Origin of the sequence: Streptomyces sp. NPDC001843, from assembly GCF_042891955.1 — a bacterium.
GTDB lineage: Bacteria > Actinomycetota > Actinomycetes > Streptomycetales > Streptomycetaceae > Streptomyces.
The window spans coordinates 110,908-167,538 of sequence record NZ_JBIATQ010000002.1 but is presented as its reverse complement, the minus strand read 5'-3'; the positions used below and the strand labels follow the sequence as shown (position 1 = coordinate 167,538).

The 56,631-nt window shown below is 72.3% G+C and carries 47 protein-coding genes and 1 pseudogene (2 of these 48 cut by a window edge); 25 read left to right on the top strand and 23 right to left on the bottom strand.

Features of this window, described 5'->3' with window-relative positions; all coding sequences use genetic code 11:
* Together ACFYZQ_RS06245 and ACFYZQ_RS06240 are read left to right on the top strand one after the other, a co-directional pair.
* Positions 1–285, top strand: the 3' end of a protein-coding gene (locus ACFYZQ_RS06245; protein ID WP_389142209.1) for a hypothetical protein. It extends 564 nt beyond the left edge of the window; only the last 285 of its 849 coding nucleotides appear in the window; its start codon lies off the left edge, out of view; its stop codon occupies positions 283–285.
* Positions 286–310: 25 nt separating this feature from the next.
* Positions 311–418, top strand: a pseudogene (locus ACFYZQ_RS06240) (bifunctional 5,10-methylene-tetrahydrofolate dehydrogenase/5,10-methylene-tetrahydrofolate cyclohydrolase); the annotation flags it as partial.
* Positions 419–429: 11 nt separating this feature from the next.
* On the opposite strand, the gene ACFYZQ_RS06235 reads toward ACFYZQ_RS06240, so the two are convergent.
* Together ACFYZQ_RS06235 and ACFYZQ_RS06230 are read right to left on the bottom strand one after the other, a co-directional pair.
* Positions 430–2,397, bottom strand: coding sequence for an RICIN domain-containing protein (locus ACFYZQ_RS06235; RefSeq protein ID WP_389142207.1), 1,968 nt, complete (start codon positions 2,395–2,397; stop codon positions 430–432).
* A 183-nt stretch (positions 2,398–2,580) separates the two neighbouring features.
* Positions 2,581–2,961 carry a winged helix-turn-helix transcriptional regulator gene (locus tag ACFYZQ_RS06230; protein WP_389142205.1) on the bottom strand — a complete coding sequence of 127 codons (381 nt, stop codon included), beginning with the start codon at positions 2,959–2,961 and terminating at the stop codon, positions 2,581–2,583.
* Between the two features lie 140 nt (positions 2,962–3,101).
* Here ACFYZQ_RS06230 and ACFYZQ_RS06225 point away from each other — a divergent pair, with 140 nt between their 5' ends.
* Complete coding sequence (locus ACFYZQ_RS06225) at positions 3,102–3,509, top strand: RidA family protein (RefSeq protein WP_389142203.1); 408 nt, start codon at positions 3,102–3,104, stop codon at positions 3,507–3,509.
* Between the two features lie 34 nt (positions 3,510–3,543).
* Here ACFYZQ_RS06225 and ACFYZQ_RS06220 read toward each other — a convergent pair whose 3' ends face one another.
* Positions 3,544–4,203, bottom strand: coding sequence for a TetR/AcrR family transcriptional regulator (locus tag ACFYZQ_RS06220; protein WP_389142201.1), 660 nt, complete (start codon positions 4,201–4,203; stop codon positions 3,544–3,546).
* A 148-nt stretch (positions 4,204–4,351) separates the two neighbouring features.
* On the opposite strand from ACFYZQ_RS06220, the gene ACFYZQ_RS06215 reads away from it, so the two are divergent.
* Entirely contained in the window at positions 4,352–5,611 is a 1,260-nt protein-coding gene (locus tag ACFYZQ_RS06215; protein WP_389142199.1) for a YncE family protein, read from the top strand.
* A gap of 51 nt (positions 5,612–5,662) precedes the next feature.
* Here ACFYZQ_RS06215 and ACFYZQ_RS06210 read toward each other — a convergent pair whose 3' ends face one another.
* From ACFYZQ_RS06210 to ACFYZQ_RS06180, 7 genes are all read right to left on the bottom strand, one after another.
* Positions 5,663–7,519 (bottom strand): cellulase family glycosylhydrolase, encoded by a 1,857-nt coding sequence (locus ACFYZQ_RS06210; RefSeq protein ID WP_389142197.1) that lies wholly within the window; start codon positions 7,517–7,519, stop codon positions 5,663–5,665.
* Between the two features lie 104 nt (positions 7,520–7,623).
* Positions 7,624–8,445: an aminoglycoside phosphotransferase family protein gene (locus ACFYZQ_RS06205; RefSeq protein WP_389142195.1), complete on the bottom strand. Its 822-nt coding sequence runs from the start codon at positions 8,443–8,445 to the stop codon at positions 7,624–7,626.
* A 357-nt stretch (positions 8,446–8,802) separates the two neighbouring features.
* Positions 8,803–9,303, bottom strand: a complete 501-nt coding sequence (locus ACFYZQ_RS06200) for a metallophosphoesterase family protein (protein ID WP_389142193.1) — start codon at positions 9,301–9,303, stop codon at positions 8,803–8,805.
* Between the two features lie 60 nt (positions 9,304–9,363).
* Positions 9,364–10,371, bottom strand: a complete 1,008-nt coding sequence (locus tag ACFYZQ_RS06195; RefSeq protein ID WP_389142191.1) for an SDR family oxidoreductase — start codon at positions 10,369–10,371, stop codon at positions 9,364–9,366.
* A 2-nt stretch (positions 10,372–10,373) separates the two neighbouring features.
* Positions 10,374–12,131: a glycoside hydrolase family 15 protein gene (locus tag ACFYZQ_RS06190; RefSeq protein ID WP_389142189.1), complete on the bottom strand. Its 1,758-nt coding sequence runs from the start codon at positions 12,129–12,131 to the stop codon at positions 10,374–10,376.
* A 13-nt stretch (positions 12,132–12,144) separates the two neighbouring features.
* Positions 12,145–13,254, bottom strand: a complete 1,110-nt coding sequence (locus tag ACFYZQ_RS06185) for an enolase C-terminal domain-like protein (protein ID WP_389142187.1) — start codon at positions 13,252–13,254, stop codon at positions 12,145–12,147.
* A 65-nt stretch (positions 13,255–13,319) separates the two neighbouring features.
* On the bottom strand, positions 13,320–16,364 hold the full coding sequence (locus tag ACFYZQ_RS06180) for an FAD-binding and (Fe-S)-binding domain-containing protein (RefSeq protein ID WP_389142185.1): 3,045 nt from the start codon (positions 16,362–16,364) through the stop codon (positions 13,320–13,322).
* A 268-nt stretch (positions 16,365–16,632) separates the two neighbouring features.
* Here ACFYZQ_RS06180 and ACFYZQ_RS06175 point away from each other — a divergent pair, with 268 nt between their 5' ends.
* Together ACFYZQ_RS06175 and rfbC are read left to right on the top strand one after the other, a co-directional pair.
* Positions 16,633–18,597 carry a glycosyltransferase family 2 protein gene (locus tag ACFYZQ_RS06175; RefSeq protein ID WP_389142183.1) on the top strand — a complete coding sequence of 655 codons (1,965 nt, stop codon included), beginning with the start codon at positions 16,633–16,635 and terminating at the stop codon, positions 18,595–18,597.
* Positions 18,598–18,601: 4 nt separating this feature from the next.
* A complete protein-coding gene (rfbC, locus tag ACFYZQ_RS06170; RefSeq protein ID WP_389142181.1) occupies positions 18,602–19,213 on the top strand; it encodes a dTDP-4-dehydrorhamnose 3,5-epimerase in 612 nt (203 codons plus the stop codon).
* Here the strand turns inward: rfbC and ACFYZQ_RS06165 are convergent.
* The 6 genes from ACFYZQ_RS06165 to ACFYZQ_RS06140 all read right to left on the bottom strand — a co-directional run bounded on the left by ACFYZQ_RS06165 (position 19,203) and on the right by ACFYZQ_RS06140 (position 23,689).
* A complete protein-coding gene (locus ACFYZQ_RS06165; RefSeq protein WP_389142179.1) occupies positions 19,203–20,006 on the bottom strand; it encodes a class I SAM-dependent methyltransferase in 804 nt (267 codons plus the stop codon). The two genes, rfbC and ACFYZQ_RS06165, sit on opposite strands and share 11 nt — an antisense overlap.
* Positions 20,003–20,884, bottom strand: coding sequence for a dTDP-4-dehydrorhamnose reductase (gene rfbD / locus ACFYZQ_RS06160; protein WP_389142177.1), 882 nt, complete (start codon positions 20,882–20,884; stop codon positions 20,003–20,005). Before rfbD ends, ACFYZQ_RS06165 begins: the two co-directional genes overlap by 4 nt.
* Positions 20,884–21,861 carry a dTDP-glucose 4,6-dehydratase gene (gene rfbB / locus ACFYZQ_RS06155; protein WP_389142175.1) on the bottom strand — a complete coding sequence of 326 codons (978 nt, stop codon included), beginning with the start codon at positions 21,859–21,861 and terminating at the stop codon, positions 20,884–20,886. The genes rfbD and rfbB overlap by 1 nt, the downstream gene beginning before the upstream one ends.
* A complete protein-coding gene (locus tag ACFYZQ_RS06150; RefSeq protein ID WP_389142173.1) occupies positions 21,858–22,925 on the bottom strand; it encodes a glucose-1-phosphate thymidylyltransferase in 1,068 nt (355 codons plus the stop codon). Before ACFYZQ_RS06150 ends, rfbB begins: the two co-directional genes overlap by 4 nt.
* Positions 22,926–23,079: 154 nt before the next feature.
* Complete coding sequence (locus ACFYZQ_RS06145) at positions 23,080–23,256, bottom strand: hypothetical protein (protein ID WP_389142171.1); 177 nt, start codon at positions 23,254–23,256, stop codon at positions 23,080–23,082.
* A gap of 64 nt (positions 23,257–23,320) precedes the next feature.
* On the bottom strand, positions 23,321–23,689 hold the full coding sequence (locus ACFYZQ_RS06140; RefSeq protein ID WP_389142169.1) for a DUF6479 family protein: 369 nt from the start codon (positions 23,687–23,689) through the stop codon (positions 23,321–23,323).
* A 99-nt stretch (positions 23,690–23,788) separates the two neighbouring features.
* Between ACFYZQ_RS06140 and ctaD the strand changes: the two genes are divergently transcribed.
* Entirely contained in the window at positions 23,789–25,471 is a 1,683-nt protein-coding gene (gene ctaD / locus ACFYZQ_RS06135; protein ID WP_389142167.1) for a cytochrome c oxidase subunit I, read from the top strand.
* Positions 25,468–25,851, top strand: a complete 384-nt coding sequence (locus ACFYZQ_RS06130; protein WP_389142165.1) for a cytochrome c oxidase subunit 4 — start codon at positions 25,468–25,470, stop codon at positions 25,849–25,851. Before ctaD ends, ACFYZQ_RS06130 begins: the two co-directional genes overlap by 4 nt.
* Here ACFYZQ_RS06130 and ACFYZQ_RS06125 read toward each other — a convergent pair.
* The 3 genes from ACFYZQ_RS06125 to ACFYZQ_RS06115 all read right to left on the bottom strand — a co-directional run bounded on the left by ACFYZQ_RS06125 (position 25,787) and on the right by ACFYZQ_RS06115 (position 30,129).
* Positions 25,787–27,289 (bottom strand): cytochrome bc complex cytochrome b subunit, encoded by a 1,503-nt coding sequence (locus tag ACFYZQ_RS06125; RefSeq protein ID WP_389143198.1) that lies wholly within the window; start codon positions 27,287–27,289, stop codon positions 25,787–25,789. The two genes, ACFYZQ_RS06130 and ACFYZQ_RS06125, sit on opposite strands and share 65 nt — an antisense overlap.
* 8 nt (positions 27,290–27,297) lie before the next feature.
* On the bottom strand, positions 27,298–27,573 hold the full coding sequence (locus ACFYZQ_RS06120) for a hypothetical protein (protein WP_389142163.1): 276 nt from the start codon (positions 27,571–27,573) through the stop codon (positions 27,298–27,300).
* 102 nt (positions 27,574–27,675) lie between these two features.
* Positions 27,676–30,129, bottom strand: coding sequence for a SpoIIE family protein phosphatase (locus tag ACFYZQ_RS06115; RefSeq protein ID WP_389142161.1), 2,454 nt, complete (start codon positions 30,127–30,129; stop codon positions 27,676–27,678).
* Between the two features lie 194 nt (positions 30,130–30,323).
* On the opposite strand from ACFYZQ_RS06115, the gene lanKC reads away from it, so the two are divergent.
* The 4 genes from lanKC to ACFYZQ_RS06095 all read left to right on the top strand — a co-directional run bounded on the left by lanKC (position 30,324) and on the right by ACFYZQ_RS06095 (position 36,706).
* Positions 30,324–32,936 carry a class III lanthionine synthetase LanKC gene (lanKC, locus tag ACFYZQ_RS06110; RefSeq protein WP_389142159.1) on the top strand — a complete coding sequence of 871 codons (2,613 nt, stop codon included), beginning with the start codon at positions 30,324–30,326 and terminating at the stop codon, positions 32,934–32,936.
* 77 nt (positions 32,937–33,013) lie between these two features.
* Positions 33,014–33,130, top strand: coding sequence for a SapB/AmfS family lanthipeptide (locus ACFYZQ_RS06105; protein ID WP_388793707.1), 117 nt, complete (start codon positions 33,014–33,016; stop codon positions 33,128–33,130).
* Between the two features lie 124 nt (positions 33,131–33,254).
* A complete protein-coding gene (locus ACFYZQ_RS06100; protein ID WP_389142157.1) occupies positions 33,255–34,979 on the top strand; it encodes an ABC transporter transmembrane domain-containing protein in 1,725 nt (574 codons plus the stop codon).
* Positions 34,979–36,706: an ATP-binding cassette domain-containing protein gene (locus tag ACFYZQ_RS06095; RefSeq protein WP_389142155.1), complete on the top strand. Its 1,728-nt coding sequence runs from the start codon at positions 34,979–34,981 to the stop codon at positions 36,704–36,706. Before ACFYZQ_RS06100 ends, ACFYZQ_RS06095 begins: the two co-directional genes overlap by 1 nt.
* Here ACFYZQ_RS06095 and ACFYZQ_RS06090 read toward each other — a convergent pair.
* Positions 36,683–37,291: a LuxR C-terminal-related transcriptional regulator gene (locus ACFYZQ_RS06090; protein ID WP_389142153.1), complete on the bottom strand. Its 609-nt coding sequence runs from the start codon at positions 37,289–37,291 to the stop codon at positions 36,683–36,685. The two genes, ACFYZQ_RS06095 and ACFYZQ_RS06090, sit on opposite strands and share 24 nt — an antisense overlap.
* 257 nt (positions 37,292–37,548) lie before the next feature.
* Between ACFYZQ_RS06090 and ACFYZQ_RS06085 the strand changes: the two genes are divergently transcribed.
* Entirely contained in the window at positions 37,549–39,708 is a 2,160-nt protein-coding gene (locus tag ACFYZQ_RS06085) for a SpoIIE family protein phosphatase (RefSeq protein ID WP_389143195.1), read from the top strand.
* Positions 39,709–39,861: 153 nt separating this feature from the next.
* Here ACFYZQ_RS06085 and ACFYZQ_RS06080 read toward each other — a convergent pair whose 3' ends face one another.
* On the bottom strand, positions 39,862–41,301 hold the full coding sequence (locus tag ACFYZQ_RS06080; protein WP_389143193.1) for a S1 family peptidase: 1,440 nt from the start codon (positions 41,299–41,301) through the stop codon (positions 39,862–39,864).
* Positions 41,302–42,237: 936 nt separating this feature from the next.
* On the opposite strand from ACFYZQ_RS06080, the gene ACFYZQ_RS06075 reads away from it, so the two are divergent.
* The 10 genes from ACFYZQ_RS06075 (at position 42,238) to ACFYZQ_RS06030 (ending at position 53,468) form a co-directional block, all read left to right on the top strand.
* Positions 42,238–42,453: a type A2 lantipeptide gene (locus ACFYZQ_RS06075; RefSeq protein WP_389142151.1), complete on the top strand. Its 216-nt coding sequence runs from the start codon at positions 42,238–42,240 to the stop codon at positions 42,451–42,453.
* Positions 42,454–42,550: 97 nt separating this feature from the next.
* Positions 42,551–43,372 (top strand): HlyD family efflux transporter periplasmic adaptor subunit, encoded by an 822-nt coding sequence (locus ACFYZQ_RS06070; RefSeq protein ID WP_389142149.1) that lies wholly within the window; start codon positions 42,551–42,553, stop codon positions 43,370–43,372.
* Positions 43,369–45,588, top strand: coding sequence for an NHLP family bacteriocin export ABC transporter peptidase/permease/ATPase subunit (locus tag ACFYZQ_RS06065; RefSeq protein ID WP_389142147.1), 2,220 nt, complete (start codon positions 43,369–43,371; stop codon positions 45,586–45,588). Before ACFYZQ_RS06070 ends, ACFYZQ_RS06065 begins: the two co-directional genes overlap by 4 nt.
* A gap of 1 nt (position 45,589) precedes the next feature.
* Positions 45,590–48,442, top strand: coding sequence for an NHLP bacteriocin export ABC transporter permease/ATPase subunit (locus ACFYZQ_RS06060; RefSeq protein ID WP_389142145.1), 2,853 nt, complete (start codon positions 45,590–45,592; stop codon positions 48,440–48,442).
* A 190-nt stretch (positions 48,443–48,632) separates the two neighbouring features.
* Positions 48,633–50,135 carry an MFS transporter gene (locus tag ACFYZQ_RS06055; protein ID WP_389142143.1) on the top strand — a complete coding sequence of 501 codons (1,503 nt, stop codon included), beginning with the start codon at positions 48,633–48,635 and terminating at the stop codon, positions 50,133–50,135.
* Positions 50,136–50,292: 157 nt separating this feature from the next.
* Positions 50,293–51,300: a Ppx/GppA family phosphatase gene (locus ACFYZQ_RS06050; protein ID WP_389142141.1), complete on the top strand. Its 1,008-nt coding sequence runs from the start codon at positions 50,293–50,295 to the stop codon at positions 51,298–51,300.
* A gap of 65 nt (positions 51,301–51,365) precedes the next feature.
* The gene (locus ACFYZQ_RS06045) at positions 51,366–51,545 is read left to right on the top strand and encodes a hypothetical protein (RefSeq protein ID WP_389142139.1); all 180 of its coding nucleotides are present in this window, start codon (positions 51,366–51,368) and stop codon (positions 51,543–51,545) included.
* A 41-nt stretch (positions 51,546–51,586) separates the two neighbouring features.
* Positions 51,587–52,600 carry an iron-containing redox enzyme family protein gene (locus ACFYZQ_RS06040; RefSeq protein ID WP_389142137.1) on the top strand — a complete coding sequence of 338 codons (1,014 nt, stop codon included), beginning with the start codon at positions 51,587–51,589 and terminating at the stop codon, positions 52,598–52,600.
* On the top strand, positions 52,601–53,275 hold the full coding sequence (locus tag ACFYZQ_RS06035; protein WP_389142135.1) for a HemK2/MTQ2 family protein methyltransferase: 675 nt from the start codon (positions 52,601–52,603) through the stop codon (positions 53,273–53,275).
* The gene (locus ACFYZQ_RS06030; protein WP_389142133.1) at positions 53,256–53,468 is read left to right on the top strand and encodes a CDGSH iron-sulfur domain-containing protein; all 213 of its coding nucleotides are present in this window, start codon (positions 53,256–53,258) and stop codon (positions 53,466–53,468) included. Before ACFYZQ_RS06035 ends, ACFYZQ_RS06030 begins: the two co-directional genes overlap by 20 nt.
* Before the next feature lie 223 nt (positions 53,469–53,691).
* On the opposite strand, the gene ACFYZQ_RS06025 is transcribed toward ACFYZQ_RS06030, so the two are convergent.
* Positions 53,692–54,123 (bottom strand): protease inhibitor, encoded by a 432-nt coding sequence (locus ACFYZQ_RS06025; RefSeq protein WP_389142131.1) that lies wholly within the window; start codon positions 54,121–54,123, stop codon positions 53,692–53,694.
* Between the two features lie 324 nt (positions 54,124–54,447).
* Here ACFYZQ_RS06025 and ACFYZQ_RS06020 point away from each other — a divergent pair, with 324 nt between their 5' ends.
* Positions 54,448–55,026, top strand: coding sequence for a hypothetical protein (locus ACFYZQ_RS06020; RefSeq protein WP_389142129.1), 579 nt, complete (start codon positions 54,448–54,450; stop codon positions 55,024–55,026).
* Between the two features lie 54 nt (positions 55,027–55,080).
* On the top strand, positions 55,081–55,785 hold the full coding sequence (locus ACFYZQ_RS06015) for an alpha/beta fold hydrolase (protein ID WP_389142127.1): 705 nt from the start codon (positions 55,081–55,083) through the stop codon (positions 55,783–55,785).
* Positions 55,786–55,851: 66 nt separating this feature from the next.
* Here ACFYZQ_RS06015 and ACFYZQ_RS06010 read toward each other — a convergent pair whose 3' ends face one another.
* Positions 55,852–56,631, bottom strand: partial view of a ricin-type beta-trefoil lectin domain protein gene (locus tag ACFYZQ_RS06010; protein ID WP_389142125.1) — the final stretch only. Its footprint extends 846 nt past the window's final position; 780 of the gene's 1,626 nt are visible here — the last part of the coding sequence; its start codon lies beyond the right edge, outside the window; it ends in the stop codon at positions 55,852–55,854.

The window sequence follows — 56,631 nt, the reverse complement described above, 5'->3', positions numbered from 1 at the left end:
GGCGGCCAGGACCACGACGCCGGTGCCTACGACCGCGCGCTCGACCGCTGGCGCCGGGCCACCGCGCTGGGCGCCGGTCAGGGCACGGTCCCCGGCACACTCTCGCAGCACCTCGTGCTGGCGGTGCTGGCCCGGGACACCGGCGACGAGGCCGGAGCGAGGGCGCTGGCGACGGAGATCGTCCGCTGGGCGGAGGCCATCGGCGCGACCCGGCTCGCGGCCCAGGCCACCGGCTTCCTCGCCGAGGCCGCCCCGACGACGCCGCCCGCCGAGGACGACAACTGAGCCTCGCGGCACCTCGGTGAGTGGGGAGCGGGCCTCGCTGATCACGTCGGTGCCGGGCGGCGTGGGGCCTATGCCGATCGCCACGCTCCTGGAGCAGACCGTGGAAGCCGCCGCCCGGCAACTGGAGGCGTGATCAGCGGGTCGCTACGTCAGCGACCACTGCTGGTTGGTCTGGCCGTTGCAGGACCACAGGTCCAGCGGGCTGCCGTTGGCCGTGGCGTTGTTGTACACGTCCAGGCAGAGGCCGGCGTTGACATTGGTGATCGTGCCGTCGCCGTTCACGTTCCACTGCTGGTTCTTCTGGCCGTTGCAGTCCCAGACGACGACCTTGGTGCCGTTGGTGGTGCCCTGGTTGTAGGCGTCCAGGCACTTGTCGCCGTACACCACGAGTTCCTTGCGGGAGGTGTACGTCCAGGACTGGTTCTGGCCGCCGTTGCAGTCCCACACCTCGGCCCGGGTGCCGTTGGTGACGGTGTTGTCGTAGATGTCGAGGCAGCGGCCGGACTGTTTGCCGACGACCAGGGTGCCGTTCGCGCCGGGCAGTGGTCTGACCGTGATGGATTCGAGGGCCGGGGCGTTCGAGAAGGTGAGCTTGTTGGCCGAGCCCTTGGACAGGGCGACCGCGACGGAGACCGTGCCCGCGCTCGATCCCGTGGGCGGGAAGGAAACCGTCGTGCCGCCCTGGCCGTTGACCTGGAGCGTGGCCGTGCGGGCGGTGGCGGCGGTGTTGGTGTAGGAGACGTCGACGGTCTTCACGCCGGTGCTGCCCGCGGCCACGCCGGTGAAGCTCGACGTACCCGAGTACGTGCCGCTCGCGGCCTCGGTGCCACCGGTGACCGTGAGCAGCACCGAGCCGCCCGCCGGGACGCTGGTGGTGTAGCTCGTGCCGTAGCTGCCCACGTTGGACCGGGCCCACAGGTCGCGGACGGTCGCGGAGGCACCGGTCAGGCCGAGGTCGGACCAGCGCACGGTGATGTCCCTGGCCGCGGAGGTCCGGTTGAGGAGCACGACCGCGCGGTTGCCGCTGCCGGACAGCACCTTGCCGTACACCTGCAGCCCGGTGGCGTCCTCGGCGACCTTGACGCCCTGCAGTCCGCGCGGGTCCTGGTCGACGGCGACGACCTCGGGGTTCTTCAGGATCGAGGCGGTCTCCGACGTCATCTTCGTCAGGTCGTTGCCGGCCAGCAGCGGGGCGCCCGAGATCGCCCACAGGTTCATGTGGGTGCGGTTCTGCGCGGCGGTGAAGCCGTCCATGCCGACCATCAGCATGTCCGGGTCGTTGTAGTAGCCGGTGTGCTGGGCGGTGGGGTGCAGGGCCTGGTCGAAGTTGGACAGCAGGTTCGTCATCGACGGCTTGTCGCCGTAGTAGATGATGTCGGTGCTGGTCCGCCACATCGGGGCCTGGCCCGGCGCCCAGTTCCAGGGGTTCTGTTTGCCCCAGTTGCAGATCGAGAGGGTCAGCGGACGGCCGGTCGTCGCCGTTGCCTTGGCGACCGCGTCACTGATGGACTGGTACGTCGTCCTCGCGTCGAGCCCCTCGGCGTCGCCACCGCACCAGTCGACCTTGACGAAGTCGAAGCCCCACTTCGAGAACTGCAGCATGTCCTGGGCGTAGTGGCCCTCGCTGCCCGTGTTCGCGGCGGCTGGCCGGCCGGTCGGGTAGTAGTAGCCGCAGCCGTTCTTGCCCGCGTCGGTGTAGATGCCGGCCTTGAGTCCCTTGCTGTGGATGTAGTCGGCGATGGCGCTCATCCCGCCCGGCCACTCCGAGGTGTCCACGGTGATGTTGCCGTCACTGTCGCGGGTGCCCTGCCACCAGCCCTCGTCGATGTTGACGTACTTGTATCCGGCGGCCGGCAGCCCCGCGGCGACGAAGGCGTCGGTCTGCTGCTTGATGACGTTGTAGTCGATCTTCGCGGCGAAGCTGTTCCAGGAGGCCCAGCCCATCGGCGCGGTGGGGACCGGAATCTGACGGCTCGTCGCGGCCTGGGCCGTGACCGGCTGGGCGAAGAGGAGCGCGGCGGCCGCGGTCAGCGCCAGGACCAGGGCGCGTACGGCGGCGGCTCTGCGGCGCCGGGCGAAGGCGCTGCGCCGGGACGGGGGTGGGGGGTGCATGCGGCTCCTCCGGGGGGATTCTTCAAGGCTCGCACGGTATTTCGAACATGGATCGGCAGTCCGAACGCGTCGCGCGCCGACCGTAGAGCCGCCGGAGGGGGAAGTCAACGGATGTGACAGGAACGACCGAACGGCCCCCGCGGACGCGAACTAGGGGCGCGACAGCTCGGCGTTGACCGACCGTCAGGCATCGAAGCGCCGCCGGGCGGACTCTATGTGCCGGAAGTACCGGTAGGTCCACTCGCACATCCCGTCGACCGTCGCCCGCAGTGCGTGGCCCGCTTCGGTGAGGGTGTACTCGACACGGGGCGGAACGGTGGGGTGGACGGTCCGGTCGACCAGGCCGTTGCGCTCCAGCATGCGCAGGTTCTGGGTGAGCATCTTGTGGCTGATGCCCTCGACCCGGCTGCGCAGCTCACTGAAGCGCAGGGTGCCCTCCCCCAGGGCTTCGATGATCAACAACGCCCACTTGTTGGCGACGTCGGAGAAGATCTCGCGCCCCAGGGAGTCGGCCCGACGCAGGTCGGCCTCCTCGGCCGAGCCGCTGAACTGCTTGGTCACCATCAGGTTCCCCAGTCACCGAAAAGTGCATTCTTCCATGTCAACCGCCACTCTCCTACCGTTCCTGAGTAACCACAAGAGACCACGAGGGTCTGGTGTGACGGACCCCGGCTCACAGGAGCCCGGACGAGGAGACGGACAGCATGGCCATCACCCTGAAGAACCCCGACGGACTGCCGAAGATCGATGTCTACCGGCAGGTGGCGATCGCCTCCGGTTCGAAGCTGGTCTTCATCGCCGGGCAGGTCGCCTGGGACGCGGAAGGGGTCACGGTCGGCGAGGGCGACCTCGCCGCACAGGCCGAGCAGTGTTACCTCAACATCGCCACCGCGCTGGGCGAGGCCGGCGGTTCCTTCGACGACGTGGCCAAGCTGACCTTCTACGTCGTCGACTGGACTGCCGACAAGATGCCCCCGCTCCTGGAGGGAGTCTCCCGGGCGGCCGCGAAGCTGGGCGTCGCATCGGCCCCGCCGACCACACTGATCGGCGTCGCGGCGCTGGACGTCCCCGAGCATCTGATCGAGATCGAAGCCACCGCGGTCCTCGACTGAACAGCGGGGTTCACGCCGAGGCCCTCCGCGCGGCTCAGCGCTCCCGTGCCCAGTCCCGCGGGCGCAGGATTCCCAGCAGTTGCCGGGCCAGTTCGTCGACCACCTCGTCCAGGGTCGCGTCCACCCACCCGGCGCTCCAGTCGTGGAGCAGGCCGTTGACGCTGCCGATGAACGCGGTGGCGGCGAGGCGGTAGTCGCGGTCCTCGGCCTCTCCGCGTGCGGCGGCGGCGCTCGCCTCGGCGCAGATGAGGTCCACCCAGCCGGCGCGCCGGGCGAGCCGCTGTTCCTCCAGGCGCGGACTGACGCCGATGATCTCGACGAAGGTGATGCGGATGCGGCGCGGGTCGGAGGTGACGTCGCGGGCGTAGGCGCGGAAGAGCACGGTGACGCGCTCGGCCAGCGGCAGCGCCTCCGCCTCCGCGAGGGCCGCCAGCACCGCCTGCTCGGCCCAGTCGTTGACCTGCAGGTGCAGTGCCGCCAGCACGTCCTCCAGGGTGCGGAACTCCTCGTAGAACTGACGCGTGGACAGCCCCGCCGCCTGGCTCAGCGCGGCGACGGTCGTCGCGCGGAAACCCGGGCTGTCACCGAACAGTTGGAGCGCCGCGTCCAGGAAACGGTGGCGCCGCTCGGCCTGCCGCTCCTGCGCGGACCTGCCGCCGTAGCGACCGGTCGGCGGCCTGAGTCTGCCCGCCATGCTCCCCCTCCGTCATCCCGTCCGTCATCCCGCCGATGACCAATCTTGTCGTGCACGCATCTTGTCGAGTAGGCCACCCCGTCCTTACTTTTCAGTAAGTTGAGTTTGAAAGCACCCGTGTTCAGATTTCTCAGAGGAGGGAGCAGTCATGCCTGCCCCCAGATCCAGGCACCTTTGCTCCATAGCCGCCGCCCTCGTCCTGGCCGTCGCCGGCCCTGCCACGGCCGCGTACGCCACCCCCGCCGCATCGGACGCCTCCGCCCTGCGCGAGGTGCTGTTCGTGGGCAACAACTGGGACGGCACCGCGGACGTCATCAAGTCCTCCGGGGACTTCGCGAAGGTCGGCCGGATCAACGTCATCCCGGACAAGGACCAGCGGATGGCTGAGATCAACGCCGACCCGATCAAGTGGATCTACTTCCAGGCGATCCGCAACAGCGTCGGCGAGGGCCACGACCAGTTCGCGGACGACATGTACTCCACACCCGACGGCAGGTCGGTGGTGGTCTCCCGCCCGAGCTTCGCCGACGTCGTCTCCATCGACCTGGCCACCGGGAAGATCAACTGGCGTTTCCCCGTCGCCGGTTACCGCGCCGACCACATGGCCGTCTCCCCCGACGGCACCCGGGTCGCGGTGTCCGCCTCGACCGCGAACAAGGTGCACGTGCTGGACATCAACACCGGTAAGCAGCTCGGCTCGTTCGCCACCGGTGACAAGCCGCACGAGAACATCTTCAGCAAGGACGGCAAGTACATCTGGAACATGGCCATCGGGGACGTCAACACCTCTCTCGACGACCCCGGCTGGGACTGGACCAAGGGTGATCGCCACATCACCGTGGTGGACGCGACGACGTACAAGCAGGTCAAGGTCATCGACATGCGGGACCGGCTGAACGCCTTCGGCCTGAAGGACTTCTCCGACGCGGTCCGCCCGGCGGTCTTCTCCCCGGACGAGTCGAAGCTGTACTTCCAGGTGTCCTTCTTCAACGGCTTCCTGGAGTACGACGTCGCCTCCGACAAGATCACCCGGATGAAGACCCTGCCGAAGAACCCGGCGACCAGCGAGGACCGCACCACCTGGGTCAACGATTCGCGCCACCACGGCATCTCGATGAACCCCGCGGGCACCAAGCTGTGTGTGGCGGGCACCATGGACGACTACGCGACCGTCGTCGACCGCGCCACCCTCCAGGAGGGTCCGCTGGTCACCGCCTCCAAGCCCTACTGGGCCACGGTCAGCGGCGACGGCAAGGACTGCATCATCTCCGAGTCCGGCGCCGACCAGGTCACGGCCATCGACTTCGCCACCGGCCAGAAGGTGGCGTCAGTGCCGGTGGGCGACCACCCGCAGCGCGTCCGGCTGGGGCATGTGCAGGCCGACTGGACGGGGCCGTCCGGCAGTTGACGTCCCTGAGCGGCCTCCGGGGTGCGGCGGCGCCCCGGAGGCCTGCGCGGCTCAGAAGTGCGCCGCCGCCCACGCCGCCAGCTCGGACTTCGCCGCGCTCAGCAGGTCCGAGGAGGGTGCGCTCGTCGCGCCGTTGGTCACCAGCGCGTAGTGCAGGGTCCCGGAGTCGGCGTCGGTGAGCAGCAGGCGGCGGCTGCCGGTACCGCCCGGTTCGGGGGCCACGCCGACGGGGGTCGCGGCGGTGTACGACGGGGGCGCGTACACGGTGCCGAGGTCGGAGACCACCGTCGTCGCCGAGGTGGGGAAGGACGCCGGGAGGTGCAGCTCGGTGGGCGCCGTACCACTGCCGGAGCGCCAGACCAGCAGCCCGTACTGGCCGGAGCCGACCAGCCTTGAGACGCCTGGCAGCGAGCTGGGTACCGGGTTCCAGGTCAGCGTCGTCGAGCCGTCCCGGGAGCGGTCCTCGTAGGTGAAGGCGAGCGCCGTGCCCGCCGTCGCAGCCGGGTAGAGCCGGTCGAGGAGACGTCCGTCCTGACGTGGTGTCACTGTCCCGGAGTCGTCCAGGCGCACGGCGGACAGGTCCTCGTCGTTCCAGGCGTCGCCGGACGTGAGCACCTTGTCGGGATTGCCGTTCATCAGCTCGTGGTGACGGCCGTTGTAGATGTCCCACTGCCACTGGGTGCCGGACAGGACCGGGCCGGAGGACGTCGGCTTGGTCCACCAACTCGCCCCGGGAAGACGGGAGTCCAGGGCCTGGTACATCGCTTTCAGCACGGTCGGCGCCTTGTCCGACACCGTCCCTGACAAGGGGTGCCCGAACTCGCTGACCAGTGCGGCGGTCTGGGTGGCCGACGCGCGGTCGCGTACCGTGCCGAAGTCGGTCGCGTACTGTCCGTCGCCCGCCTCGCCCCACATCAGAATGCCGGAGATGGCCTTCTGGTCGTAGAAGTGGGTGTTGAAGACATAACGCGGGCCGAGGGTGCCGGCGTCCAGCAGACCGCCCTCCTGCTTCTGGGAGTCGATGTTGGAGTTCCAGAAGAGGTTCGGCTCGACCAGGGCGGGCTTCGCCTGCCAGCCGGCCGCGTCCATGCGGGCGCGGAACTTCACGTAGAACGGCCACAGCAGATCCCGTTCCCAGGTGCGGCTGGTCTGACCGGAGTCGTAGGTGCCCGCGTACGGCTCGTTGTACGGGTCGAAGCCGACGACGCCCGCGAACTCGCTGTCGCTCAGGTGCTGCGCCAGGTACGACATGGTCGTCTGTGCCGTGGTGAGGAAGGCGTCCTGGAGGCCGTACCTGTTGTGCCAGAAGTCGTACTGCGCTCTCGTCACGGCCTGGTTCTGGGTGATGTTCTGCCCCCAGAAGAAGCAGATGCCACACGACTCGGCCGGGTAACTCCCGGCTTCGACCGCCCATTTGGGTGCGCCGTCACCCGTGTACCAGCTTCCGGTGTTGAAGAGGTACCGGGAGTAGAGGTCCTGGTGGAAGTCGGGGTAGGCGCGGATGCCGGCGTCGAGGAAGGCGCGCATCTGGTCGGTGACGGCGGCCAGGTAGGCCGAGTCGACCTGGCCACGCACGGGCTCGGCGTGGGCCCAGGAGAGGAGGAAGCGGACCGAGTTTCCGCCGCCGAGGGCGCGCAGCGCGGTCGCGGACTTCTTCGCGTCGGCGACCGAGGCGAAGGGAAGGCCGCCGTTCTCCTCCAGCTTGGTCTCGCCGGAGACGTTGTAGCCGCGCAGGACGACCTCGCGTCCCTGACCGTCGGTGAAGCGGCCGTTCTGCACGGTCAGGGCGGTGCCGTCGAACCAGAGGGAGTCGGACGGGGCGGCGGTGGCGGGTTGGGTGCCCGCCACCGACAGGAATCCACAGAGGACAACCAGGACAACGATCAGACGTGCCCGGATATTCGGCATGTCCACTACATTCCGATGATGTCAATACACAGTCAACACCACTGACTCCGGAGTAAGTCCGGGCTCGACCTCCCCTCTGCCCTCAACCGCTCAGCCCTCGATGCTCAGCCCGTCTCCCGGCGATGGTCGGCGAGGACCGCCTCGAGGTGGCGCAGGGCCGTGGTCACGCGGGTCGGGTCCTGCTGGAAGTACGGGTCGTCGGGGACCGGGAGGGAACTGGCCAGCGCCCAGCCCCGGGCGCGGGCCCAGGTCGCGTCGTCGGCGCCGACGGACTCGCGGAACGCCTCGCGGGCCGGGGCGGGCAGGAACTTCCAGGTGGGGATGAGGTCCACCGCGGGGTCGGCGACCGCCAGGGTGCCGAAGTCGATGACGGCGGTGAGCCTGCCCTTGGTGGCCAGGAGGTTCCCGGGGTCGAGGTCGCCGTGGATCCACACCGGGTCCCCCACCCAGGGCGGTGCCGCGAGCGCCGCCTCCCAGACCTCGGTCACCAGGCCGACGTCGACCATGCCCGCCTTCTTCAGTGCCTCGATCTTGGGCCGGACCCGGGCCTCGGCGGCGATGGAGTCGTGGGCGCCGCCCAGCGGGGCGCCGCGGAAGGCGTTGCTCTGCTCGGGACCGGGCCCGCCCGTGGCGTCGACGGCCTGCAGGGCGGTGATGAACCCGGCGAGATCGCGGGCGGCGCCGACGGGGTCGGCGAGGGACTCCGTGGCGGCCTGTTCGCCGGGCAGCCAGCGGTACACGGACCACGGGTAGGGGTAGTCCTCACCGGGCTCACCCCGCGCCACCGGCTGGGAGACGGTGAGCGGGAGGTGCGGGGCGAGCACCGGCAGCCAGCGGTGTTCGCGCTCGACCTGGCCGGCCCAGTGCGGGTAGCGGGGCAGCCGGACGGAGAGGTCTTCCCCGAGCCGGAAGGTGGCGTTGTCCATGCCGGAGCGCGGAACCGGGGTGACGGGCAGGTCGGCTCACCGGGGGAACTGGGCGGCGAGCAGACGGCGTACGAGCGGGACGTCGATCAGCACCGGCTCATCCCACCGAGCCGCCCTCTTCCGTGTCCACGGAGTTTTTCGTCCACGGATTCTTTTCCAGCCATTGACCGGATCCATGTGTTAGGTACGCGGAGAACGGGTAGGCGGCGCAACAGCAATGGATGAGGCATGCATGTCCTCTGCGGTACTTCCCGGAAGGAGGTCCGTGACAGCGCATCATCCACAGTGCCCGGGCCGCTCCCCTTCATGGGGCGGCCCGGATCTCGTATCACCCGCCTGACGTGCGAAGTCATGCCCTCACCGGCGTGGCAGCCGGTGCAGTGTCACCTCCGTGAGCTCTCCGTACGCGACGGTCGCCGTCAGGTAGGTGCAGTGGGGCTGGCGGCGGCGGTCGGTCGGGGAACCGGGGTTGAGCAGGCGCAGGCCACCGGGGGCGGTGGAGTCCCACGGGATGTGGCTGTGGCCGAAGACCAGCACGTCGAGGCCGGGGAAGCGGGCGGCGCAGCGGGCCTCGCGGCCCTGGGCGGCACCGGTCTCGTGGACGACGCCGAAGCTCAGGCCGCCCAGGTCGGCGTACGCCACCTCGGGGAGGCGGGCGCGCAGCTCCGGCCCGTCGTTGTTGCCGTACACGGCGACGAGCCGGCGGCTGCGGCCCTCCAGCAGGTCGAGGGTGGCGGTGTCGACCCAGTCCCCGGCGTGGATCACGACATCGGCCCGCGGCAGTTCGGCCAGGAGCTGGTCCGGCAGCCGCTTGGCTCGCTTGGGCAGATGCGTGTCGGACATGACGAGCAGGCGCACACGGTCAGGCTATAGGTGCGCCTTCCCGAAGTGTTGTCACCTGGCCTTTCACCCAGCCTTTCACCCGGACTTGGCGAGGCGCCGGATGCCGCGGACCGCGGTCACCGCGGCCAGGCCGGTACCGAGGGCCGTGGCGGCGGGATGGTGGGCGAGGGTGGTCTGCCAGGAGCGGCTGTGGGAGCTGTCGTCGAAGATGCCGTGGGCGCCGTGGTCGTCGCCGGGAAGCCGGTCGACGGGCTCGAAGAGGTTGCTGCGGCCGGTCGGGGCCTCCTTGTCGGTCTGCTGGGAGCCGAAGCCGGTGCGGGCCAGGTAGCGGTCGAGCAGGGCCGGGACGAGGCGGTTGGCCCAGATCGTGGCCACGGTGGTGGCACCGACGTAGTACTGCTTGCGGCGCGGGTGGTCGGCGGCGTACACCACACCGCGGGCGGCGACCTCGGGCTGGTAGATCGGGGGGACGGGGCTGGGGTGCCCCCGCAGGCGGGAGCGCACCCAGTCGAACTGGGGCGTGTTGACGGCGGGCATCTGGGCGACGGTGACGTGCACGTTGCTCCCGCGGTGCAGCAGCTCGACGCGGAGGGAGGAGGTGAAGCCGTTGATGGCGTGCTTGGCGCCGCAGTACGCGGACTGCAGCGGGATCGACCGCTCCCCCAGTGCCGAGCCGACCTGCACGATCGTGCCCCGGTCGCGGGGCAGCATCCGCTCCAGCGCCGACCGGGTGCCGTTGACGAAACCGAGGTAGGTCACCTCGGTCACCCGCCGGTACTCCTCGGCGGTGATCTCGTCGAACGGCGCGAAGACGGAGCTGAAGGCGCAGTTGATCCAGACGTCGATGGGGCCGAACTCCTTCTCGGCGGCGTCGGCCACCGCCTCGACCTGGTCGGCGTCCGCGGTGTCGGCGACCTGCACCAGCGGCCGGCCGCCGAGCGCGGCGACCTCGTCGGCGGCGGCCTCCAGCCCGCCACGGCCGCGGGCGACCAGGACGACGTCGGCGCCGCGCTTGGCGTAGAGGCGGGCGGTGGCGCGGCCGATACCGGCGCTGGCACCGGTGATGACGACGGTGGCGGGCATGGTCAGCTCCTTCCGGGGTGAAAGTGGTCGCGGCCCAGCCGGGCCGCCGTCTCCAGCAGTACGGCGTGCACGAAGGCCTGCGGGAGGTTGCCGCGCAGCTGCCGCTGGGCGACGTCGTACTCCTCGGCGTACAGTCCCGAGGCGCCGCAGGCGCCCCGGTTGCGTTCGAACCAGCGGTGCGCGGAGACGGTCCGCCCCTGCTGGTGTTCGGCCATCGCCATGACGAATCCGCAGAGCAGGAAGGCGCCCTCGGCGTCCGCGAGGGGCCGGTCGTCGTGGCGGAAGCGGTACAGGAAGTGGTCCTCTGCCAGTGCACGGCGGCAGGCGTCGAGCGTGGCGCGGGTGCGCGGGTCGTCGGGGGGCAGGGCGCCGCGTACCGGGGGCAGCAGCAGGGCGGCGTCCACGGCGGGGTCGTCGGGGCTGCGCTGCCAGTACCCGTCGGCGTGCACGGAGGTGGCCGTGATGGCGGCGAGCAGGGTGTCGGCGAGCCGGGTGCAGGTGTCCGCGCGGGGGTGGCGCGGATCGGCGGCGGCCATGGCGCGCAGTCCGGCGACGCAGACCAGGCGGCTGTGGGTCCACTGCCGGGGGGACAGCTCCCAGATCCCGGCGTCGGGCTCCCGCCACCGGTCGGCGATGGCGCGTACGGCGATGCCGACGGCCTCGGCCGCGGTGGCGTCGAGCCGGTCGTGCCGGGCCGCCGCGGCGAACAGCAGCAGCGCCTCGCCGAAGCAGTCGAGCTGGAACTGGTGCTCCACCCGGTTGCCGACCCGGTCGAAGCCGCCCGGGTAGCCGGGCAGGTCGAGGTCGCGCTGGCCGGGGACGGGCTCGCCGCGCACGGTGTAGGCCGGGGTGAGGCGGGGCCCGTCGGAGCACAGTCGCTGGGCGACGAAGCGTACGGCGTCGTCGAGGAGATCGGGCACCCCGGCGGCGGCCGCGGCCTGGCCCGCGTAGCTCTGGTCGCGGATCCACACGTACCGGTAGTCGTAGTTGCGGCCCTCCTCGGCGCGTTCCGGGAGGCTGGTGGTGGCCGCCGCGACCATGCCGCCACCGGAGGTGGTCAGACCGCGCAGCACGGCGCACGCGAGCCGGGCGTCGCCCGGGGCGATGGTGTCCTCGAGCCGGGGTACCGCCCGCCGCCAGGCCTGCTCGGTCGCCGCCCAGACCTGCTCGGCGTGCGGCGGGGTGTGCGGGAGCGGGGAGGTGGAGCACTCGAGGACCAGGTCGTGGCTCTCCCCGGGCTTGAGGACCAGCTCGGCGGTCAGCCCGTGCTCACCGAGGGTCGCGGAGGGGGCGCCCTGCCAGCGCAGCCGGTGGGCACCGGTGGCCAGGTGCCACACGCCGGCGTCGTCGCGGTGGGCCGAGTCGAGCGGAGCGCGGCCGTAGTCGGCGTGCGGGTCGAGGACGACATCGAGGTGCGCGGGGCCGTCGACGGCCTGTACCCGGCGCAGCAGGACCACGCGGTTCGCCTCGCCGGGGAAGGCGAGCGCCTCGCGGCACTCGACGACGCCCTCGGTGGTGACCCAGCGGCTGCGCCGGATCAGGCTGCCGTTCTCGTAGTAGCCGCCCGGGACGTGGGGGGCGCGCGGGGTGACGGCGTAGCCGCCCCGGCCGCCGATGAGGGAGGCGAGCACGGCATCGTCGTGCCAGCCCGGCGCGCACAGCCAGACGACGCCGCCGTCGGGGCCGATCAGCGCGCCGCGTTCGCCGTCGGCGAGCAGGGCGTAGTCGTGCAGGGCGTGCGGTGCGAAGTGGTTGTTCATGGGGTCTCCTCGCTCAGCGCACGCGGTAGGGCCGGGCGCGTTCGGCGGCGAGGGTCAGTCCCAGTCCGGGCGTTCCGTCGGCGCCGGGGACGACGCTGCCGCCCGTCGGGTCGAGGACCCCGTCGAAGAGGATCCGTTCGATGCGCACATGGTCGTGGAACCACTCCAGATGGCGCAGGTTGGGCACCGCGGCGGCGACCTGGGCGTGGGCGTGCGGAGCGCAGTGCCCGGAGATGTCCAGGCCGCGGGCATGGGCGAGGGCCGCGGCCCGCAGCCAGACGGTGATCCCGCCGCAGCGGGTGACGTCGGCCTGGAGGCAGTCCACCGCGCCGGCGGCGAGCATGTGCTCGAAGTACGGGAGCGTGTAGCCGTACTCCCCCGCGGCCACGTCCATGCGGGCGTGGGCGCGGATCGACGCGAGGCTGGTGAGGTGGTCGGAGGAGACCGGTTCCTCGAACCAGGTCACGCCCTGGTCGGCGAGGGCCTCGGCGATCCGCAGGGCCTGCTTCGCGCTGTAGCCGCCGTTGGCGTCCACGTACAGGGCCGTGGCGTCGCCGACGCTCTCGCGGGCCCGGCGGACCCGGTCCAGGTCGCGGTCCTCGCGGGTGCCCCAGGACTCCCCGATCTTGATCTTGACGCGGGGGATGCCCTGCTCCTCGGCCCAGCCGCGCAGCTGCCGGTCCTGCCGCTGGTCGTCGTAGGTGGTGAAGCCGCCGCTGCCGTACACGGGCACGTCGTCGCGGGCGGCGCCCAACAGGTCGACGAGGGGCAGGCCGAGCAGGTGGGCCTTGAGGTCCCACAGCGCGATGTCGACGGCGGCGATCGCCTGTGCGGCCACGCCGGGCCCGCCCGCGTTGCGCACCGCGCGGTGCATCTCCTCGTTCAGGCGGGGCACGTCGAACGCCGGGGAGCCGGTGACGACACCGGCGAGCAGGTCGTCCACGAGGTCCGCGGTGGCGGCGGGAGCGTAGGTGTAGCCGAGGCCGCTCGCGTCAGCGGCGCGGACGGTGACCAGGACGAGCGTGGTGCTGTCCCAGGCGAGGGTGCCGTCGGCCTCGGGCGCGTCGGTGGGCACGGTGTAGACGGAGGTGTCCACCAGCTCGACGACCGGCTGATCCGTCATGTCTCCTCCCAGGCGTGGGCCCGCGTACGGGCGCGTTCGGTGGTGCGGTGGTGCTGCCGGGGTCGTCAGGTGCGGCGCCGCAGCCGCAGGGCGGTGCCGGCGGCGGCCGCGCCCGTCAGGGCGGCGACCGAGGCGGTGGTCGCCCAGCGTGCGGTGCGCGAGGGCTCCGGCGGGCGCTGGGCGAGGCGTTCGGGCCGGTCGCTCGGCAGGTTGCCGTCCATCGCCAGGGCCAGCACCTCGGCGAGGTGCAGGGCCCGGCGGCCGGTGTCGCCCTGCTCGATCTGGGTGCGGCAGCTGAAGCCGTCGGCGAGCAGCAGGCTGTCGGGCGCCGCCTCGCGGACGGCGGGCAGGACGCCCTGTTCGGCGACGGCCATGGAGACCTCGTGGTGGCCTCGTTCGAAGCCGAAGTTGCCTGCCAGGCCGCAGCAGCCCTCGTCGAGCACGTCGGCGTCGAGGTGGGCGCGCCGCATCAGCTCCCGGTCGGCGTCGAACTTCATGATGGCGTGCTGGTGGCAGTGGGTCTGCACGGTCGCCTGCCGGGCGAGCCGGGGCGGCCGCCAGTCGTCGGGCGCGTGGTGGACGAGCTGCTCGGCGAAGGTGCGCACCTGTCCGGCGAGCCGGCACACGTCGTGGTCAGCGGGCATCAGCTCGGGCGCGTCGGAGCGGAACACGGCGGTGCAGGACGGTTCCAGGCCGATGACCGGGGTGCCCGCCTCCAGGTAGGGGCGCAGGGCGTCGAGGGTGCGGCGCAGCACCTTCTTGGCGACGGTGAGCTGCCCGGTGGAGATCCAGGTCAGGCCGCAGCACACCGGCTTGTCGGGTACGGCGACGTGGAAGCCTGCGTCCTCGAGGACCCGTACGGCCGAGATCGCGATGGAGGGGTGGAAGTAGGTGCTGAAGGTGTCGGGCCACAGCACCACGGTGCGCGGGTCGGCCGGGTCGGGCTGCTCGGTGCCGCGTTCCCGCCACCACTGGACGAAGGACTGTCCGGCGAAGACCGGCGCGGGCCGGGCCGCGTCCACGCCCGCCAGCCGCTTGCCCAGCCGGGCGAGGCCCGGCGCGTGCAGCGCGCTGTTGACGAGCGAGGGGGCGATCCGGGAGAGGCGGGCCCACAGTGGGAGCCAGCCCATGGCGTAGTGGGCGGCGGGGCGTACCCGGCCCTCGTAGTGGTGGGCGAGGAACTCCGCCTTGAGTGTCGCCATGTCGACCCCGGTGGGGCAGTCCGACTTGCAGCCCTTGCAGGCCAAGCACAGGTCGAGGGCGTCGTGGACCTCGGTGGAGCGCCAGCCGTCCTTGACAGTGGAGTCGGCGTGTCCGTTCAGCATCTCGAACAGCAGCCGGGCCCGGCCGCGGGTGGAGTGCTCCTCCTCCCGGGTGGCCCGGTACGAGGGGCACATCACTCCTCCGGAGTGGCCGCGGCAGTTGCCGATGCCGACACAGCGCATGACCGCGCGGGTGAAGGAGTGGTCGTCCTCCGGGTAGCCGAAATGCGTCTCGGGGGTGGCCGGGCGCCAGGAGGGTCCCAGGCGCAACTGCCCGTCGACGGGGTTGGGGCGGACGATCTTGCCGGGGTTCATCCGGTCGCGGGGGTCGAACAGGGCTTTCAGCTCGCCGAACGCGGTCACCAGCCGCTCGCCGAACATCCGGGTGAGCAGTTCGCCCCGGGACTGGCCGTCGCCGTGCTCGCCGGACAGGGAGCCGCCGTAGGAGGCCACGAGGTCGGCGGCGCGCTCCAGGAACCGGCGGAAGTCCCGTACGCCCTCGGCGGTCTTCAGGCCGAAGGGGATGCGGGTGTGCACACAGCCCTGTCCGAAGTGCCCGTACAGGGAGGGGTGGTCGTAGTCGAACTCCTCGAACAGTTTCTTCAGGTCGCGCAGGTAGTCGCCGAGCCGTTCGGGCGGTACGGCCGAGTCCTCCCAGCCCTCCCAGGTCTCGCGGTCGTCCGGGGGCCGCGCGGTGACGCCGAGCCCGGCCTCGCGGGCCTTCAGCATCTTCTCCTCGCGGTCGGGGTTGTCGGAGAAGGCGACGTTGTTGTCCTTCTCGTCGCGGCCGATGGCCCGCAGGAGTGCGTGTGCCTGTTCGTCGACGTCGTCCTGGCTGTCGCCGCTGTACTGCACCATCAGCCAGCTGTCGCCCTCGGGAAGGATGGCGAGGGAGTCGAGGTAGGCGCCCTCCTCGCGCATGAGCTGCGCCATCCGCCCGTCCAGCGCCTCCAGCTGGCTGGGCGAGCAGTGCTCCAGCAGGCGCGCCACGTCGTCGCCGGCGGCGCAGATGTCGTCGTAGCCGAGCACCAGCAGCGACTTGTACGGCGGGACCGGCACCAGGTCCAGTTCGGCGCGCAGCACGGTCACCAGGGTGCCCTCGCTGCCCACCAGGGCCCGGGCGACGTCGAAGCCGTTCTCGGGCAGCAGGGAGTCGAGGTTGTAGCCGGAGACCCGGCGGGGGATCTTGGGGTAGCCGCGGCGGATGTCGGCCAGGTATTCGCCGGCGATGCGGTCCAGTCCGGCGTAGATCTCGGCGAGCCGTCCGCCCTCGGCGGCGATCCGCTCGCGTTCGGCGGCGGACGTCGGTCCCACCCAGGCGCGGACGCCGTCGTAGGTGAGGATCTCCAGGCGGCGCACGTTGTCGACGGTCTTGCCGTACGCCTGGGCGGAGGCGCCGCAGGAGTTGTTGCCGATCATCCCGCCGAGCGCGCAGTGGCTGTGCGTGGACGGCTTCGGCCCGAACTGAAGCTTGTGGTCGGCCAGTTGCCGGTTGAGTTCGTCCAGGACGATGCCGGGTTCGACCACGCAGGTACGTGCCTCGGGGTCCACCGAGACCAGCGCGTTGCAGTACTTGCTCCAGTCGATCACCACGGCTGTGTTGGTGGACTGCCCGGCCAGACTGGTGCCACCGCCGCGGGAGAGCACCGGGGCGTCGAACCTGGCACAGAGCTCCACCGCCCGCGCCCCCGCCTCGACCGTGCGGGGGACGACCACTCCGATGGGGACCTGCCGGTAGTTCGAGCCGTCCGTGACGTAGGCACCGCGGCTGCCGGCGTCGAAGCGGACCTCGCCGTCCACCTCGGCGCGCAGTGCCGCCTCCAATCCGGTCACGTCCGGAGGGGTCATCTGCTCACATCCTCGAGTCTCGCCCGATGGCCTTCGCCCGGTCACGGACGTGCGAGTACCCAGGGATCGCCGGGTGCAACTGACCTCCCTCGGCGGCGGTCACGAGGACGGCCGGCCCCTGCCCGGGCCGAGCCGGCTCCTTACCCATATCGAGCCGATCCCTTACCGAGACCGAACAGACTTCCGCACGAGTGGCCGGGTTAGCATTCGGCCACGCGCACGTGCCGCCCAGGCGACGGGTGGCGATCGAAGGGGGCTCGAAAGCCGGATGCCGGTCAAGGTCAGCGTCATCGTCCCCGTGTACAACCCCGGGCCCTACATCGAGGACTGCGTCGCCTCGATGCTGCGGCAGTCACTGCCTCCCGACGAGTTCGAGGTGATCTTCGTCGACGACGGCTCCACCGACGGGACACCCGCTCACCTGGACACACTCGCCGCCGAGCACCCGCACATCCAGGTGATCCACCAGGCGAACTCCGGCTGGTCGGGCAAGCCCCGCAACGTCGGCATCGAGGCCTCCAGGGGCGAGTTCGTGATGTTCGTCGACAACGACGACTACCTCGGCGACGAAGCTCTCGAGCGGATGTACGAGTACGGGGTGGCGAACAAGGCCGACGTGATCGTCGGAAAGATGGCCGGAAAGGGCCGACCGGTCCCGGTGGAGCTGTTCCGCCGCAACCACCCGCACGCCACCGTGGAGAACGCCCCGCTGATCGACAGCCTCACCCCGCACAAGATGGTCCGCCGCGCGTTCCTGGACCGCACCGGCCTGCGCTTCCCGGAGGGCCGGCGGCGCCTGGAGGACCACGTCTTCGTCACGGAGGCGTATCTGCGGGCGGACAACGTCTCGGTCCTCAGCGACTACGTCTGCTACTACCACGTCAAGCGGGAGGACGCGTCCAACGCCGGCTTCCAGCGGTTCGAGCCGGTCGGCTACTTCAAGAACCTCCGCGAGGCCCTGGACGTCGTGGAGCGCTACACCGAGCCCGGCCCGCTGCGCGACCGGCTGCTGCGCCGCTGGCTGCGCGTGGAGATCGTCGAGCGGATGAGCGGCCGCCGCCTGCTGAACAAGCCGGACGACTACCGGCGGGAACTGTTCCGGGAGATGCGCGAGGTCGTCCTGGAGCGCTTCGGCCCCGGTGTCGCGAGCGGGCTGCGCCCGGGGCAGCGGATCGTCGCGGCGCTCATCCGCGAGGACCGCTACGACGACCTGGTCGCCTACGCCGAATGGGAGAGCGGCGTCACGCCGAAGGCGGTGCCCACCGGGGTGGAATGGCGGGACGGGAGACTGCGGGTCGTCTTCACCGCCGAGTACCACCGGGACGGCCGGGCACTGACCTTCGCCGCCGACCAGGCCGCCGCCCCCGCCGACGCCGCGCCCCGGGACCTCGACGAGGCGGCCGCCTGGCTCGGCGGGGCCGCCGTGGACGGCTTCGGCAGGGCTACCGCCCATCTGATCCTGCGTGACCGCGCCAGCGCCGCCTCCTTCTTCCAGAAGGTGGACCTCACCCGCGAGCGCGTTCCGGCCGAGGACGGCCGTGTCCGGCTGGTGCTGCACGGCACGGCCACCGTCGACCCCGCCGACGCGGCGGGCGGCGCCCCGCTGCACACCGGCCTGTGGGACGCGTACGTGCGGGTCGGCCTCGGCGGCTGGACCAAGGACTGCCGACTGGGCCCGGCCCCGCGGCGTGACCGCCCGGCTGCGCCCGCGGGGCTCGTCGCCGGGCGTGTGGTGCTGCCGTACTGGACCAAGCAGTACGAGAACTTCTCCCTGGACGTCGACCGGGCGACCAGGGCACTCGGGCTCGGCGGACTTACCCCCGAGGACGCCGCGGTCTCCGGCGACGGGCTGCTCACCCTCGCGCTGCCGCTGTACGTCGCCGACCGCACCGACGTGGTGCTGCGCTGGGTGGGCACCGCCTCCGGCGGCCCCCTCGGGGAGACCGGGACGCTGACCCCCGCCGAGGGCGACGGCGCCCTGCTGCGGACCGTGCTGCCCCTGTCCGCGATGCGGGGAGCGGTGTGGCGGCCGGAGCTGTGTCCGGCGCCGGAGGCGGCGACGCCGCGGTTCCTCGCCCTGCCGCTGGCCCTGCACGTCAGCCGTACCGGCGGCGTCCGGCCGGCGAGCCCGCCCGTGCCCGGCCCGGTACGGCGGCTGGCGCGCACGGTGCGGCGGATGGCGGGCGCGGCCCGGCGCAGGATCGGTTCCACCAGCGACACACGAAAGGCGTGACGGCGTGCGCGCATTGGAGACAGCAGGCGCCTGGGTCCTGGAACCCAAGGTGTTCCCCGACTCCCGGGGCAGCTTCCACGAGTGGTACCGCGGAGCGGAGTTCCGCGAGGCCACCGGATACGACCTCAGCGTCGCCCAGGCCAACTGCTCGGTGTCGCGGCGGGGCGTACTGCGCGGGATCCACTTCGCCGACGTGCCGCCCGGCCAGGCCAAGTACCTCACCTGCGTACGGGGCGCCGTCCTGGACGTGATCGTGGACATCCGCGTCGGCTCGCCCACCTTCGGCAAGTGGGAGGCCGTACGCCTGGACGACGACACCCGCAACGCCGTGTTCCTCGCGGAGGGGCTGGGGCACGCGTTCATGGCGCTCACCGACGACGCCACGGTGGTCTACCTGTGCTCGACCGGGTACGCACCCGAGCGTGAGCACGGGGTGCACCCGCTCGACCCCGCGCTGGGCATCGCCTGGCCCGAGGGCATCGAGCCGCTGCTGTCCGAGAAGGACGCGGCGTCCCCCTCACTGGCCGAGGCGGAGCGGTCCGGACTGCTTCCCACCTATGCGGACTGCTCCGCCCACGACGAGTGGCTTCGGGCCGGGGGACGGCTCAGGGGCTGACGCCGAGCTGCTGCACCGCACGGCGCAGGGGCTCCCAGCCGCGGGACCGCTTGGTGCCGCGGTCGCGGGCCGCCACGAGCGGCTTCCAGAAGCCGGCGTCGATCAGCGTCCGGGGCTTCACGGCCGTCGTCCGCTCCAGGATCTGCTCGGGCACCTTCTGCGGATCCGGGACCTCGAACTCCGCGATGATCTCGTCGTACTTGTCCTTGAGTACCGTGTTGTCCGGGTCGGCGCCGAAGACGACCAGCTGCCCGGTGGGCGCGGTGTCCACCAGGACCGTCACCAGGTCGGGGCGGTGTCGGTTCAGGATCTCGACGAGCTTGTAGACGTCACCGGTCCAGGCGTCGGTGTGCCGGTCGCGGGCCGCCTCGTCGACGTTGCGCGGCAGCATGTCGTCGAAGACGATCACACTGGCCCAGTCCGAGTGCTTCTCGATGTTGATGAAGTCGCGCAGCGCGTATTCGAACAGGTGCATGCCGTCGATGAACGACAGGTCCAGGGTGGTGCGCCGCCAGTAGCCGAACGGGCTGCGGTTGCGGGCCAGGTTCCGCAGCGGGTGGCGGCCGCCCCTGAGGTGCGCGAGGGGGTTGTCACGGGCGAAGAAGTCGTCGCTGGTCGCCTTCGCCAGGTGGACGTCACAGCGGATCTCCGTGACCACCTTGAACGCCGGGTCGATCGCGATGCTCGGCACCCGGGACAGCGTCAGGCTGCGGCCGTCGTTGACGCCGATCTCCAGGTAGTTGCGGTTCGCGGTGACCTTGTGGAGTTCCCGCAGGAACTCGTGCCGTTTCACTGAGCGATCTCCTTGCGGATGTGGGGCAGTGCTTCGTGCAGGGCGGACCGCCAGTGCCGCAGCGGTTCCAGGCCCGCCTCCCGCCACCGGTCGTGCCCCAGGGCGCTGTAGGCGGGGCGGGGGGCGGGGCGGGTGAAGGCCCGGCTGTCGGTGGGCCGCACCCGGTCCGGGTCGGCGCCGGCGAGCCGGAACACCTCCCGGGCGAGTTCGTACCAGCTGGCCTCACCCGAACCGGTGGCGTGGAAGATACCGTGTGCGGCCGCGTCCCGGGAGGGCCGCGCACCCAGGTCCGCGATCCGGGCGGCGACGTCCGCGCTCCAGGTCGGCTGCCCGCGCTGGTCGTCGACGACGTCGAGGGTGTCCCGGCGGCCTTCCAGTTCCAGCATCGTGCGCACGAAGCTGCGGCCGTGGACGCCGTACAGCCAGGCGGTGCGCACCACGACGGCGGCGTCCGGGAGCTCCTCGAGCACCGCCCGCTCCCCCGCCAGCTTGGTCCGGCCGTAGGCGATGCGCGGTGCCGGGGGGTGGTCCTCCGCGTAGGGGGTGACGCGGGCCTCGCCGGAGAAGACGTAGTCGGTGGAGACCTGGATGAGGCGGGCGCCGTGTCCGGCGCAGGCGCGGGCGAGCAGCCTCGGTCCGTCGCCGTTGACGGCGAGCGCCCGGGCCTCGTCGGTCTCGGCGTCGTCGACGGCCGTGTAGGCGGCACAGTTGACGACGATGCCGGGCCGGTGCTCCTCGAAGGCCCGGCGGACGGCGTCGGCGTCGGTGATGTCGAGGGCCGCGCGGTCCAGGCCCGCCACGTCCTCACCGCGCCGCAGGAGTTCCTCGACGGTGTCGCGGCCGAGCATCCCGCCCGCGCCGGTGACCAGCCACCTCATCAGACCCCCTGACGGGTGCGCTGCTTGAGCGGTTCCCACCAGGCCCGGTTGTCCCGGTACCAGGCGACGGTGTCGGCGAGGCCGGTCGCGAAGTCGCGGCGCGGCCGGTAGCCCAGCTCGTCGCGGGCCTTGCTCCAGTCCACGGAGTAGCGCAGGTCGTGCCCCTTGCGGTCGGCGACGTACGCCACCCGGTCCCAGTCCGCCCCGCAGGCCTGAAGGAGCAGCCCGGTGAGTTCCTTGTTGCTCAGCTCCGTGCCGCCGCCGATGTTGTACACCTCGCCGGGGCGGCCCTTGGTGCGTACGAGTTCCACGCCGTGGCAGTGGTCGTCGACGTGCAGCCAGTCGCGGACGTTGCGCCCGTCGCCGTAGAGCGGGACCTGCCGGCCGTCGAGGAGGTTGGTGACGAACAGCGGGATGACCTTCTCGGGGAACTGGTGCGGGCCGTAGTTGTTGGAGCACCGGGTGACCCGCACGTCCAGGCCGTGGGTGCGGTGGTGGGCCAGGGCCATCAGGTCGGAGGAGGCCTTGGAGGCGGAGTACGGGGAGTTCGGGGCGAGCGGGTGGGTCTCGGGCCAGGAGCCGGTGTCGATGGAGCCGTAGACCTCGTCGGTGGAGATGTGCACGAACGGGCCGACACCGTGGCGCAGCGCCGCGTCCAGCAGTGTCTGGGTGCCGACCACGTTGGTGAGCACGAACTCGCCCGCCCCCGTGATCGAGCGGTCCACGTGGGACTCGGCGGCGAAGTGCACGACCTGGTCCGCTTCGGCCATGAGCTTGTCGACCAGGCCGGCGTCGCATATGTCGCCGTGGACGAACTCGAGGCGGGGATGGCCGGCGGGCAGGTTGGCGAGCGTGCCCGCGTAGGTGAGCTTGTCCAGCACGGTGATGCGCGGCGCGTCGGGCACGTCGTCGGCGAGGAGGGTGCGGACGTAACGGGAGCCGATGAACCCGGCGCCGCCGGTGACGAGGAGATTCATGAACGGATCTGCACCTTGCTGTGGTCTCCGAGGACGAGGCGGTGGGCACTGGGCACGTCGGGCGCCGGGGTCACCTCGACGTGCCGGCCGATCAGCGAGGACTCGATCCTGCCCACCCCGTCGATGGAGGAGTCCCGCAGCACTATGGAGAACTCGAGCTCGCTGTCCGTGATCCGGCAGTTCTCCGCTATCGAGGTGAACGGTCCCACGTAGGAGTCGCCGACGAGGGTTCCGGCGCCGATGACGGCGGGGCCCACGATCCGTGAGTTGACGATCCGCGCGCCCTCCTCGACGACGACCCGTCCGACGGTCTCGGACGCCTCGTCCACCTCGCCGTCGATGCGCCGGTCCACGCCCTCCAGGACCATGCGGTTGACCTCGAGCATGTCGCCGACGTTGCCGGTGTCCTTCCAGTAGCCCCTGATGACCGTGGAGCGGACGTCGGCGCGGGCGTCGATGAGGTGCTGGATGGCGTGGGTGATCTCCAGTTCGCCCCGCCAGGACGGCTTGACGGCCCGCACCGCCTCGTGGATCACCGGGGTGAACAGGTAGACCCCGACCAGCGCCAGGTCGCTCTTGGGATGCTCGGGCTTCTCCTCCAGGGCGATCACCTGGCCCGAGGGGTCCAGCTCGGCGACGCCGAAGGAGCGGGGGTCGGGGACGCGGGTGAGCAGGATCTGCGCGTCGGGGCGGCTGGCGCGGAAACCCTCGACCAGGTCGCGGATGCCGCCGACGATGAAGTTGTCCCCGAGGTACATCACGAAGTCGTCGTCGCCGAGGAAGTCCCGTGCGATCAGCACCGCGTGGGCCAGGCCCAGGGGACGCTCCTGGGGTATGTAGGTGACTTTCAGGCCGAACCTGGAGCCGTCGCCGACCGCTTCCTCGATCTCGGCGGCCGTGTCCCCGACGATCATGCCCACCTCGGTGATCCCGGCGGCGGCGATCGATTCCAGCCCGTAGAAGAGCACCGGTTTGTTGGCCACGGGGACCAGCTGTTTGGCGGAGGTGTGGGTGATCGGCCGCAGCCGGGTACCGGCACCGCCGGAGAGCACCAGAGCCTTCATCTGCCACACCTTAACGGCCATGGTCGAGATCCGGCCTTTGTTGGTTCCGCCGGTTTGTTAAGACCATGCGGCTCTGGTGTGCGGCTTCGGTGAGACCGGAGTGGACCGGTCTACTGATTTCGGCCGGGGTCGGTCCTCCCGTTCTCCGCCGGGGTCAGTCCTCCCCGCGGACGATGTTGCCGTCCTGGCCCTGGGGCGCCTCCCGTGGGCCGCCGCGCTCGACGATGGCCGGCAGGCAGGTACGCAGCCCTTTTCCCCACCGTCGGCGGGCCTTCGCCCAGCCCGTCTCGGCTATGCCGGCGACGGGCTTCTCACTGCTGTGCACGGTCACGACTTCTCACTTCTTCCTTGCTGTCTCTTACCGGACCGCCTCTTACCGGCTTCTTGCCGCCTTTTCACGTGCGGCCGCCGCCACCACCGCCGAACGACCCGCTCGAACCGGGCTCCCAGCGCGGGCGCCGCTGATCGTCGGCCCGCTTGGTCCCGGTGGGGTTGAGCTGGTGCGGGGTGAGCCGCTCGCTCTCGTCGGCCGCCTGGGGCACGTCGTCCCACGAGCGTGCCTGGCGCTCCTCCTGGACCGGCCCGGACACCGGGCGCGTGGGCTGTTCTTCCGGCCGGGGCGGGGCCGGCTCGCGCCGGCGCACCTTGAAGCCCAGGCGGAAGGCCCAGATCAGCCCGGCGACGAGGGCGACGCCCACGACCAGGATGGCGATGTACCCGAAGGCGGAGCCGGCTCCTGCGGCCTCGCTGATGGCAGTGTCCATGAACGCCGGGTACCCGTGCACGCGCGGCGAATGCCTGGCCTCGATGGTTACGGCGTGGCGCGGGCGGGCCGCTCCCCCGCCCGGGTAGCTTCGTGGACGATGTCGGAACTATCGGAGATTCCGGACGGCGGCGACGTCCTCGAGCGGTACACCCGCACAGCACCCCGCCCCGGCCGGGCACTGGTGCGCTGGGCCACCACCACCGACCACAAGGTCATCGGCCGGCTGTACATGGTCACGGCGTTCTGCTTCTTCCTCCTGGCCGGACTGCTGGCGCTCGCGATGCGCGCCGAGCTCGCCCGTCCGGGCCTGCAGTTCCTGAGCAAGCAGGGCTACGACCAGTTCGTCACGATCCACGGCACGATCATGATGCTGCTGTTCGCGACGCCGATGTTCGCGGGGTTCGCCAACGCCGTCATGCCGCTGCAGATCGGCGCCCCGGACCTGGCCTTCCCGCGCCTGAACGCGCTGTCGTACTGGATGTACCTGTTCGGCGGCCTGATCGTGGTGGCGGGCTTCCTGGTGCCCGGCGGCCCGGCCGCCTTCGGCTGGTTCGCCTACGCGCCACTGAACAGCGCGTACTTCTCCCCCGGGGCGGGCGGCGACCTGTGGGCGATGGGGCTGGTGGTGTCGGGTGTGTCGACGACCCTGACCGCGGTGAACTTCATCGCCACGATCACCTGTCTGCGCGCCCCCGGTATGACGATGTTCCGGATGCCGATCTTCACCTGGAACGTGCTGTTCACCTCGATCCTGGTGCTGCCCGCCTTCCCGGTGCTGACCGCGACGCTGCTGGCCCTGGAGGCCGACCGCAAGTTCGGGGCGCATGTGTTCGACGCGGCGAACGGTGGCGCGCTGCTGTGGCAGCACCTGTTCTGGTTCTTCGGGCATCCGGAGGTCTACATCGTCGCGTTGCCGTTCTTCGGGATCGTCACGGAGATCCTGCCGGTCTTCTCCCGCAAACCGCTCTTCGGCTACCTGCCGCTGATCGGCGCGACCATCGGGATCACCATGCTGTCCGCGGTGGTGTGGGCGCACCACATGTTCGCCACCGGCGCGGTGCTGCTGCCGTTCTTCTCGATCATGTCCTTCCTGATCGCGGTGCCCACGGGGATCAAGTTCTTCGCCTGGATCGGGACCATCCGGTACGGCTCGCTGTCGTTCGAGACACCGATGCTGTGGTCGATGGGCTTCATGGTGTCGTTCCTGCTCGGCGGGCTCAGCGGGGTGCTGATCGCCTCGCCGCCGCTGGACTTCCACCTCACCGACTCGTACTTCATCGTGGCGCACCTGCACTACGTACTGTTCGGCACGGTGGTGTTCGCGATGTTCGCGGGCTTCTACTTCTGGTGGCCCAAGATCACGGGCAAGATGCTCGACGAACGGCTCGGGAAGATCCACTTCTGGCTGCTCTTCCCGGGGTTCCAGCTGACGTTTCTCGTCCAGCACTGGCTGGGCGAGTCCGGCATGCCGCGCCGCTACGCGGACTACCTGCCCAGCGACGGGTTCACGCTGCTCAACAGCATCTCGACGGCCGGGGCCTTCCTGCTCGGCGTGTCCACGCTGCCGTTCCTCTACAACGTCTGGCGCACCGCCACCCGGGCTCCGGCCGTCACGGAGGACGACCCCTGGGGGTACGGGCGGGGTCTGGAGTGGGCGACGTCCTGCCCGCCGCCGCGGCACAACTTCGTGGCCCTGCCCCGTATCCGCTCGGAGGCTCCCGCCTTCGACCTGCACCATCCCGCGATCGTCAGGCGTGCGGAGGAGGAGGGGCTGCGATGAAGGCCGAGGCGTTCCTGTTCGGCGGTGTCGCGCTGTTCTTCGCGGGGACCGCCGCGCTCTACGGGGCGTGGTCGGGCGAACCGGCCGGTACCGCGGCCCTGGTCATCGCCTTCGGGATGGGGGGCGTGGTCGCGTTCTTCTGTGCGGTGCAGTACCGGCGCCGCGGGGTGCGGGCCCAGGACCGCAGGGACGCCGAGGTCGCCGACGGCGCCGGGCCGGTGGCGTTCTTCCCGGACGAGAGCCCCTGGCCGGTGGTCACGGCACTGGGCTTCGCCCTGGCGGCCACCGGCGTGGTGTTCGGGCTGTGGCTGTTCCTCATCGGTTGCGGCGTGCTGGCGCGCGGGGTGTTCGGGATGGTCTTCCAGTACGCGGATCGGTGAGGGGCCGCCGGGGGGCGCCCGGCGGGAAGGTGTCGACGGGGTGGTGGGCGCTGTCGTAGCCGCCGGTGACGTCCTGGTGCACCTCGCCGGTGGGCTCGCCCTCGTCCAGGCGGTGCCGCTCGGCCTCCACCAGGGCCAGGCACACCCATCGGGTCAGGAGGAACGCGGCCACCGGGGCCACCACCAGCGCGACGCGCAGCACCCAGGTCAGGGTGTTCAGCGAGATCCGGAAGGTCTGGGCGACGATGTCGTTGCCGCCCGCCAGCAGCAGCACGCCGTAGAAGACGGTCCCGGCGACGCCCAGGCCGGTGCGTACGGGGCGCTCACGTGGCCGGTCGCACAGGTGCCGCTCCTGGTGCCACTCCCCCGTCACGCGCTGCTCCACGAAGGGGTAGGCGTACAGCACGAGGAACAGCAGGGCGGGCAGCACGACCGCGGGCAGCAGCACGTTCCACATGAAGGTGTGCCCGGCGATGTTCGTCTCCCACGGCGGTGTCAGCCGCAGGGAGCCCTCCAGGAAGCCGACGTACCAGTCGGGCTGGGAGCCGGTGGAGACCAGGTCCGGCCGGTAGGGGCCGTAGTTCCACACGGGGTTGACCTGGGCGAGGCCGGCCAGCAGCACCAGGACGCCGGAGACGACGAGGGACAGGCCTGCGGAGGAGGCGGTGAACTGCGGTACGAGGGGTTTGCCGAGGACGTTGGCGTTGCTCCGGCCCGGTCCGCGCCACTGGGTGTGCTTGAGGTGGAAGACCAGGACCAGATGGACGGTGACCAGGGCGATCAGCGCGCCGGGCAGCAGCAGGATGTGCACCGGGTACAGCCGGGTGATGATGTCGTGGCCGGGATACTCGCCGCCGAAGACGAAGAAGCTGACGTAGGTGCCCACCACCGGCAGGGAGGCCATGATGCTCTGCGCGATGCGCAGCCCGGTGCCGGAGAGCAGGTCGTCGGGGAGCGAGTAGCCGGCGAAGCCCTCGGCGAGGGAGAGCACGAACAGGGTGAGCCCGATGACCCAGTTCAGCTCGCGGGGTCTGCGGAAGGCGCCGGTGAAGAAGATGCGCAGCATGTGCAGGCCGATCGCGGCGACGAACACCAGCGCGGCCCAGTGGTGGGTCTGCCGGATCAGCAGGCCGCCGCGCACGTCGAAGCTGATGCGCAGGGTGGAGTCGAAGGCCTCCGACATCAGCACCCCTCGCAGGGGCGGGTACGAGCCGGTGTAGACGACCTCGCGCATCTCCGGCCTGAAGAACAGGGTCAGCCAGATCCCGGTCAGCACCAGTACGAGGAGGCTGTAGAGCGCCAGCTCGCCGAGGAGGAAGGACCAGTGCTCGGGGAACGCCTTGCGCAGCAGCGACCCGGCCTCGAGGACCGGCAGGCGGGCGTCCGCGGCGTCGGCGAGCCGTTCACCACGGGACCTGCGGTCGGGCTCGGACGGCACGGGTGCCGTCACGTCTCTTCCGGTTCCTCGGCCGCCCGCTGCACCTCCGCCTCGATCTCGGCCCGCGCCCTTCCCGTCTCCTTCGCGTACTCGCCGAGCGCCGTCTGGACCTCGCGGGCCAGGTCGCGCCAGGCCCGCAGCGCCGTCTCGTAGGTCGACGACTGGGCGCCGGTCCACTGCCCCTGGGCCGGGGGGCCGTACGCGTCACGCAGTGCCATCGCCCTCGCGTGCGCCGCCGCGGCCGCGCGCTGCTTCTCCACGAGCTCATCGAAGGTGTGTGCCACGTCGGAAAACCTAGGCAAGGCGGCCGTGCGGACCCGGGCGACCTGCCGTACGCGGCTCGCACCCGCACCCGTGTGGCGGGTCGGCCGGGGTGCCGTGACCGGTCAGCCGTCGAGCGGGAGATCGGCCCAGACCTGCTTGCCGCCGCTGACCGGCAGCGTCCCCCATGCCGCCGACACGGCGTCCACGAGCAGGATGCCGCGGCCTCCGGTGGCCTCCCAGCCGATGCTGGTGGGCTTGACCGGTGTGCGCGGCGAGGCGTCCGTGACGGCGACGCGCAGCCGCCGACTGACGAAGGTGAGGTCCAGGCGTACCTGGCCGCCGGTGTGCACCAGGGCGTTGGTGACGAGCTCGGAGACGACCAGCAGCACGGCGTCGATGTCGTCGGCGGGCAGGTCCCAGCCGCGCAGGGTGCGCCGGGTGAAGCGGCGGGCGTGCCGGACGGCCTCCGGGACCCGCCACACCGTCCACCCCTCCCTGAGCGGGAGCACCGCCAGGCCGTCGTAACGCAGCAGTAGCAGTGCGACGTCGTCGCCGCGGTGGGCGCCCGCGAGCAGTGTGTCGGCGACGAGCCCGAGGTGGGCGGGGTCGGACGCGGACAGGTCGTGGGCGAGCCGGTCCAGCCCGGCGTCGAGATCCTCCTCGGAGGACTCCACCAGGCCGTCGGTGGTGAGCGCCAGCACGGTGCCGCGCTGCAGCCGGAGCGGGGTCATGGGGAACTCCGCCTGGGCGGCCACCCCGAGCGGCGGGCCCCCCTCCGTCTCCACGACGGTGGTCGTGCCGTCCGGATGGCGCAGCACCGGCGGCAGGTGCCCGGCCCGCACGCACCAGGCGGTGCCCTCCTCCATGTCCACGTCGACGTAGACGCAGGTGGCGAAGAGATCGGTCTCCATCTCCAGCAGCAGGCGGTTGGCGTGGGAGACGACCACGTCCGGCGGGTGCCCCTCGGCCGCGTAGGCGCGCAGGGCGGTGCGCATCTGGCCCATCAGGGCCGCGGCGCCCGCGTTGTGGCCCTGCACGTCGCCGATGACCAGGGCCACGTGGTTGTCGGGCAGCGGGATCACGTCGTACCAGTCGCCGCCGAGCTCGAGACCGGCTGTGGTGGGCAGGTAGCGGGCGACGGCGACCCCGCCGGTCAGCCTGGGCAGGCGGCGCGGCAGCAGGGCGCGCTGCAGCATGCCGACGAGTTCGTGTTCGGCGTCGAAGGCGTGGGCGCGCATCAGCGCCTGGCCGGCCAGGGTCGCCGCGGCGGTGAGCAGGGCACGCTCGTCGGGGCCGAAGTCGTGCGGGTGGTCCCAGCCGATCAGGCAGGCCCCCGCCATACGGCCTGAGGCGGGCAGCGGCAGCACGGCGAGGCCGCCGGGGCCGACCTCGGCGAGGGCGGGCTCCAGCTCGGCCCCGGCGGACCAGATCCGGGTGCGGCCATCGCGCAGGGCGGCGGCCAGGGTGGGCATCGCCCGTACCGGCGCGTCCGGCCACTCGGTGCGCCATTCCGAACGCCACAGCTCGGGCCAGACCTCCGGTTCGGGCGGGTCGAGCACGGTGACCACCAGACGGTCGTTCTCCAGCTCGGCCAGCGCGATCCGGTCGGCCTGCAGCGGTCTGCGCAGGGCGGCGACCACGGCCTGGCTGACGTCCTTTACGGTGCCTGCGGTGGCGAGCGCGGCGGCCAGGCGCTGGACCCGGGCCACGTCGGTGACGGCGGACCGCAGCGTGGAGGCGTCGGCGACGGTGCCGACCAGGCGTGCGGGCAGGCCCTCGCCGCCCGGGAGCAGCCGCCCGCGCAGCCTCAGCCACTTCGGCGGGCCGGACGGCTGCAGGATGCGGAACTCCAGCTCGCGGTCGCCGATGGACATGTGGCCGGCCTCGACGACCGACATCAGTGCGGGCAGGTCCTCCGGCACCGTCCGGCCGAGCAGGGTCTCCACCTTGCCGTCGAACTGTTCCCTGGTGATTCCGAACAGCTCCAGGATCCCCTCGCCGACCTCGATGCGGCCGGTGTCCATGGCCAGGCTGAAGGCGTCGGCGGGCAGTTCACCGGTGTCGGCGGCGCCCACCGGGGCGGGCCATGCGGCGGCGCGCGCGATGAGTTCGAGGCAGGCGCGGTCCTCGGTGCCGAACCCCCCGGGGCTCTCGGTGACGGCGAGCAGACAGCCGCCGCCGTCCATGGGCACCGGCAGGCAGGCAAGGGAGAAGTCCGTGGAGGGGCTGCGCCGGCCCTCCGGGGCGCCGGCGATCGCCTCGGGGCCCAGCCACACGGGCCGCCCGCCGCGGTGGGCCTCGGCCGCCGGGGACCGGCCGGCGGTGGGATAGCTGTCGCGCAGCCCGTACAGCGTGCGCGGCAGGCCCGCCGACTCGACGAGGAACAACGAGACGCCGTTCGCGGCCGGCGCGTACACCCCGGCGAACGCGGCGCCGGCGAAGACGAGGGCGTGTTCGAGGACGCGGCGCAGCCGGTCGGGCGAGCCGAGGTCGGCGGTGACCGCTTCGAGGGCAAGTTCGACACGCTCCGTTCTCGTTCTGTTCACCGCAGCGCCCTCACTGACCACGTTCGCCATTACAGCGCTTATGGGGTTCCCGCGCAGCCCCTGTGCCGGTCCGGGAAGCCCACGGCAGGGCTCGCTCGAAACGGGCCGAACATGTCTTTACCCGTGCGTTCCGCACGGCGATGTCGTGACAGCCGTGACTGTCCGCGTCCCCCTCGGGCCTGGGAAGGTCGTTGCGGGCCAAGGAGGGGAAGGCAGGGCAGGGCATGGACAAGCGGTACGAGGTGTACGCGCTCGCCGACCGGCACTTCTACGACACGCCCGACCGGCTGTCCGCGGCCGGTCCGGACACGGCGCCGCTGTACGACACGGCGCGGCGCGAGGTGCCGGAGGGCTGGCACGCGGGGCGGACGGGTGACTGGCTGATGCTGACGCCGCTCGACGCGGACGGCACGCCGGTGCCGTCGCCCGCGCAGGGCTGGAAGATCCACGCCTCGGCGACCCGGGACGACGCGGAGCGGATCGCGGCGACCGTGTGGGACTACTGCGTGCCGCGCCGCATCCCGTTCAAGTTCGTGCCGGCCCCGCACCTGCTGCACCTGCGCAACGCCAAGTACGCGGGCCGTGACACCAGCGGCAAGTTCGTCACCGTGTACCCGGACGGCGAGGAGCAGTTGCACCGGGTACTGCGCGAGCTGGGGGAACTGCTCGAGGGCTGCGAGGGACCGTACATCCTGACCGACCTGCGCTGGCACGACGGTCCGCTGTACGTCCGCTACGGTGCTTTCGCGCGGGCCTTCGTCGTCGACGAGCGGGGCTCGCTGGTCCCGGCGGTGCGCGACGGCGAGGGCAGGCTGGTGCCGGACAGCCGGGCACCGTCCTTCCAGGTGCCCGGGTGGGTGACGCTGCCGTCCTTCCTCGAGCCGCATCTGGCGGCCCGCAACACCACGACGGTCGGCGAACTGCCGTACCGGATCGAGAAGGCGCTGCACTTCTCCAACGGCGGCGGGGTGTACGCGGGCACCGACACCCGTGACGGGCGCCGAGTGGTGCTCAAGGAGGGGAGGCCGCGCGCGGGTCTCGCCGCCGACGGCGCGGACGCGGTGGCACGGTTGGAGCGGGAGAAGGCCGCCCTGGAACGGGTCGCGGGGACCGGTGTCACACCCGAGGTGCGGGACTGGTTCACCCTGGGCGACCACCGTTTCCTGGTGATGGACTTCCTCGAGGGCCGTCCACTCAACTCCTTCTTCGCCGAACGGCACCCGCTGCTGACCCCCGACCCCGATCCACGGGCGATCGCCGACTACACGGCGTGGGCGTTGCGCATCCACCGGGCGGTCGAGGAGGCCGTCGAGGCGGTGCACGACCGCGGGCTGGTCTTCAACGACCTGCACGTCTTCAACATCATGGTGGCGCCCGACGAGGAGTCGGTGTTCCTGATCGACTTCGAGGCCGCGGCCCCGGTCGAGGAGATGGGCCGCCAGATCGTCGCCCACCCCGGCTTCTTCGCGCCGCCCGACCGCCGGGGCAAGGACGTCGACCGCTACGCGCTGGCCTGCTTACGGCTGGCCCTGTTCCTGCCGGTGACCACGCTGTTCGTGGTCGACCGCGGCAAGGCCGCGCATCTGGCCCGGGTCGTCGCCGAGCAGTTCCCTCACGTGCCGCGGGCCTTCCTGGACGAGGCGGTGGCGGAGATCAGCCGTGATCCGGCCGGGCCGGCCCGCGCGGTGGAACCGATCCGGCCGGTGGTGCCGGGCGACTGGCCCTACAGCCGGGACTCGATGGTCAAGGCGATCCTCGCCTCGGCCACCCCGGAGCGCGAGGACCGGCTGTTCCCCGGTGACATCGCACAGTTCAACGACGGCGGCGGGCTCGGCCTCGCGCACGGCGCGGCCGGCGTGCTGTACGCGCTGGCCGAGGCCGACGCGGGCCGCTACGAGGAGGGCGAGCGCTGGCTGCTGGCCCGCACCGCACCACCGCCGGCCGGCACACCGCTCGGCCTGTACGACGGCCTCGCGGGCGTCGCCCACGTCCTCGACCGGCTGGGACACCGGCAGCGCGCCCTGGACCTGGTCGACGGGATCCTCCGGGAGAGATGGCAGCATCTCTCCTCCGACCTGCACGGCGGGCTGGCCGGCCTCGGCCTGGTCCTGGACGGCCTGGCGCGCACGACCGGCGAGCGGGAACTCGCCGAGCGCGCCGCCGAGGCCGCGGACCTCCTCGTCGACCGCCTCGCCGAACCGGTCCCGGACGGCGCCAAGCGACGGGCCGGGCTGCTGCGGGGTGCCACCGGTCCGGCGCTGTTCCTGCTGCGCCGGTACGAGGCGACCGGCGAGCCCCGGCTGCTGGCGGCCGCCGCCGAGGCGCTACGCCGTGACCTGGCGCGCTGCGTGCTGCAGGTCAAGACCGGCGGGCTGGAGGTGGACGAGGGCTGGCGGACTCTGCCCTACCTCGGTGACGGCAGCGCGGGCATCGGGCTGGTCCTCGACGACTTCCTGGCGCACGCCACCGGCGACACCGGGGAGTTCGAGGAGGCCCGGGCCGGCATCCTCGCCGCCGCCACCTCCCGCTTCTACGCGCAGCCCGGACTGTTCCAGGGCCGCGCCGGAATGATCCTGCACCTGGGCCGCACCACCGCGCCCGGCGCGACGCCGTCGCGGCTGGCCGACCAGATCACCGGGCTCGGCTGGTTCGCCATGGCCTACCAGGGCCAACTGGCCTTCCCCGGACACCAGATGATGCGGCTGTCCATGGACCTCGCCACCGGAACGGCCGGGTGCCTGCTCGCGCTCGCGGCGGCGCTCGACGGCGAGCACACCGCCCACCTGCCGTTCCTGCCGCCGCCACCGGCGGCCCCCACCACGCGGCTCCGCGACTGACGGAGTCGTGACACAACCCCCGTCCCCATCAAGGGGTTCAAGGGAACCGACGCACAACTGACCGAAAGGACATCACGATGGCACTCCTCGACCTGCAGACCATGGAGTCCGACGAGCACACGGGCGGCGGCGGCGCGAGCACGGCGAGCCTGCTCTCCTGCGTCTCGGCGACGAGCGTCCTGCTCTGTCTCTGACGAGCACCGGGCCCGCGGCTCCGGGCGGCTCTCTCCTGCGGGAGGGGCCGCCCGGGGCCTCACCCATGACGCTTCCCCCTCGACTTTCTCCTCGATTTCCTCCTCGCTGTGAGGCCGCAGACCTATGACGACCCGCGTGGACGACGACCCGGCGACCGCCGAGGCCCGTGCGCTGCTGCGCGGGGCGGGCCGGCACGACGTGGTGCGCGGCGCCGCGTTGTGCGCGGTGAGCAGCGCGGCCACCGCCGTCGGGCTGCTGCTGCCCGCCGTACTGGGCCGGACCCTCGACCTGCTGCTGGCGCACGGCCCGGCGGCCCGCTGGGTGTGGTGCTGCGTGGGCCTGGTCGTGCTGCTCGCCGTCCTCGACGGGTGCGAGAGCGTGCTGTCCGGCACGGTCGACGCGCGGGCCACGGCGTGGCTGCGGCGGCGGCTGGCCGGGCACGTGCTGGCGCTCGGCCCGCGTGCCACGGACCGCTTCGCCTCCGGCGACCTCGTCGCCCGGCTGGTCGGCGGGGCCGCTCAGGCCGGGACGGCGCCCGGCGCCTTCGCCGCACTGCTGGCCGCGCTCGCCGGGCCCGTGGGGGGCGTGGTGGCGCTCGGCCTCATCGACTGGCGGACGGCGGCCGTCCTGCTCGCCGGTGCGCCGCTCCTCGCGCTGCTGCTGCGTGCCTTCGCCCGCGACACCTCCGAGTGCCTGGCGGACTACCAGCGGGTGCAGGGCTCGATCGCGGCGGCCCTGGCGGAGGCGGTCGGCGGCTCCCGGACGATCCGCGCGGCGGGCACCGAGGACCGGGAGACGGCGCGCGTCCTGCGGCCGCTGCCGGAACTGTCCCGCGCGGGACACCACATGTGGCGGGTGCAGGGACGGGCCGCGGCGCAGGCGGTGGCCGTGGCACCGCTGCTGCAGCTCGGCGTCGTCGCCGTGGCCGGTTTCCTGCTCACCCGCCACCGGCTGTCCGTGGGCGAGGTGCTCGCCGCCTCCCGGTACGCCGTCCTCGCCGGCGGGGTGGGCGTGCTGGTCGGCCGGGTCGCCGCGCTGTCGCGGGCCCGGGCCGCGGCGCGCCGGCTGGGCGAGGTGCTCGCCGAACCCGCGCCCGTGCCCGGCACGCGCCGGCTGCCACCGGGCCCGGGGCGTCTTCAGCTGCGCGGCGTCACCGTCCGGCGCGGCGGACGCACCGTGCTCGACGGCGTCGACCTGGACGTCCCCGGTGGTACGACCCTCGCGGTGGTCGGCCGGTCCGGCGCGGGCAAGTCCCTGCTCGCGGCCCTCGCCGGGCGCCTGGCCGACCCGGACGCCGGTGAGGTGCTGCTCGACGGCATGCGGCTTACCGATCTGGCCCCCGAGGACCTGCGGGCCGCGGTCGCCTACGCCTTCGAACGCCCCGCCCTGCTCGGCACGACCATCGAGGACACCATCGCCCTGGGGCTGGTGTCCCCCGGCTCCGACCGGGTCCGCGCCGCCGCCCGCCGGGCCCGCGCCGACGCGTTCGTACGCCGGCTTCCGCAGGGCTACGCCACCCCCTGCGCGGCCGCCCCCCGCTCGGGCGGCGAGTCCCAGCGCCTCGGGCTCGCCCGCGCCTTCGCCCGCGGCGGGCGGCTGCTGATCCTCGACGACGCCCTCTCCAGCCTCGACACGGTCACCGAGCACCAGGTCACCGAGGCACTGCTGGGCGACGGCGGCCGCCGCACCCGTCTGCTCGTCGCCCACCGCGCGGCGACGGCGGCCCGCGCGGACGCGGTGGCATGGCTGGACGGGGGGCGGCTGCGGGCGGTCGGGCCGCACGCCCGGCTGTGGCGGGACCCGGCGTACCGGGCTGTGTTCGGTGTCGGGGAGGAGGTGCCGCGGTGATGTCACGGGCGCTGGGGCCGCCGCCGTGGCGGGTGCTGGCACGGCTGGGCGGCTGGTCGCTGCTGGAGGCGGGGCAGACGTTTCTCGTCGGGTACGCGCTCGCGCGGGCCCTGGACCAGGGGTTCCTGGCCGGCCGGGCCGGAGCCGGACTGCTGTGGCTCGGGGTGGCGGGGCTGGGCGCCGTCGCCGGGGCGTACGGGACCGGCCGGGTGTACGGCGCCGTCGCCGCGCTGGTCGAACCGGTGCGGGACCGGCTCGTGCGGCGGGTGGTGGCACGCGGGGTGCGGGAGGCGGACGGCGGGGCGCTGTCCGGGCTGACCCAGCAGGTGGAGATCGCGCGGGACGCCCTCGCGGGCCTGGTGATGGTCGCACGTTCGTTCCTCTTCACCGCGGCCGGTGCTCTCGTGGGCCTGTTCTCGCTCTCGCCGCGGCTGCTGCTGGTCGTCGCACCGCCGCTGCTCGCCGGGGTCGGTCTGTTCGCCGCGACGCTGCGGCCGCTGGCCCGGCGGCAGGAGGCCTTCCTGGTCGCCGACGAGGCCCTCGCCGGGCAGTGGGGCGCGGTGTGCCCGGGACTGCGCGACGTGACGGCGGCAGGGGCCGAGGCGCAGGTCGGCGCCGACCTGCGCCGCCGTACCGATGCCGAGCTGCTGGCCGCCCGTTCTCTGGCCCGCTTCGGTGTCGTGCGGGTGGTCTGCCTCGCCCTCGGCGGACAGCTGCCGGTCGTCCTCCTGCTCGCCACCGCCCCCTGGCTCCTCGCCCACGGCGTCACCCCGGGTGCCCTGGTCGGTGCCCTGGCCTACGTCACCCAGTCCCTGCTCCCCGCCCTCCAGAACCTCGTGCACGGCCTCGGCACCAGCGGCTCCCGTCTGACGGTGGTCCTGCGGCGCCTGGCCCCTCCGGGGGATGCGCGGAAACGACCGGCGGGACGACCGTTCACGCCCGGGAGTCCCTCGGCCGGGGGCGCGGGGGCCGGCCCGGTGGACGACGCCCTCACCCTCACCTCCGTCACGTTCGCCTACGGTCCCGCGAGCGAACCCGTCCTCGACGGGCTGGACCTCCGCGTGCCGGACGGCGGTCGTCTCGCCGTGGTGGGACCGAGCGGGATCGGGAAGTCGACACTGACCGCGCTGGCCGCGGGCCTGCTGGAGCCCGGCAGCGGGACGATCCGGGTGTACGGGCACCCCGTACCGGGAGAGGAGGCGGCCGCGCGACGGGTGCTGATCCCGCAGGAGGCGTACGTCCACACCGGCACCCTCGCCGAGAACCTGGGCGGCCTGCGCGCGGACCCGGTGCCGGAGCGGGAGCTGCTGGCCGCCGCCGAGGCCGTCGGGCTCACCTCCGTCCTCGAAGCGCTGGGCGGGCCGGACGCGCAGGTCAAGCCGGCGGCGCTGTCCGCGGGCGAGCGGCAGCTGATCGCACTGACCCGGGCCTATCTGTCCCGGGCGCCGCTGGCGCTGCTGGACGAGGCGACCTGCCACCTGGATCCGGAGGCGGAGGCACGCGCCGAGCGGGCCTTCGCCGAGCGTCCGGGCGGCACCCTGGTGGTGGTCGCCCACCGCATCAGCTCGGCACGCCGCGCGGACCGGATCCTGGTGCTGGACGGCAGCCGCACCGCGTACGGCACCCACGACGAACTGCTCGGCACCTCCCCGCTGTACCGCGACCTCGTCGGCGGCTGGACCCCCGCCCCGGCCGGCGGACCGTCACAGCCAGCCCTCCCCCTGTGAGATGCGGATCGCGTCGACGCGGTTGCGGGCCCCGGTCTTGCGGGTGATCGCCGCCATGTAGTTGCGCACCGTTCCGTGCGAGAGGTGCAGGCTTCCGGCGATCTCGGCGATGGACGCTCCGCCGGCCGCCAGGGACAGCACACTCAGCTCGCGGCGCGTCAGCGGCATCTGCGCGGCCTTGAGGAAACCGAAGCCGAGCGAGTCGTCGACGAAACGTTTCCCCTCGGCGACGTGCCGGATCGCGCGTATGAGGTTCTCGGGGGATCCCTCCTTGTCCACGTAGCCGAGCGCTCCGGCCTCGACCGCCTGTCTCAGCAGCCCGGGACGGTTCGCCCCGGCGAGCACGAGGAGCCGCGGGGGCTTGGCGGCGGCACCCGGCGGGCACAGCTCGCCCAGCGGCGGAATGCCGTAGCCGCCCGCTGTTTCCAGGTCCGCCGCGCACACGTCCGGCCGCAGTGACCGCACCAGCGCGGATGCGCCCCGCCACGGCGTGCCGTCCACCCGCATGTCGGGTTCGCGGCTCAACCACTCCGCCAGCACGGACCGCACCAGACACACGTCGTGGACCAGAAGTACTCGGATCACTACCGCCCCTTCGGCTCGCCGGACATCCAGGTGTTGAGCGCGTGCCCCATTCTTTGCGGCGGTGACGGTTCGTGGGCGCGAAGAACCGGCCATCGGGGTGCGCGGGGGCGCACTCACGGCGCCTGTACCCGGCCCCGCGCATCGGCTGTGGGGGCATGGGAGGGAGCAAAGGGGGTATGGGGGGCCACTCGCCGTGCGCCGGGCGCCGCGAGGAGGGAGTCTTGACCCGGGGATGCGACGCGCGGCCGTGCGAGGAGGTGGTCGGCGTGTCCGACGGGCAGACGTCCGGGCCGACGCCCGCCTCCGCCAGGCAGCAGGCCGGACCTCCCGTGCTGTCGGTGGCGCTGGCCTCGATGATGGACGAGGTGCACGCGCACTCGGGGGCGGTGTACCTGCTGGCCCCGGACCAGTCGGTGCTGCAGATGGCGGTGATGGCGGGACTGCCCCGGGCGTTCGCGGCGCCCTGGGAGCGGGTGGGCCTGAGCGCGCCGATCCCGGTCGCCCAGGCGGTGCGTGAGCGGCGGCTGGTGTGGGTGGGCGGCGAGGAGGACATGGCGCGCCGCTATCCGCGCATCGCGGTGGTGCTGCCCTACCCCTTCGCCCTGGCCGCACTGCCCGTGGCCACCGACAACGCCGCGTACGGCGCGGTCTTCGTGACCTGGCCCGGTTCCCACCCGCCGCTGCTCTCCGACTGGGAGCGGGAGCACCTGACGGCGGCCTGTGACCGGCTGGCGAAGCGCCTGGAGCGGACCGCGCAGTACAACCGCCCGCCGCCGCACCACGAGCCCGATCTGCTGGCGGCGCCGCCGCTGCCGGGAGCGGCCGGCATGCTGGGCACGGCGGAGGCCGCACGCATGGTGGAGCGGCTGCCGTACGGGCTGGTCTCGCTCGACCTGCACGGCAGGATCGTCTTCGCCAACGAGGCGGCCGGCGAGCTGCTCGGCAGGGCGGTCGCCGACCTGCTCGGCATCCAGCCGTGGGCCTCGGTGCCCTGGCTGAACGACCCGGTGTACGAGGACCGCTACCGGGCCGCGCTGATCAGCCAGCACATCACCTCGTTCGTTGCGCTGCGCCCGCCCGGCACCTGGCTGTCCTTCCGGCTGTACCCGAGCACGAACGGGCTGAGCGTGCGCATCGGCCGGGCCCGGTCGGTGGCGGAGCTGGCACGGGACACGCCGCGGCCCGGCGACGCGGGCCCGTCCCGGCTGGTGACCATCTCCACGGTGCTGAGCCTGGCCGGCGCGCTGACCGAGGCGGCGGGAGTGCAGGACGTCGTCCAGCTGGTCGCGGACGAGATCGCCCCTGCCGTGGGCAGCACGGCCCTGGTGCTCCTCGGCTCGCAGGGCGGCCGGCTGTACGTGCTGGGACACCGCGGCTACCCGGACCCGCGGGTCGTCGGGCGGTTCGACGGACTGCCGCTGAGCGAGCGCACCCCGGTCACACAGGCCCTGAGCAGCGGCGTGCCCGGGTTCTTCGACTCGCCGGAGCAGCTGCTGCGGGTGTACCCGAACCTGCGTCAGGCCCCGGACACCTTCGCGGCCTGGGCGTATCTGCCGCTGATCGCGTCGGGGCGGCCGGTGGGCACCTGTGTGCTGGCCTATACCGAACCCCATGTCTTCCCCGCGGAGGAGCGGGCCGTCCTGACGAGCCTGGGCGGCCTGATCGCGCAGGCACTGGAGCGGGCACAGCTGTACGACACCAAACACCGGCTGGCGCACGGCCTGCAGGAGGCTCTTCTGCCGCACTCGCTGGCCACGCTGCCGGGCCTGGAAGCCGCCGCCTGCTACGTGCCCGCCACCCACGGCATGGAGATCGGCGGCGACTTCTACGACCTCGTGCCCGCGCGTCCGCTGCCGGCGGCGGTGATCGGGGACGTCCAGGGGCACAACGTGACCGCGGCCGGGCTGATGGGGCAGATCCGGACCGGGGTGCGCGCCTACACGACGGTGGGACAGCCGCCGCAGGAGGTCATGCGCAGCACCAACCGGCTGCTCATCGACCTCGGCGCCGACCTGTTCGCGAGCTGTCTGTACCTCCGCCTCGATCCGGCGCACGGACGGGCCGTCATGTCCCGCGCGGGGCATCCGCCTCCGCTGCTGAGGCGCCCGGACGGGCGGGTGCGCGTGCTGGATCTGGCCGGCGGTCCGCTGCTGGGCATCGACGCGTCGGCGACGTATCCGACGACGCAGGTCTCCCTGGCCCCCGGCTCGGTCCTCGTCCTCTACACCGACGGCCTGGTGGAGTCGCCGGGGGTGGACATCGAGGACTCCCTCGCGGACCTGGGCGAGTTGCTGGCCGGGGCCGGGGAACCGCCCCTGAACCGGCTGGCGGACCAACTGGTCCGGCACGCCGCGGCGGCCCGGGAGCCGGTCGACGACGTGGCGGTACTGCTGCTGCGGGCGTGCCGGGAGGACTGACGCGACTGCGGCCGCGGCCGCAGGACGAGTCGGCCATGGCCGAAACGACGACGCGGCCCGGCCCTCCCGCCGGAGGGCCGGGCCGTCCACCGTCGGCCGGAACCGCTTGGTGAGGCCGAGCAGTGGGTCTCGGTGAGGGACGAGCCGTCGCCGTTACTCGCCGCTGTTGCCGGCCTGGTCGCCGTTGCCGGCCTGGCCGTTGTTGCCGGCCTGCTCACCGGTGCCGGAGGCGTCGCCCGCGCCGGACTGGCCGGCGCCGCTCTGGTCACCGGCCGTCGCGGACGGGTCGGCGGTGGCACCGGACTGGTCACCGGCGCCCGACTGGTCACCCGCACCGGCCTGGTCACCCGCCGACGCGGACGGGTCGGCGCTGCCGCCCACCTGGTCGCCGCCGGCCTGCTCGCCGCCGCCCGCCTGGTCACCGGCACCGGCACCGGCACCCGCGCCGGCACCGGAGTCGCCGAGGGTGGCGCCGGTGGCCTGGAGGGCGGCGGTGACCGGCTGGAAGAAGGTCTCGCCGCCGGCGGTGCAGTCACCGCTGCCGCCGGAGGTGAGGCCGACCGCGCCGCCGTCCTGGGTGAACAGCGAGCCGCCGCTGTCACCGGCCTCGGCGCAGACGTTCGTCTGAATCAGCCCGTTGACGGTGTCGACACCGTTCGGGTCGGTCTCGCTCTGGAAGTTGACGGTGGCGTCGAGGCCGGTCACCTGGCCGTTGTGCAGACCGGTGGTGGAGCCCATCCGGAACACGGTCTCGCCGACCGTGGCGTCCACGGCCTGGGTGATCGGAACGGTCTGGCCGTTGCCCGCGTTGACCTCGCTCGGCGCCTGGGTGTTGGCGTCGTTGTACTTCACGAGTGAGAAGTCGCCGTCGCCGGGGAACGTCGCCTGGTCGACTGTGGCGATGGGCTGGCCGGTCTCGGAGTCGGACCAGTCCTTGGCCGCGACACCGCAGTGACCGGCCGTCAGGAAGGCGGGGCTGCCGTCCTTGGCGGTGACGTTGAAGCCGAGGGAGCAGCGGACGGTGCCGTTCTGCACCTGGGAGAAGATGGCGTCGCCGCCGGAGACGAACGTCTTGAACTTGCCGGAGGACTTCTTGAGCGTCGCCATGTCGGAGCCGAGGCTCTTGACGGTGGACTCCACCCGGTCCCACTTCGCACCTGTGACCGTGCTGTCGGCGGTGACCACGACCTTGTTCGTCTTGGGGTCGACCGCCCAGGCGGTGCCGGGAACGGTCGCCTTGGCCTTCAGGGTCTTCGCGGCGGCCTGCAGGTCGGCCGTGCTGTTCTTGACCTGGCGGACGACCGCGCCCGCCTTCTTCGCCTGGACGATCACGTTGTTGTCGCCGCTGACCACGTTGACGACGAGCTGCTTGGCGTTGCTGTCGTAGTAGGAGCCGGCGAGGGCGTCACCGAGAATCTTCTGCAACTGCGAAGCGAGATCCGAGGCGTCGGACGCCTTCAGAACCTTGGGGGCGGCGGCGGAGGTGTCACCCGAGGCGCCGTCCTGGGACGCGTTGGCGTTCGGCAGCAGGAAGGCCGCCGCTCCGAGTGCCGCAACGCCACCCACCGCTATCGCGGCCTTGCGCTTCGGCATTCGCTTGTGACTCAAACTACTCGACCTCCTGGGAACGGGGGGGCTGCCGCTCTGGGGCAGTGGATCCTGGGCGCCTGGTTGGCTGTTGATACGCAGGGGGTGGGCGGTGCGTTCAATTGCGTTTGCCAAAAACCTTTGCTCGACGGTGAATCGGCCCGGTCGGGTTGAGTTCCGCGGGTCGCCGCACGGCCGGTGAGCCACCCCCCCCCATATGGCGATGACCACCGCCGAAGCCGACAAGATCCTCTCCACCGGCTTCGCACCCTTGGTCCTGGAATTCAGACTGACGGTTCAGCGGGGCGCCGAGGACCGCGCCAACCGTGTCCGCCCTGATCAGAGCGGCCGACGGGGAGGGTGACGCCCTGTCGGGGCAGGCGCTGACTGCGGCGGCCGACAGGGTGACGGCGTTCGCGGCGCCGACGGCGCGCGACACCTTCGCACCGATGACGGCGGGCCCACGGTCGACGTTCTTCCGACGGGCGACGAACACACACGATCAGCGACCGCTCATTCACGTTCTGTCGCGAACATCGAGCGGAATCCTGGCTTCAGGGAATCTGCACACCGACTACCCAACCGGGTCACGGCGTACGGGGATTCTGCACAGGCGCACGCCCCTGGTCATGCCATTGGCGCGGAGTGCCCGATTTCGTCGAAGCGGTGCGGGCACCTCCTCGCACCGATGCCGTGACGGATGTGAAGGAGTCGCCGACAAGCCGTGCGCAAGCCTGCACGGATGAACCGGTCCGGAGGGCAAGTGCGCAGGTGAGAGCGGTTGTTGATTGGAAGCGCGAGCCGCGCGCGTGCTTTGATCCATCGCACCGCGGGGGCCGCTCAGGGCTTGCCGGAACGGACGCCCGCGGTCGCGGCCGTCATCTGTCCCCAGAGGGGGCCGCTCCCCCCTTGTGAAATACCCATATGTGAAGGGAAGTTCCTATGAACTCCACCCCCCAGGTCGAGACCGTCGAGATCTCGGACGCCGAGCTGGACAACGTCTCCGGCGGCCTCTCCGTGAACGCCCTGAACAGCGCCACCGGCGCCCTGAACGGCATCGCCCCGGTCTCCGGCCTGACGGACACCGCCATCGGCACGGTCGAGGGTGTCACCGGCCTGAACACCCAGCCGGTCACCAACCTGGTCGCCGGTCTCTGATCGCACCTCGTTGCCGCTGAGTCCCGGAGCCGTTCCCCGGTTCCGGGACTCTTCGGATGCCGTGACAGTCCCACTCCACAGGTGAGGGATCACTCCCGTGCAGTTCCGCCAGCAGGCCCTCGCCAAGCTGCAGTCGCCGGAAGAGCTGGACCTTCCGGTGCGCCTGGCCCGCCCCCAGGGCTGGCTCGCGCTGTCCGTCTCGGTCCTCGCCATGGCGGCCGCCTCCGTATGGGCGGTGACCGGCTCGGTCGCCTCCACCGTCGGCGCACCCGCCATCCTCACGCACGCCGAGGGCAGTTACGTCCTGCAGAGCCCGGTCGCCGGGCAGGTCACCGCGGTGCTGGCGAAGCAGGGTGAGCGGCTGCCCGCCGGTTCTCCCGTGCTGAAGGTGCGTACGAGCCAGGGCGAGTCGGTCGTCCGTACGGTCGCCGCCGGCCGGATCACCGCACTGGCCGCCACCATCGGGCAGATCGTCGGCACCGGCGCGAACGTCGCCGCCGTCGAGAAGGTCGCCCACGCCTCGGACCCGCTGTACGCGACCGTGTACGTGCCCGCCGAGAACGCCGCCTCGATCCCCGCGCACGCCCCCGTCGACCTGACCGTGTCGTCGGTGTCCACGCAGGAGTACGGGGTGCTGCGCGGCCATGTGAAGTCGGTGGACCGCACCGCCCAGTCCGCCCAGTCGATCACCGCGTTCCTCGGGGACAGCCAGTTGGGCGAGCAGTTCACCAGGAAAGGGCGGCCGGTGGCCGTGCTCGTCGAACTCGACAAGCCCGACGAGTCCGCCAAGTCGGCCGGGGCGAAGGGCCGGTACGAGTGGAGTCGCTCCGCACCACCGTACGGGCTGGACACCATGACCCCGGCCACCGCTTCGATCCGGCTGGCCGACCAGCGTCCCGTCGATTGGCTGCTTCCGTGACCACCGCCCAGGAAACCCGAGGCAGACGCCGTGCCGCGCCGCCCCGGCGTACGGTCCCCAAGAGCCGGGGCCGGGCCGTGCGCACCCCCACCGTGCTCCAGATGGAGGCGGTCGAGTGCGGCGCCGCCTCCCTCGCCATGGTGCTCGGCCACTACGGCCGGCACGTACCGCTGGAGGAGCTGCGCATCGCCTGCGGTGTCTCCCGCGACGGATCGCGCGCCAGCAACCTGCTCAAGGCGGCCCGCGGTTACGGCCTGACCGCCAAGGGCATGCAGATGGACCTGGCCGCCCTCGCGGAGGTGGGCGCACCGGCCATCCTGTTCTGGGAGTTCAACCACTACGTCGTCTACGACGGCATGGGCCGCCGCTTCGGCCGCCGCGGGGTGTACGTCAACGACCCAGCCAAGGGCCGCCGTTTCGTGCCCATGGAGGAGTTCGACGTCAGCTTCACCGGGGTCGTCCTGGTGATGGAGCCCGGCGAGGACTTCGTGAAGGGCGGGCGCCGCCCTGGCGTGCTCGGTGCCATGCCCGCCCGGCTGCGCGGCACCGCGGGCACGCTGCCCGCGGCCGTGCTGGCGAGCCTGCTGCTGGTGGCGGTCGGCGCGGCGGTGCCCGCGCTGAGCCGGACCTACATCGACATGTTCCTGATCGGCGGTCAGACCTCGCTGCTGGGCGTGCTGTTCGCGTCCATGGGCGCCTGCGTGCTGCTCACGGTGGTGCTGACCTGGTTGCAGCAGGCCAATCTGCTGCACGGCCGGATCGTCTCCTCCACCCTCTCCAGCGCCCGCTTCCTGCGCCATCTGCTGCGGCTGCCGGTGACCTTCTTCGCCCAGCGCAGCCCGGCCGACCTGGTGCAGCGTCTGCAGTCCAACGACCAGGTCGCCGAGACACTGGCCCGCGACCTCGCGGCGGCCGGCGTGGACGCGGTCGTGGTCGTGCTGTACGCGCTGCTGCTGTACACCTACGACCCGCAGCTGACGTTCGTCGGCATCGGCGTGGCGCTGCTCAACGTGGTGGCGATGCGGTTCGTCGTACGGCTGCGCGCCACCCGTACGGCGAAGCTGCGCGCGGACACCGCGCGGCTGACCAACACCTCCTACACCGGTCTGCAGCTGATCGAGACGATGAAGGCGACCGGCGGCGAGGACGGCTACTTCCGCAAGTGGGCCGGACAGCACGCCACCACTCTGGAGGAGCAGCAGCGGCTCGGCGTGCCCAGCGCCTGGCTCGGCGTGGTCGCGCCGACGCTCGCCACCCTCAACAGCGCGCTCATCCTCTGGATCGGCGGGATGCGGGCGGTCGAGGGCCATATCTCGGTCGGTCTGCTGGTCGCCTTCCAGGCACTGGTCAGCCGCTTCACCGCCCCGCTGACCCGGCTGAACGGGGTCGCCGGCCGCATCCAGGACTTCGCGGCCGACGTGGCACGGCTGAAGGACGTGGAGAACTTCCAGGCCGACCCGCTCTACGCCCGCCCCGGCGGCGACTCCGCGCGGCGCCTGCACGGGCACGTGGAGCTGCAGAACATCAGCTTCGGTTACAGCCCCCTGGACAAGCCCCTGCTCACCGGCTTCGACCTGGTCGTGGGCCCAGGTCGGCAGGTCGCGCTGGTCGGTGGCTCGGGCAGCGGCAAGTCGACGGTGTCCCGGCTGATCTCGGGCCTGTACACGCCCTGGGAGGGCGTGATCCGTATCGACGGGCAGCGCCTGGAGGACATCCCGCGCGGCGCGCTCGCGGCGTCCGTCTCCTTCGTCGACCAGGACGTCTTCCTCTTCGAGGGGTCGGTCCGCGACAACGTGGCCCTGTGGGACCCGTCGATCCCGGACGACGCCGTGGTGGAGGCCCTCAAGGACGCGGCCCTGTACGACGTGGTCATGCGCCGCCCCGGCGGCATCCACAGCAAGGTCGAGCAGGACGGCCGGAACTTCTCCGGCGGGCAGCGCCAGCGCCTGGAGATCGCCCGGGCGTTGGTGCGGCGGCCGAGCATCCTCGTCCTCGACGAGGTGACCAGCGCACTGGACGCGGAGACCGAGCAGATCGTGATGGACAACCTGCGCCGAAGGGGCTGCGCCTGTGTGGTGATCGCCCACCGGCTGAGCACCGTGCGCGACAGCGACGAGATCGTCGTGCTCCAGCACGGCACGGTCGTCGAACGCGGGCGGCACGCCGAACTGGTGGCGCGGGGCGGCGCGTACGCCGCGCTGGTCAGGGAGCGGTGAGATGACGTCCGTACCCGAAGGCGACCTCGTACTCGGCGCGCTCGGCACCCTGGGCACCCCGATCGACTGCACGGGCCTGAACCGGCTGGACCTGGAGGGTCCGCAGGTGCTGTGGCTGGTGGCGGCGGGCGCCGTGGACCTGTTCGCGGTGGACGCCGGGCAGCAGGGCCACTGGCACCATCTCGGCCGTCTGGAGGCCGGCACGCTGCTGCTCGGGCCGGTCGCCGGTCCCCAGCACACCCTGGTGGCCCGGCCGTTGCGCGACTGCGTCGTGCACCGCATCGGGCTGCGCGAGCTGTACCAGCCCGCGGACACCCAGACCTGGTCGTACGACGAGTACGGCAACCCCCAGTACGTGCCGCCGACTTCGAGCCCGCTGGAGTACGCCCTCGCGCTCGGCGTGGGGCGCAGTCTGTCGGTCCTCTTCCAGGCGCCGATGGCCGGTGAGGCGGCCGCGGGGGACGGGGGCGCCCCCGCGCGAGCTGATTCGAGCGTCGGGGACGACGAGGACGTGTTCTGGATGCAGGTGCCGCCGGGCAGCGTCCAGTACGGGTCGCTGTACGGCGCGGAGGCGGCCGCCGACCTGCTGATGAACCCTGCCGTGTGGCAGAGCATGGTCGACCAGCAGTACCGGCTGCTGACCACCCTCGACCGGTGGATCGAGCAGCTGGAACGCACCCACGAGGACCGTACGGCGGCCGGGATCAAGGCCGGTGAGGCGGTCCGCGCCCAGGCCGACCGGACGTTGCTGGCGTCCATCGGGAAGGGCCCGGCGAAACGCACGACGGCCGCCGACGCCGACGCCACCTACGCCGCGTGCCGGCTGGTGGCCCAGGCGGCCGGGATCACCCTTGCCGAACCGGCGCAGAACGGCACCGGCGGTGACCGCCTCGACCCGGTCGAGCGGGTGGCGCTCGCCTCGCGGGTGCGCACCAGGGCCGTGCGGCTGAACGGTCGCTGGTGGCGGGAGAACGCCGGACCGCTGGTGGGCCACCGGGCGCTGTCGGGGGCGCCGGTGGCGCTGCTGTGGCGGCGCGGCGGCTATGTCGCGGTGCATCCGGCGACCGGCCGGGAGACGCCGGTCGAGAAGGCCAACGCCGAGGAGTTCGAGCCGCGCGCGGTGATGTTCTACCGGCCGCTGCCGGAGCGGCGCCTCGGCCCGCTGGGCCTGCTCCGGTTCAGCATGCGCGGTACCCGCGGCGACCTGCTGAACCTGCTGCTGGCCGGGCTGGTGACGGTGGCCATCGGCTCGCTGGTGCCCATCGCCACCGGCAAGGTGCTCGGCGAGTACGTGCCGAAGGGCCGGCAGGAGCTGATCGTCCAGGTCTGTCTGGCGGTGATGATCAGCAGCGTGGTGGCGGCCGCCTTCATGCTCCTGGAGAACCTCACCATCCTCCGGCTCGAGGGCCGTATCGAGGCCACGCTCCAACCGGCCGTATGGGACCGGCTGCTGCGGCTGCCGACCAAGTTCTTCACCCGGCGCTCGACCGGTGAACTGGCCAGCGCCGCCATGGGCATCAGCGCCATCCGGCGGCTGCTGGCGGGCGTCGGCCCGGTGGTCGCCCAGTCGGTGACCGTCGGTGCGATGAACCTGGGCCTGCTCTTCTGGTACAGCGTGCCGATGGCGATGGCGGCGATCGGCATGCTGGTGGTCATCGCGGCGGTGTTCCTGGGGCTCGGTCTGTGGCAGGTGCGCTGGCAGCGGCGCCTGGTGGTGCTCGGCAACAAGCTGAACAACCAGGCGTTCCAGACCCTGCGCGGCCTGCCCAAGCTGCGGGTGGCCGCGGCGGAGAACTACGCGTACGCGGCCTGGGCGGGCGAGTTCGCGCGCAGCCGTGAGCTGCAGCAGAAGGTGGGGCGCATCAAGAACCTCACCACGGTGCTGGGCGCGGTGTACCTGCCGGTGTGCACCCTGCTGATGTTCATGCTGCTGGCGGGTCCGGCCAGGGGGTCGATGTCGGCGGCCGCCTTCCTCACCTTCAACACCTCGGTGACCATGCTGCTCACCTCGGTCACCCAGCTGACGGGTTCCTTCGTCTCGGCGGTGGCCGCGCTGCCGCTGTTCGAGGAGATCAGGCCGGTGCTGGAGGCGGCCCCGGAGGTGCGCGACGCGAGCACCCGGCCCGGCCCGCTGTCCGGCGCGATGGAGGCCCGGCGGCTGTCCTTCCGGTACGCCGACGACGGGCCGCTGGTGCTGGACGACGTGTCCTTCCAGGTCCGGCCGGGCGAGTTCGTGGCGATCGTCGGTCCCAGCGGCTGCGGCAAGTCCACGCTGCTGAGGCTGCTCATCGGTTTCGACAAGCCGGTGTCCGGGAGCGTGCTGTACGACGGCCAGGACCTCGCGGCCCTCGACCAGTCGGCGGTGCGGCGGCAGTGCGGAGTGGTGCTCCAGCACGCCCAGCCGTTCACCGGGTCGATCCTGGACGTCATCTGCGGCACCGAGCCGTACACACCGGAGGAGGCGATGGCGGCGGCCGAGATGGCGGGGCTCGCCGAGGACATCCAGCGGATGCCGATGGGCCTGCACACCATCGTCTCGGGCAGTGGCGCCGTCTCCGGCGGTCAGCGGCAGCGTCTGATGATCGCGCAGGCGCTGATCCGCCGCCCGCGCATCCTGTTCTTCGACGAGGCGACCAGCGCGCTGGACAACGACACCCAGCGCACGGTCATCGACAGCACCCGCAAACTGAACGCCACCCGCATCGTCATCGCCCACCGTCTGTCCACGGTGCTGGACGCGGACCGGGTCATCGTGATGGAGGACGGCAAGGTCGCCCAGCAGGGGCCGCCGGCCGAGCTCCTCGCCGACACCGGCGGGCGGCTGCACGAGCTGGTGCGGCGGCAGCTGGCGTAGGGGCCCTCGCCGCGCGTCGCCGGTTGCGGTGGTCGTGGCACCTCACTCCCGCAGGTCACTCCCGTAGACACATCGAAACTTTGCCGTTTCGCAGAAAGTGGTCTAACCTCGGCCTGCAGGTGTACGAAACGGTTTCGTTTACGTTCTTTTTGCCCGCTGCCCAGACCGACTTCCCCGGAGTGGTTCCCCGATGTCACACAAGACCCTGGAGGACGAGGCCCGTCCGGGCACCGTCCAGGCGCCGCCCGACGCTTCGAACAAGCGGTGGTGGATCCTCGCCGTCGTCGCCCTCGCGCAGCTGATGGTGGTCCTGGACGCCACCATCGTGAACATCGCGCTGCCCTCGGCCCAGGCCGACCTCGGCTTCTCCGACGGCAACCGGCAGTGGATCGTCACCGCGTACGCGCTGGCGTTCGCCTCGCTGCTGCTGCTCGGCGGCCGCATAGCGGACCTGTTCGGCCGCAAGACGGCCTTCCTGATCGGCGTCGTCGGCTTCGCGGCCGTCTCCGCGCTCGGTGGTGCCGCGAACGGCTTCCCGATGCTGGTCACCGCGCGCGCCCTGCAGGGAGCCTTCGGCGCACTTCTCGCACCGGCCGCGCTGTCACTGCTCAACACCACGTTCACCGACGCGCGGGAGCGGGCGCGGGCGTTCAGCGTGTACGGCGCCATCGCCGGCGCGGGCGGCGCGGTCGGGCTGCTGCTCGGCGGCGTGCTCACCGACGCCCTCGACTGGCGCTGGACGCTGTACGTCAACGTGGCCATCGCGGTCCTCGCCTTCGCCGGCGGCTGGATCCTGCTGGCCAACCACCGGGACGCGGCGAACTCCAAGCTCGACGTGCCGGGCACGCTCCTGGTCGCCGCGGGCCTGTTCTCCCTGGTCTACGGCTTCTCCAACGCCGAGACCCACGACTGGGGCTCGCCGCTGACCTGGGGCTTCCTGATCGCGGGCGGTGTGCTCCTGGCCGCCTTCGCCTGGTGGCAGACACGGGCCGAGCACCCTCTGCTGCCCCTGCGCATCCTGACCGACCGCAACCGCGCCGCCTCGTTCGTCGCCGTGCTGATCTCCGGTGCGGGCATGTTCGGCGTGTTCCTGTTCCTGACCTACTACCTCCAGCTGAACCTGGGCTTCAGCCCCACCAAGACCGGTGTGGCCTTCCTGCCGATGGTCGGCGCGCTCATGGTGGCGGCGCAGCTCGGCACGACCGTCCTGGTGCCGCGGATGGGACCCAAGGCGGTCGTTCCGCTGGGCTTCGCGGTCGCCGCGGTCGGCATGGCCTGGCTGACCGGCATCGGCGTCGCCTCCCACTACGTGAGCGCGGTGCTGCCGCAGCTGATCGTGACGGGCATCGGCCTCGGCCTGGTCATGCCGCCCGCCATGCAGCTGGCCACCGGCGGGGTGGCGGCGGAGGACGCGGGAGTGGCCTCCGCGACGGTCAACGCGATGCAGCAGGTCGGCGGCTCGATCGGTACGGCGCTGCTGAACACCCTCGCGGCGAGCGCGGCGACCGACTACCTGTCCGGCCGGGACGCCAGGAGCAAGCTGGTCCAGGCGCAGGCGACCATCGAGAGCTACACCACGGCCTTCTGGTGGTCCGCCGGACTGTTCGCCGCGGGCGCGCTGATCGCCTTCGCCGTCTTCCGCCGCGGGGTGCCGGAGCAGGACGCGGACGCCGCACCGGTCGTCCACATGTGAGCACCACCGCTTCGCTCCGGGAGGCCCGAGCCGCCCCGGCACAGTGGGGCCGTCGTCCGCAGGCGGACGGCGGCCCCGCTGTGCCGCCGGGGCGCCCGGCGGTGCCCCGTGGCCTGGGCGATGGGCATGACACGGCGCAGGCGGGTACTTGCCAGCCATGCGGATAAGCGTGGTGGACGTGGGCTCGAACACGGTGCGGCTCGTGGTGGCGGACGCGGAGGGCGGGGTGCCGCTGCCGGTGCACACCGCCAAATGGCGGCTGCGCCTGTCCGAGCAGGTCGAGCCCGGGGGGCGTATCCCCGACGAGGCCGTGGAGCGACTGGTGGAGGCGGTGGCCGGGGCGAGCAGGACCGCCGCCAAGTGGGGTGCGGCGGGACCGCTGGCCTTCGCCACCGCCGTGGTACGCGCGGCACCGAACCGGGCGGACGTCCTGCGGGCCGTCCGCACGGGCACGGGCGTCGACCTGTGCACCCTGCCCGGCGAGGTCGAGGCCGAGCTCACCTTCCTCGCCGCCCGGCGCTGGCTGGGCTGGCAGGCCGGGCCGCTGGCGGTGCTGGACATCGGCGGCGGCTCGCTGGAGGTCGCCTTCGGACGCGGCCGGCTGCCGGACTTCGTGGCCTCGCTGCCGCTCGGGGCGGGGCGGCTGACCCGCGAGTTCCTCGCCGACGAGGACCCGCCCTCGCCCGAGAAGCTGCGCGCTCTCAGACGCAAGGTCCGCCATCAGCTGCGGGACGTGGCCGCTCGCATCCGCTGGGAGGGCCCGCGCTCGGCGGTGGCGACCTCGCGCACCTTCCAGCAGCTGGGCCGGCTGTGCGGTGCCCCGCCGGGACGGCACGGGCCCTTCGTGGAGCGGGTGCTGCACCGTGACGACCTGCGCGACGCGATGGGCCGGCTGGCGGCCCTGCCCGCCGCCGAGCGCGCCCAACTGCCCGGCATCTCGGCACCGCGTGCCGCCCAGAGCCTGGCCGGGGCGGTGGTCGGCCACACCGTGATGAAGCTGACCGGCCTCGGCGCGGTCACCCTCTGTCCGTGGGCGATCCGCGAGGGCGTCCTGCTGCGGCGCATCGAGGACGGCCCGGCCTGGTGGGCGGAGACCACCCGCCGCTCGGAGGAGCCCCCGCCCCCCGAGCCCGTGCCACTGCACGTCGCGGGCGCCGCGAACTGAGCCGCCGTACCGCGCCTGCGCACGGAACCGGCATACAGCACATACCGAAGGAGAAGGAGACAGCCATGTCCAAGGCTGAGAACCGGGACGAGCATCCGAAGACGGCCCTCGAAGAGGTCCTCCACGAGGCCGCCCGGGCCGAGAAGCGCACCACCGAACCCGCCCGCGCCGAGGAACGACGGGGCGAGGCGGGAGAGGCCATCACCCCCAACACCCGGGCCGAGGAGGAGTCGCAGGGCGACTGACCGGGCGGGATGGCCGGCTGCGGTCCGGGTACCCGGGCGGCATGGAACAGCACTCCCAGGGCCCCGCGCTGCCCCCCGCCCGTGGCCCGGTCTCCGCGGCCGTCCAGGAGTACCTGCTCGGCACGGGCCCGGCGCCGTCCGACGAGGCGGTCACCGGGGCGGACGCGTGGGGGGACGACCTCCAGCTCGCCCTCTACCTCTGCTACGAGCTGCACTACCGCGGCTTCGTGGGCGTCGCCCCGGACCTCGAGTGGGACCCCGACCTGCTGCGCGTCCGGGCGGCGATGGAACAGCGCTTCCTTTCCGCGCTGCGCGCCGGCACACCGGTCCACGACAGCCTCGACGACGCGCTCGGGGAAATCCTCGTGGAGCCCGTCGACGGCTCCGGCGTCAGCCATTACCTGCGCGACGAGGGCGAACTGTGGCACTTGCGCGAATACGCGGCCCAGCGCTCGCTGTACCACCTGAAGGAGGCCGACCCGCACGCCTGGGTGCTGCCGCGCCTGTGGGGCCGGGCCAAGGCGGCGATGGCCGCCGTGGAGTTCGACGAGTACGGCGGCGGCCGTCCCGACCGGGTGCACGCACGGCTGTTCGCCGACCTGATGACGGACCTCGGACTGGACACGACGTACGGCCACTACCTGGACGCGGCGTCGGCAGAGGTACTGGCCACGGTGAACCTCATGTCCCTCTTCGGCCTGCACCGGGAGCTGCGCGGCGCGCTGGTGGGCCACTTCGCCGCGGTGGAGATCACCTCCTCCCCCGGCTCCCGGCGACTGGCCGAGGCGATGCGCCGCACGGGCGCCGGGCCGGCCGCGGAGTTCTTCTACGACGAGCACGTGGAGGCCGACGCGGTGCACGAGCAGGTGGTGCGCCACGAGGTGATCGGCGGACTGCTCGAGCAGGAACCGCGGCTCGCCCCCGACATCGCCTTCGGTATCGACGCGACCGGTTACCTGGAGGAACGCCTCGCCCGCCGACTGCTGGACTCCTGGCGTGCGGGACACTCCTCGCTACGCACCCCGCTTCCGAGGGAAATGAACCATATTCCCTGAATGCCGGGGTACTCGCGTTCCGTGAATTCACTGGTACTCCCGGGTGTGTACGCCCCGCAGGACGACACCGAGCTGCTGGCCGAAGCGCTGTCCGGGGAGCCGCTGGATCCCGGCGCACGCGTGCTCGACGTGGGCACCGGCAGTGGTGCCCTGGCCCTGGTCGCCGCCCGGCGGGGCGCGCGGGTGACAGCGGTCGACGTGTCCCGGCGGGCCGTGTGGACGGCCCGGCTCAACGCGTGGCTGGCCCGGCTGCCGGTGCGCATCCGGCGCGGGAACCTCTTCGGCCCCGTGCGCGGACGGTCGTTCGACATGATCCTGGCCAACCCGCCGTACGTGCCGGCGCCCGACGCCCGGCCGGAGCCACGCGGTCGGTCGCGGGCCTGGGACGCGGGCCGGGACGGCCGTCTGGTCCTGGACCGGATCTGCCGGGACGCCCCCGCGCTGCTGCGCCCCGGCGGGATCCTGCTGATCGTCCACTCCGCGCTGAGCGGCCCCGACCGCACCCTGGAGCTGCTGCGCGCCGCCGGTCTCAAGGCCGCGGTGACCCGCCGCCGCTGGATCGCCTTCGGGCCCGTACTGCGGGCGCGGCAGGCCTGGCTGCGCGAGCGCGGGCTGCTGTCGGCCGCCGACGAGAAGGAAGAACTGGTGGTCATCCGTGCCGAACGAGCCCTCTGACACACAGCGCCCCACCCCGCCCCGGCACGTAAGCATGCAGCGGCAGGGCCCCATCCTCGTCGACGGTCCGGTGGAGGTGGAACTGGAGGACGGCACCACGGTGTCCTCGGACCGGTTCCGCGTCGCCCTGTGCACCTGTCGGCGCAGCCGCCGCTATCCCTGGTGCGACACCAGTCACCGGCGCAGGGCCTGAGAGCCACCCGCGCCGGCGGCGGATCCTGAAGTCTTTTCCGCCGCTTCCCGGGGTGCCCCGGGACGGGCAGCCCGGGAAGCGGTCGTGATGCCGGGGGACGGCGGGCGGCCCCACTCCGCCCGTCCGACCCCCGGTGCGAGATCGCGAGGTCTCCAGGACCAGGGTCCGCACTCCCCAGCTGCGGGCCTGTTCCGGTGGTCGCGGAGACCGGGCGATCCCGGTCTCAGAACGCGTAGACGGAGCCGTAGGCGTCCTTCACGCACGCGTTGCCGAAGGTGTGCTCGTAGGAGACACGCTTGCCCTGCCAGACGCCCTCGACCGTGACGACGACGGGGTCGTACAGCTTGGTGCAGAACACGTCGTCCTTGCTCTTGAGGGCGTCGAGGTCGCCACCCGCGCCGCGCAGCTCGGCACAGGCCTCGGCGGCGGCCGGGTGCGTGCCGGAGGCCGTGGGAGCGCAGGACAGGGTGACGGCGCGCTCGGGTGTCGCGGTCGCCGCGCTCTGGCCGTGGCCGGTGGTGAGCACCAGGGCCGAGGGCGTGTAGAGCGACGACGGGGCGCTGACCGGTGCGGCGACGGCGGCCCCGGTCAGGGGTACGCAGACGGCGGTGGCCGTGAGGCCGATGGTCGCTGCCCAGCGCGCGGTGGTTCGCATTGTGTGCATCCTTCCGCTCGATTCGACGGGTCGCCGTCCCGGCCCGGTGGGTGCCGGAAACGGCGTGCGCCACTCTGCCGAGTCCGCCGCCGAAACTCACATCGGACCCACAGGTTTCGGTAACCTTGCGTGTTGAATCAGTGGCGTGAAGTCACAGAATTCGAACGTTACAACGCCGGAACTGAGCGGTTCTTGATCGCCGCTAGAGGCCGCTTGGCTGGATTTCATCAGTTCGTTAATAGGCCTGAAACATTCCGGTTCTGCCCTCGGCGCACTTCCCGCCGTCCCCTTGCGTTCACACGAAGGCGGAGTAATCGTCATTACATGATTACTTCAGAGCAAGAGAAGCTGCGCGGCTGGTTCACCGGCCGGTTGCCCGACGACCTCTTCCAGGACCTGGTCGAGGTGACCGTCGACCGCGAGGAGATCACCGTGATCGGCCGTATCCCCGGGCCCCGGGTCGTCGAGGGCGCCTCGGACGCCGAGCGGGAGGCTGCCGTGCAGGGCCGCGTCCAGGAGTTCCGTGAGCGCACCCGGGAAGCCCGGGTCTCCGTGGCCCGCGAGGCCGAGCACCGCTTCCGCAGGAAGGTTTCCTGGGGCGTGGAGTGCGACGGCGAGCGCGCCCTGTTCACGCACGTGGCCGCACCCGTGATGACCCGGCTGCGCCAGCCCGAGCGCCAGGTCCTCGACACGCTGATCGCCGGCGGGGTCGCACGCAGCCGCAGCGACGCCCTCGCCTGGTGTGTGCGGCTGGTACAGCGGCACACCGACGACTGGCTCACCGAACTGCGCGAGTCCCTGGAACACGTCCAGCGGGTGCGGGCACAGGGACCCGACGCCGAGGAGACGGCCGGTTCGCCGACCGAGAACAGCGAGAACACCGAGGACACCGGCGAGGAGTGAGACGTCCCGGCGGCCGGCCGGGGTGTTGTCGGACCCCTCGGCTACCTTGTCGGCATGACCAACTACATACTGGTGGCGGGGGCTTGGCTCGGAGCGTGGGCGTGGGAGGAGGTGGCGGCCGAACTGCGCGCGGCCGGACACGACGTCCGTGCGGTGACCCTGTCCGGCCTCGCCGAGAAGCAGGCGGTACCCGCAGGACAGCAGACGCACGTGCAGGACGTCCTGGACGAGGTGGACAAGATCGAGCACCTCGGTCCGCGGGACGTCGTCCTGGTCGGGCACAGCTACGCGGGGGTGCCCGTCGGGCAGGCGGCCGAGCGGATCGGCGGGCGGCTGCGGCGGGTGGTGTTCGTGGACTCCAACGTGCCGGTCGACGGGGAGTCGTTCCTCGACGGCTTTTCCAGCGACCACATACGGCAGTCCCTCGACGCGCACGACGGCGTCTGGCCGCCCCTGCCCCCGGCCGCCTACGAGGGCCAGGACCTGGACCAGGAGCAGATCCACCGCATCGTCTCCGAGGGCACCCCGCACCCGGGCGCCACTCTGACCGAACCAGCCGTCCTCGAGCGCCCGTTGGGCGGCCTGTCGGCGACCTACGTCAAGTGCTCGCTGGACGGGCGCACGCCGCTGCCCGCGGTGGCCGAACTGCTGAAGAGCGAAAGCTGGGAACTGACCGAGCTGGACACCGGCCACTGGCCGATGTTCTCCCGCCCCCGCGAACTGGCCCGGATCCTGCACGAGTCGGCCACCGTCGCCTGACCCCGGACCGCGACCCCGCATGCGATCCTCCGGAGGCCGGCGGGCCGGGCGCCGGCCCGGCCGCCGTCAGCTCCGCTCCGGCAGTCCGGCCGGCTGGGCGGGCGGTGCCTCGGTGCCGGTGATCGACAGGGAGCCGGGGCTCGCCGACGACGGGTCGGTGAGCCAGCGCTGGCCGGCCGATCTGTCACGGACCTTCACGACGATGTCGGCGCCGGTGTCCTTCCCCGCGGTGGCCAGGGCGAGGGTCTCGTCCCAGCGGGGCAGCAGCTCGCCCTGCACGGTGAGGTCGTAGCGCACGTCGCCGGCCCGGCCCGTCTTCTCGTCCGCGCAGGTGCCGAGGATGACCACCCCGGCGTCCGCGTGCGAGTCGAGGCAGAGGCCGGGATCGGCGGCGCTGCGCAGCAGCCCGTCGGTCTCGTACGTCCACTGCTGGGTGGAGGCCGACGAACACGCCGCCAGCTGGACGCCCGCCCCGGCCTTGGGGGCACCGTCGATGTCCAAGCAGAGCCCGCCGGCCGCGTTGCGCAACCGGGTCCCCCGGGTCGCGGCGGGCAATTGCGCCGCGCCGGGCTGGGAGGCGGAGGTGTCGGGCGTGCTCCGGGCACCGGAGGCGCCCGTCGAGGCGACCGGGTCGGTGGTGTCCCCGCCGTCCGGCCACAGGCCGGCCACCAGGGCGGTGGCGAGCAGTCCGGCCGAGGCCAGGCCGACTCCGGTGAGCAGTGTCCTCGGCGACGGCGCCGTCCGGGGGACGCGGAGTGCCGACAGGGGGATCCGCCCCAGCATGCGGTGGCGCGCTCCCCCGCCGGGCCGTCCGCCGGTGCGCCCGGAGGCGCCGCGGGTGCGCGG

Bases quoted from the DNA above. Each gene is read 5' to 3' on its own strand.
- ACFYZQ_RS06210 (WP_389142197.1), bottom strand. From the start codon at position 7,519: ATGCCGAATATCCGGGCACGTCTGATCGTTGTCCTGGTTGTCCTCTGT.
- ACFYZQ_RS06055 (WP_389142143.1), top strand. From the start codon at position 48,633: ATGTCACACAAGACCCTGGAGGACGAGGCCCGTCCGGGCACCGTCCAG.
- ACFYZQ_RS06130 (WP_389142165.1), top strand. From the start codon at position 25,468: ATGAAGGCCGAGGCGTTCCTGTTCGGCGGTGTCGCGCTGTTCTTCGCG.
- ACFYZQ_RS06180 (WP_389142185.1), bottom strand. From the start codon at position 16,364: ATGACCCCTCCGGACGTGACCGGATTGGAGGCGGCACTGCGCGCCGAG.
- ACFYZQ_RS06195 (WP_389142191.1), bottom strand. From the start codon at position 10,371: ATGCCCGCCACCGTCGTCATCACCGGTGCCAGCGCCGGTATCGGCCGC.
- ctaD (WP_389142167.1), top strand. From the start codon at position 23,789: ATGTCGGAACTATCGGAGATTCCGGACGGCGGCGACGTCCTCGAGCGG.
- lanKC (WP_389142159.1), top strand. From the start codon at position 30,324: ATGGACAAGCGGTACGAGGTGTACGCGCTCGCCGACCGGCACTTCTAC.
- ACFYZQ_RS06190 (WP_389142189.1), bottom strand. From the start codon at position 12,131: ATGAACAACCACTTCGCACCGCACGCCCTGCACGACTACGCCCTGCTC.
- ACFYZQ_RS06050 (WP_389142141.1), top strand. From the start codon at position 50,293: ATGCGGATAAGCGTGGTGGACGTGGGCTCGAACACGGTGCGGCTCGTG.
- ACFYZQ_RS06220 (WP_389142201.1), bottom strand. From the start codon at position 4,203: ATGGCGGGCAGACTCAGGCCGCCGACCGGTCGCTACGGCGGCAGGTCC.
- ACFYZQ_RS06215 (WP_389142199.1), top strand. From the start codon at position 4,352: ATGCCTGCCCCCAGATCCAGGCACCTTTGCTCCATAGCCGCCGCCCTC.
- ACFYZQ_RS06205 (WP_389142195.1), bottom strand. From the start codon at position 8,445: ATGGACAACGCCACCTTCCGGCTCGGGGAAGACCTCTCCGTCCGGCTG.
- ACFYZQ_RS06035 (WP_389142135.1), top strand. From the start codon at position 52,601: ATGCCGGGGTACTCGCGTTCCGTGAATTCACTGGTACTCCCGGGTGTG.
- ACFYZQ_RS06230 (WP_389142205.1), bottom strand. From the start codon at position 2,961: ATGGTGACCAAGCAGTTCAGCGGCTCGGCCGAGGAGGCCGACCTGCGT.
- ACFYZQ_RS06235 (WP_389142207.1), bottom strand. From the start codon at position 2,397: ATGCACCCCCCACCCCCGTCCCGGCGCAGCGCCTTCGCCCGGCGCCGC.
- ACFYZQ_RS06060 (WP_389142145.1), top strand. From the start codon at position 45,590: ATGACGTCCGTACCCGAAGGCGACCTCGTACTCGGCGCGCTCGGCACC.
- ACFYZQ_RS06150 (WP_389142173.1), bottom strand. From the start codon at position 22,925: ATGAAGGCTCTGGTGCTCTCCGGCGGTGCCGGTACCCGGCTGCGGCCG.
- ACFYZQ_RS06175 (WP_389142183.1), top strand. From the start codon at position 16,633: ATGCCGGTCAAGGTCAGCGTCATCGTCCCCGTGTACAACCCCGGGCCC.
- ACFYZQ_RS06140 (WP_389142169.1), bottom strand. From the start codon at position 23,689: ATGGACACTGCCATCAGCGAGGCCGCAGGAGCCGGCTCCGCCTTCGGG.
- ACFYZQ_RS06075 (WP_389142151.1), top strand. From the start codon at position 42,238: ATGAACTCCACCCCCCAGGTCGAGACCGTCGAGATCTCGGACGCCGAG.
- ACFYZQ_RS06045 (WP_389142139.1), top strand. From the start codon at position 51,366: ATGTCCAAGGCTGAGAACCGGGACGAGCATCCGAAGACGGCCCTCGAA.
- ACFYZQ_RS06115 (WP_389142161.1), bottom strand. From the start codon at position 30,129: ATGGCGAACGTGGTCAGTGAGGGCGCTGCGGTGAACAGAACGAGAACG.
- ACFYZQ_RS06105 (WP_388793707.1), top strand. From the start codon at position 33,014: ATGGCACTCCTCGACCTGCAGACCATGGAGTCCGACGAGCACACGGGC.
- ACFYZQ_RS06095 (WP_389142155.1), top strand. From the start codon at position 34,979: ATGTCACGGGCGCTGGGGCCGCCGCCGTGGCGGGTGCTGGCACGGCTG.
- ACFYZQ_RS06040 (WP_389142137.1), top strand. From the start codon at position 51,587: ATGGAACAGCACTCCCAGGGCCCCGCGCTGCCCCCCGCCCGTGGCCCG.
- ACFYZQ_RS06100 (WP_389142157.1), top strand. From the start codon at position 33,255: ATGACGACCCGCGTGGACGACGACCCGGCGACCGCCGAGGCCCGTGCG.
- ACFYZQ_RS06015 (WP_389142127.1), top strand. From the start codon at position 55,081: ATGACCAACTACATACTGGTGGCGGGGGCTTGGCTCGGAGCGTGGGCG.
- rfbB (WP_389142175.1), bottom strand. From the start codon at position 21,861: ATGAATCTCCTCGTCACCGGCGGCGCCGGGTTCATCGGCTCCCGTTAC.
- ACFYZQ_RS06020 (WP_389142129.1), top strand. From the start codon at position 54,448: ATGATTACTTCAGAGCAAGAGAAGCTGCGCGGCTGGTTCACCGGCCGG.
- ACFYZQ_RS06225 (WP_389142203.1), top strand. From the start codon at position 3,102: ATGGCCATCACCCTGAAGAACCCCGACGGACTGCCGAAGATCGATGTC.
- ACFYZQ_RS06185 (WP_389142187.1), bottom strand. From the start codon at position 13,254: ATGACGGATCAGCCGGTCGTCGAGCTGGTGGACACCTCCGTCTACACC.
- ACFYZQ_RS06080 (WP_389143193.1), bottom strand. From the start codon at position 41,301: ATGCCGAAGCGCAAGGCCGCGATAGCGGTGGGTGGCGTTGCGGCACTC.
- rfbD (WP_389142177.1), bottom strand. From the start codon at position 20,884: ATGAGGTGGCTGGTCACCGGCGCGGGCGGGATGCTCGGCCGCGACACC.
- ACFYZQ_RS06025 (WP_389142131.1), bottom strand. From the start codon at position 54,123: ATGCGAACCACCGCGCGCTGGGCAGCGACCATCGGCCTCACGGCCACC.